The following is a 57671-nucleotide window of genomic DNA, read 5'->3' as shown; positions in this document are numbered from 1 at the left end:
TCAGCAGTTGGTGCGACGTATAATGAACACTTATTCTAGTGCATTTATGATATTTCATTATGAAGATACACTGAGTTGGGACTGGCGTTTTACATTTTGCAGTAAACGTGGAAGCAATGATGAAATTACTGATTCTAAACGTTATACGTTCTTGCTTGGCCCTAATCAATCATGTCGCACTGCGTCAGAGAATTTCGGAAAACTTCTGCAAAAGCATGGCGACATAGAATTGAAAGATATAGAGGCTGCATTTGATGTGGAGGCTCTATCTAAGGAATTCTTTGGAAAATACAAGCAACATTATCGACGTTTTGTAGACTATATGTGTGACGAGTCGAACGGAATGCGTAAGGACTTTATTGATACTTCTTTCGACAAAAGCGGAATGACTGACGAAACTATCAGAGATCGTGAGGAAAAGCCTATTCGTGACTATGTGAAAAAACTACTAGGACGCATTGTATTCTTGCATTTCTTACAAAAGAAAGGTTGGATGGGTGTACCTAAAGATAAACAGTGGGGTGAGGGTGATACCAACTTCATGAAACATCTGTTTGAAAGGTCTACCAGTGAACAAAAGGCAAATTTTCTTGACGAAGTCTTGGAGCCTCTTTTTACTGGTGCACTTGATAGTGACCGTAAAGGTAGCGAATACTTGTTTGATACAGGTGTCGCTCTTGAACATAGTTCAGTAGTGAAGATACCTTACCTCAATGGTGGTCTGTTCGAACGTGATTTGCTTGATGAGCCTGCATCACAATTTCCAGCAAAGTATTTTGCAGATTTATTTGAGTTTTTCTATCAGTATAATTTTACTATAGACGAAAATGACCCTAATGACGCGCAAGTGGGTGTAGACCCAGAGATGCTGGGGCGTATCTTTGAGAACTTATTAGAGGACAACAAAGATAAAGGGGCTTTCTACACGCCGAAAGAGATTGTACAGTATATGTGTCGTCAATCGCTCATAGCTTATCTACAAACAGATATAACGGATGAACAAACTAAGACTGCTGTCGACAAATTTGTGAATACATACGATGTAGCAGAAATTGGTGGAGCTGATTCTGAACTAGCTATGATGTTGGATAATAGGTTGAAAGATGTGAAGATATGCGACCCGGCCATTGGCTCAGGTGCATTCCCCATGGGCTTGCTCAAAGAGTTGTTCTTGTGTCGTGGTGCAATAGAATGTTTTAGTGATGCAGCAGACATAAAACGTCATATCATTCAGCACAATATATATGGTGTAGATATAGAGCGAGGTGCAGTAGACATAGCGCGTCTACGCTTTTGGCTGTCGCTGATAGTGGAAGAAGAAACACCACACTCATTGCCAAATCTGGATTATAAGATTATGCAGGGGAATTCTTTGCTTGAAAGCTTTATGGGTTACGATCTTTCTACATTGACGGAAAGTGTGCAAACTATTGCAAAGAAAAATAGAGGGCAAGTATCACTAATGTTTGATGAAACTGATACAAAAAGAAATATTCAAATTTACTTAAAGCAATATTTCAGTGAAAGCAATCATTCTGTAAAAGCAGAGATTAGAAAGAATATTGAATGTGCTGTAAAAGAGCATATAAAGATTTGTTCAGGCTATATTCCGTCTGTTGTTGAAGCTGTTGATAATCTTGATATACCTAATGATAAATTCTTTCTCTGGCATACTTATTTTAGTGATGTTTTTAATCAGCAGAATGGTTGTAATGGTTTTGATATTGTCATTGGTAATCCGCCGTATATACAGTTACAGAACAATGGAGGCGAGATTGCAGCTCTTTATGAAAACAGCAACTTTGAGGTGTTTGCTCGTACTGGTGATATTTATTGCCTTTTTTACGAGCGCGGTTGGCAACTGTTGAAACCAAATGGGCATTTGTGTTATATTACTTCTAATAAATGGATGCGTGCTGGATACGGAGAAAAGACTCGTACCTTTTTTGCAAAAAAAACAGATCCCAAATTACTGATAGATTTTGCTGGTGTGAAAATTTTTGAGAGCGCAACTGTAGATACCAATATATTATTGTTTTGCAAATCAAAAAATAGATACAAAACGGTTTGCGCAGTAACGAATAAACAAGCTAAAGATAGCATAAAACATTTGAGCGTTTTTGTGGAGCAATGTGGTAACTCTTGCCGTTTTGATAGTTCAAATTCATGGGTAATTCTATCACCTATTGAACAAAGTATTAAATGTAAGATAGAAGCTGTAGGTGTACCATTGAAAAATTGGGATATCAAAATCAACTATGGTATAAAGACTGGTTTTAATGATGCTTTCATTATTGATACAAATAAAAGAGAAAAAATACTCGCTAACTGCCAAACAGAAGATGAAAAAATGAGAACTGCTGAAATTATACGACCAATTTTGAGAGGCAGAGATATAAAGAGATATGGCTATAACTGGGCTGAGAAGTATCTGATTGCAACATATCCTTCTCGTCATTACGATATAGAACAATATCCTGCAGTAAAAAACTACCTCTTGACTTTTGGTATTGAAAGGCTAGAGCAAACTGGCAAGACTCATATCGTTAATGGTGAGAAAGTGAAGGCTCGTAAAAAAACTAACAACAAGTGGTTTGAAACTCAGGATAGTATCAGTTATTGGGAGGATTTTGATAAGCCAAAACTCATATGGAAAATCATTGGAAGTAAACTTGCTTTTACTGTAGAGACAAAAGGGCATGTTGTCAATAATGCGTGCTACTTAATGACAGGAGATTACTTGAACCATATTCTGGCTTTTCTAAACTCTTCTCCTCTTATATGGTATAGTGAAATTACCAATATGAATAAAACTGGAGTTGGAGATGCTCAGGTTGGGGCTCAAAATATTATTATATTCCCCATACCAAAACCCAGCCCCCAATATAATATTGTGTCAGACGCGGCAGGAGAATTGCTAAAAACCTTTACGAAAGAAAAAATGGAAGAATTACAACGTATAATATATGACATATTTGAATTTACAAAAGACGAAATCGATTATCTGAATCGACAGAACTTATAAATGAATATCATTGTTCGATAAGTGTTGTGTTGCAATGTTTGTCGAACAATGGATATATAAGGATTTCTCTAAGCTCAAAAAGATTTTATTCTTCGATTTTGTTATAATAACAATGAGGTATTAGAGTTTGACTGCAAATGTTTTGCAATAGGTAACAATATAAAACTAGTCTTTTGCGTGCAACTAAATTCTTTTATGGGGCATTACCTTCTTAAAGATGCATATAGAATGGGAAGAGGCGATTTACTAATAATTGTGTAAACTGTTAGACCTTTTAAAATACCTATAATAACCAATAAGCGGAACTTAGAATTTGAAAAGGATCTAACAGAATTGGTTTATCGTAGTTCAATAAAAAATGAAAACAAGATAAGTTGCAAGTTTTCGACCTATACAACTTATCCCATGAAGAAAATAGATTGAAGAAAATTTCACTTATTTAATCTCAATGTTTCCAATAACTTTGCGTTCCTCTACAGTCAAGTCATACAAATCAAATAACATGTTGTCAATAACTATTGTTTGCTCTTTTGTATAATCTGATTGCAACCGATTAATAGCAGTCTTAAAAAGCTCATCTGATTCACCTGAAATTTTTTTAACAGGAATCTTATCAAAGAATATTTTACTCAATTCTCTTGTTCCGCCTTGTAGTTCTGGAAATGAGTCTCGGAAACAGAATTTGAATATGGATGAATTAAAGAATGCTGTAAGATATGCCATATTTTGACCTGTTATAATAAAGCACTTCTGGTTTGTTACAAATTTGTCCTCATCATAAACAAATGGCATATATTTAGTCATATTTGGATATATAATTTTTGGCTTATCAAAATCCTCCAAATAAGCGCAGTTACGCAGATTATAAGGAGTATCCCCTTGATCTGCACGTTTCGAAATTTTGTCCAAATACTGGTCTAAATGAGCCTTTAGAGCAGGATAATCCTCTATAAGGATACGAGGAAACTTTTCCTTTGTCCCATTGTGTGTATTGATAAGCCAAAGGTTTGCCCAGTTATAGCCATATCTCCTTATATCTCTGCCTCTCAAAATTGGTCGTATAATTTCAGCAGTTCTCATTTTTTCATCTTCTGTTTGGCAATTGGCTAGTATTTCGTCTCTTTTCTCTGTCGAAATAATAAAAGCCTCATTATAGCCTGTGAGTACACCACGATAAATGTTAATGTCCCAATCTTTAAGTGGTGTGCCTACGGATTCAATTTTTCGCTTTATACTTTGTTCGATGGGCGAAAGAATGGTCCAAGATGCACCTTCTGAAAAGTCACAAACAGAATAGTGCTGCTCCACAAAAACGCTCATTTTTCGACTTCAATTACTTCTGCGATATAGCGTGCTAGTGTGTTTCTGTTTACCTTACAGATTTTAGCAATTTGCCGCTTAGATATTTTTTCTTTAAGCAGTCCGATAATGAGTGTCTTTTTGGGGAATAGTTTATGTTTTTCAGGTGAAGTTCTTTTTCCTTTTGGTCTTCCTAATACAATGCCATTTGCTTTTTTTCTTGCTAAAGCTTCTTTTGTTCTTTGACTGATAAGATTACGCTCTATCTCTGCTGATAAACCAAAGGCAAAAGCTAAAACTTTACTTTGAATGTCTTCTCCCAATCGATAGTTATCCTTTATAGTCCATACACGACACTCTTTGGTCATGCAAATGTTAAGGATCTCCATAATCATGAAGAGATTACGCCCAAGACGCGAAAGTTCGGCACAGATGATTAGGTCGTCCTTCTGTACTTTATTAAGTAGTCTGCCAAGTTCTCGTTTATTGTACGATTTGGTGCCACTAATGGTTTCTTCTATCCAACCATCAATATTCATATTCTCACGTTCGCAAAAGTTATTAATTTCAAAACGTTGATTCTCGACAGTTTGTTTGTCGCTACTTACTCTAATGTACCCGTAGATCATATTATCATTTATTTTTAGAATTATATTAATATACCATTTATAAAAAAGGCTTTAAGGTACAATTATCGTATTAAGTAGTGCAATGGGGAATGACATTTCAATAGGTCAAGTGAAACATATTGAGGCTTGCCCAATATCACACTGATTTATCAGTGGGGTAGCCTAATACCCCATTTGCAAAATTTGCAATGGGAAAGGGCACTAAAGTGGCAGCAAGCTGCGTGTATAGTTGACGTGAAAAGTGTATGAATGGAGCTCTCAAATTGGGAACTCCATCCATATTTAAAGATAGTGCTTTAGCTAATCTTAATATATAGGCACAGGGAATAAAGTAAAGTGTTTAGGCTTAGTAATGCCTGTTCGGGTTGAGTGAATACTTCTTACCATTTTCTTGCAGAATTATTCGCTTATTCCTGAGGAATGTGATAACCTTAGTGACTTTATTACGCCCGATAGGATAGTCCGCATCATTGTATGCTTCAACCAGTGCCTCCTGCAATTCTTCATAGCCATAAACTTCCTTACTCGCAAATACAGATATTAAAGCCCTTTCATGCTGCTCTATCCTAATTTCCTTATATGGATCGAATGGATCTTTGGACGGGCGACCCACTTTTGTTTTCTCCACTACATAATTCTCTACAATTTCAGGTAATGCCTGTTCGTTGATACGAAAAGCAAACGGTTTGAAGTCCATTGCTCGAATGTGAACAGCTTCGACTTTGCTGATGTTTGAGTCTGCCTTATCCTTTTCAACTTGGAGAATGGTCTCTGCCTTATTGCTTAGTTCTGTACCGATATGTCCTCTTGCATTCTCATCTCCTTTATTCTGATGGAGGATGGTATGAAGGTGAATTTGTTTCTCATCAGTCCATTGCATAAGTTTGGAAATGATATAGGTCGATTCACTAGGGCTATTAATGTCGTAAACCAAATCTCTAATGCCGTCAATGACAACTAATCCTACATTGTTTGTTTTATAAATTGCTTCGTCAATGATGGCTATTCTTTCTTCCGGTGTGTTTTTGCGTAATGCCAGAAATTGCAAATAAGGATGGTTGTCTTCTGTAGAAAGACCTGCCAGTCGAAGTATTCGCTTCATTACCTTTAAACAATGATAGGGACTTTGTTCTGTATCTATATAGATGACATTCGACTTATCGGCAGGAAACGAGGCTGAATAATTCAATGCCATACCGTTTTTTAAGGCGGCAGCTACAATTGCAGATACATTGAATGTTTTTTTGCTTTTGGCTTTACCAATAGATGCGCTGAAATTACCTAATGTGCCGATTACTATATCGTCTATTTTTAATACTTCCGGAGCCTTTTCATAATTACTAGTAATGCTAAGAATTGACTGTTGCCATAGTTTCCAGACGTCTTCTTGTTTCATTGGCTTTCTTTCCCTTCCGTATTCCATATACTTCAATAGTTTGTAGTGTTAGGTTTTCGTTTGTGAGAAGCCAAGGTTGCAGCATTCATTTCTTCGGCAGAGAGTGCAGGAGCATTTTTCCTTCCGGTTTCCAACCATTGTTCCAGTTCGTCTTTGTAAAGGTAGTAACGTTTACCCTGCTTAACGGCTGGTATTTCACCATTACCTACTTTGAAGTAAAAAGTTGATTTTGGCATCTTTAGATACTCGCGAGCTTCTTCCGAAGTCATTGGAGTGTGGCGATTTTCATACATAGGAGCAGGCCGATTTGTTACTTGTTTTAACAGCGTCTCTTCTAAACTCTCAACCTTGTTGCAGAGTTCCTTTACAACCATTGGAAGGTCGTTGAATGTTAATTCGTTCTTCATTATAATTTATTTTTGTAAACGCTGTAAAGGAATTCAATGACCTTATGCTGATATACAAAGATTAGAATAAGCATGGAATCATTTCCAAATAAGTTTAGGTTACCTCCATTGGAGGATTGTCAGAAGATATATCTAATGGGTTGATAAGCCCTATTGTTTCCCAATGAAAGTCATAGCTTCCTTTATCGGGTTTGTCTATTTTTATAATGGATGAGACTTCATCCGAAAGATTGCGAATGATAGTAGGCAGTTCGCAGTTCATAAATTCCTTAGGAAAACATTGTTTGATGAATTTAGCTTGTATCATTCGCTCATAGCCCAATCTCTTACCGATGTTCCATGCGAAGTGACGAAGGTCGGCCGTGCTAAGAGAACCATCCGTCTCAATAGGAATAAAATTGGCTTCGGGTGATGTGGCAAACAGATTGACATTTTTTAGAATGATTTCCAAATGAATCTTTTTCATGTGGTTGGTCAGGACTGCATTGGTATATTCCACAAGAATTAGTGTTCTTCTCTGTTTATCCAATTTAGCTTTTTGGCGTTTCTCACTTTCTATCAAGATTGATTTATGCAGACAAGTGCTGACAATATTATCAATAGGGGAGTTTGTGTCAGAAATAGCGTTTGTATTTTTCTGTATTTTAATGTCTTGAAGATTCGATGACACATTGTCTGTTGAAGGAGAAAGAAGAGTGAGGCTTGCTTTCGAAAAGAAAATATCTGAAAATGTTGTTTGTAGTAGCCAATAAATGGTTAGCAATAAAAAAAGTACAATAAGAAAGACACCAGATTCAATTAGCCAATGGTGATTGAAATCGGTGCCAATTTCATAAGATGCTAATAAAGCGATACTCCCAAAAGCAATACTCGGCATAAGCCAAAATAGTGTAAATTCTGTTGCCTTGATAGTCATAACTGTAAGTAATTGGATTTAAAATAGTCAGACAAAATTATCTGCATAGTTCCAATTAATGCTTATTGCTTCTCAATAACAACAGAATCTTTACACTAATTAAATGGTTCCCATCTAAATCATACCCATAATCATACTCAGGATATCTGTTTTGATTTGTTTGTGCCTGTTACTCTTCTTGTCGTTTAAGCGTGATCTTCGAAGAGGCTTTACGCTTGTTAGCATCAACGGTTTTTGTATAGAGCTGAGTGGTAGAAATGCTTCTGTGCGTCATAATACTGGCTATGGTGATAATATCCGTTCCGGCTGCTGCTTGCAAAGTTGCAAAGGTTCTACGGTAGCTATGGAATGTGATGTTTTTAGTTATTCCAGCAGATTTTATCCATTTCTTCATTGGTGCTTGTGTCATGCTACGTTTGAGTCCTTTGAATATAATTCCCTCGCCAGTATTACCTATAAGTTCCAATGCTTCCTTGCTGATAGGGATAGTGTCAATGGATTTCGTTTTCTGTGTGATAATCTTTACATACTTGCCTCCATCGTAGTAGTCCTGAATATTTTCCCATCGTAAAGCCAAAATATCACTGATACGCAAACTGGTAAGACACGCAAATAGCGAAGCTGTTTTCAAAACGGGTATATCGCATGGCGTTTCTGCTAATTTGCACAGTTCTTGTTGGGTAAGGAAATCTTTGTCAATATCTTCCGTTTCGATTTTATCCAAGAAGTCGTTAATATTGTTACGTATCAGCTTGGCGTGATACAGGTCTTGGAGAAATCCCCGGAATGTGGACCAATAACCGGCAGCAGAATTTTGAGAGATGGTGTCTTTTTTGCTCTTTAGCTTTTTGGCTGTTAGTAAGTATTCTCTAAATCTATTACAAAGGTCGATGTCTATTTCCTCAAAGATACATTTACCTCCTACAAAATTACTGAAGTGGATATAGACGAATTTCCATTTCTGGTCATGCTTGCGTAGCTGACGGCGATAATATTCTAAAAAGTCACCTTTAAGTTTACTCTTGTCGAGGAAGTCATATCGTTCGTTAACTATTGCATCGAACCGGCGGCAACGAATAGCTTCTGCCTTTTCGGTCATTTGCTCGTTAAATTCACGTTCCCTTCGGTTTTTGGGTTTCTCATAGATGTAGATGCCTAAAGACTCATGACGGATTACTTTCATTGTTTCTTTGTCTCTATAGCCTGGATAATAGTCCAGATAGAAAGATAATTGCCCATGTTTGATGGGGCGAGTTCTAAGTGTTACAGTTTTACATTCGAACATAGTTTCTTGTTTTTTATAATTAATACTTGATTGTTGTTGTAAAGGTCTTGAATGATGTTTTGCTGAGAATTATCATTTGGGAATAAGTTCTATATCATTTAAAGAGATATTATTATCCTTTCTAAGTTCTCATTACCTTATCAAATTCAATTTTGAGGAACTTCACGAACCTGCCGGCTTTTATTCTTTCAATATTGTGAAACCGCAGGACTCCATAAACGGCATCCCTTGTTAAATGGAATTCTGCCATAGCTTCTTGCACAGTATAGTAATACTCCTCTTTACATAGACTTTCTGATTTTGATAGGTCGAAATGGTATTTAGAGTAAAATATCTTTCCATGTTCTTTTTTGGAGGGGATATTGTTCCGGTAAACTTGACTTCGGATAGCACTGCGAGTCATATCGTATTTCTCTACTATGTCTTCGGGCGTATACCATTCGGATAACTCTGTATCAACTTCATATTTGGCAAAAGCAGCATCAATATGTTTTCTACTATAATAATTGAACTTTCGAATACGTGTTTTGGGAATTTTGTTTTGCCGGGTAAAAGTCCATACCCATTTGGTGTTGACTTTATATTTTTCTGCAATCTCTTCGGCGGTGTAATATTCTGCTATATTTATCTCTTCTTTGGGTATAATGCGCTCGTATGGTTTAGATTTTAGCATTAGCTCAATATCTGCTCTGCGGATAAAGGACATTCTTTCGCTCAATCTGGATGCGCGTAGCTTGCCTTGTTTTACTAACTTATAGATATACTGTCGGCTTGTACCCATCAGACTTGCCACTTTGGAAAAGGTCAAGTAATCCTGACCCTCCAAAGCAACAATAGGACGTAAGAGTTCCTGACTGTTTTTTAGTTCGTCTCTTTTCTCACGTACACGTTGTTTATAACTACGCTGTGCACATTGAAGACCACAATACTTCGTTGTCGTCTTTTGGGCAATAAATACTTTACCACACCATTGGCAAGTTCGCTTTACTTCCATACCATTATTTGTTTTAATTTCGCCTACTTTCTGTCACCATACGTAAACCATTGTCAACACATGTCAACTAATGCCTCAGTGTGACATCGGGCTTTACCGCAAAATTGTTTCGCGGTAGAAATACGGTACGAAAATAGGGTGAAAAACGGGTACTAACAAAAAGTGATGGGCAAGTGTTAAAACGAAGAAAGTCCCTCAAAATGAGAGACTTATTTCTGGTTGATTACCGTTGTTTACAGTTAATTCTAAGGCGTTATTTCCCTATACATTATGTAAAACACTTGTGATTATCAGGTGTTTACATTTAATTGGGTGTATTATGGGTGTACTATTTGTTTTTGTAATCAGAAGAGGAAATGCCTTTGTTGGTATACGTTATAATTTCGCCTGTTATTTCGCTTAAACTATATATGATCTCACCAATATAATACTATAATGCAATCCACCCCGCTATTCCATCTGGTAATTTTTCATCAAACCAATGCCAAATATCAAAGCGACACGTTCCTTTCTCCCAAAAGTAGAAATCTTGTTCGATTTCATCATCACTACTTATAGGGATTTCAGAGAATTCTTTCCACGTTTTTTTCAAGTCAACTAACATCATATTATTTTGCTATATACTTGGCAACTCCACCCTTTTTTCGTTCCAATTCCACCTCGAAAAGAAGAACCATCTTGTAATTTATTGTTGATCTTGGATTTAATGCTTTTCAACTCCACCCTTTCTGCACTTATCTATACTTTTCGATAGGATAAAAAAGCTCTATTTTCATAGGTTCGAGTTTAATAAATAGGAGCCTTATTCTACAACTTTGTATTTTCTATCTTTTTTATCAAATGATCTGATGTAATTATTCTCTAATCAACGAAATAGACGTAGTAAATCTTTAAAGTCAATAGGCTTAGATAGTATAGGATAACTATTTTTAATACCTCTCTCTATTAGTACCTGTTCTATTAAGTGATTGCCAGTCAATATCACAACTGTTTTTACCTCTAAATTGTCTGATTCAATTTTTTTTAGAATACCAAATCCATCCATGCTGCTATATTGCCCTAATGATATGTCTACAAAAACATAGTCAAATTCTTCTATTTTAGAAAAAGGCTTAAGGTCCTGAGAATTAGCTAAGACCGTGTATTCTATTTGCCCCTCGAAATAGATGTCTCTAACATATTCAAAAGCAGCCTGTACGTATGGGTATTCATTCTCAAATATCAAGACTTTCTTCATATTCAAATGTTTTTATTAATACAATTTCTAAAACTACGCATTTATCACATAAATACATTGATGATTGAATATTCATTTGGGTTAAAAATTCTTTTAACTCTGATAACCCATGAGATTTTCTTTTTTCTATTTCTAAACGATCTAGTGACGAGAATTGTTCTATAAAGAAGATATCCTCTGGCTGAGAACCTTTGATAGAGTTATAGAATTTAACCGTATATGTCTCTCCCTTTTCTTCAATTTTCAGGCCATAATTTCCGGAATTGTATTTGTAAATATTAGAAATCCAATTAGTTAGAACGAGATCCATGCCTATTCTATTATAATAAACGTATTTTCGTTCAATTTTATTGTCAATAGGTTTGCTTGTGTCTATCTGAATTTCAAAATTTTCCGTTAATCCATATTCTTCCCAAATCCGTCTCACTTCTGAGAAAAATTGTTGAATTCCATATTTGCTCAAAGAACTAACAACAAAAGGATTATTAGATTTTTCCAAGATAAAGTTTGCTCTATCAAGAACTAAACTTAAAGACGATTCAACTTTTGACCTTTCTTTATTTAGGAAAGGTTCAATTTTTCTTTTTTTGTCTTCATCTGAATTATAATAATCATCTTCCATAGACATATAATTCTTGACTGGCCCTAATTTGTTTCTTATAAAGTGCATCGCTTTAACGGCACTATTGACATAATTCATTTTTTCGCCAAGTTCTAACATCTTTGTCGATTCTAACATTTTTTGTTTTAGGTCTGCATCGAATACTTTAGATAGCCTTGAGAATAAAGGGAATAATAATTTATTCTGTATCCCTAGTATGTTATATAGACTTGCTTTATAGGCACTCATTGTTAATATAAATATATAGTATTGACCTGTTCCAATTTTACAAATAAAAACAATGTTCTCGTTTATATCCTTCTTGTTTATTGTAAAATGTATATTTTTAAGACTTTTAACATTGTCATTATCACTTAAGTTTTTAGTGATTGTGCTTTTATCTATTTTAATATTAAAGTTCCAAATAAATCTGGAGCCATTAACTACATTTAGGGTTGATTTTAGTAAATCATATTTAAAACAAAATATATCATCAACCTCAAGATTGAATGGTTTACTGTTTAATAATGGAATACATTCTTTGTATATTTTGTATGGCCGTTGCGTCTCTGTATTTTGTGTAAAAAAGTTATCTATTACAGAATTAAGACTCTCGTGAAATTTTATATATTTAGTTCTTTGGCTTTCAAAAGAATTAATAATTAGAAAAAATAAGAACGGGATTAAAGATAATAATATAAAGTCTTTATGCAAGTAACAAACGACAGCCCAAGGTAGTATGTAGACTAATATCGATCTTTTTTCTCCTGAATGGTTTTGTGCATTTAGTATTGGAAAAAACAGAAGAGAAAAGGAGTATAAATCTAGTGTTCGATATTGGTAAACTATAAAGAAAATGAAAAAATAATCATTGAATAGCCTTAGAAAAGAGAATATTTTTTCTTTACCATGCAAGGCTATATACACTCCTGAATATATAGAAAATGCGAGGATTTGATAACCCCATGGAAACTTAGTAGGAGATTGGAATAATAGAAATATTGAATACCCTATGATAATAATTCGAAATAAAATTGAGATTATTAATCTCTGTCTTTTTTCTATGATTAACGCTGGCATGGCTTATTTATTTAGTTTTAATCGCTCTAGTATTATTTGATATAGATAGTTCGCGATACACACAATGTAGAACGATTTCATTATGAGTATAAGCAAGACTCCATTGCTATTGATCGGTTTTATCTGAACGGAATCAGACATGTCGAAAAAATAGCATATAATATTCAGTAGATGATTTATGTAAAAATTTTCGTTATAATTATCATATTTAAATTCTAATGAAACTAAACTGTCCAATGGCGCTGGCAAGAAAATTATGTAACTAACGAGTAGTATTAGTAATAATACTAGAAAAACAGCAATAAGATTGTAAGATATTAGATGGAATAATATTTTAAAATGTTTTTTATATGATTTCTCTGATTTTAATATTTGCAGTTTTGTGTTTCGGATAAGAGTAATTACGCTTTCAGCTTCAACCTCAAAATGATTATTCTTCAAAATTTTATACGCATGCATTAGTAGGGATAATTGCTCCTTGTTATTCGGCGTATTATTAATTGCAGTAATTATCTTATTAATATTTAATACGTCATATCCAAAATCCCTTTTCTCAATTGATCGTATATAGCACTCAATGAAATTTTTAATATCTACATATATAGAGTTTTTATGATTCCGCAAGGTTGTATGTGAATGCTTGATTTGTATTATATAATAATATAAATCGGCACTCTTTTCTGTTTGTAAGGTGTCAATGTTTTGATATAATTGATCTAATCGTTGTAGGGGCATAATGAAGTGTCATTATAGATATAAAGTCTATTTTTCTCATGCTATCTGTAATTGAATTTTTCGCAGTTGCAATACCTAAAATTCCGTGTTACGATAAATAAGATTATATTAACAAAAAAATAAGTGGTTTAATATTTTCATGAGCTACTTAATAAACCTTATTTGCAAATTAAGATTTATAAATAAATCATCTCCTTCCTTGTATATGGTTCCAAATTCATGCCTTGAAGTACTCGCTGTTTCAAATTTAGTATTATTCAACAGGTAGTCCTCAAATTCATTTCTATTGTAAATATGATAACACAATACATCTCCATCTTCTTTAATAACTAAATATCCCCCTGTGGCATCTAATTGTCCTGTCCACACCTTAGAAGGCATCATACCCAAAGCTATATCAGTCAGAAAATGCTTCATTTTATAGCTATAAAAAGGATGTCCTGTCTCTGTATTATAGGAGAGAGGATTGATCTCAGCTATTTCTGATATAATGTCAGATATAGTTGACTTTGAAGATGTGTAATAGAGGTAAGTGCATTCAGCAATAAGCTCAGGCAAAGAACTGTCTATTAGCACCATGTTATTCTCAAATATCGAACTTTCAACCTTTGAAAAAACTAATTTCCCTTTCAAAGTTGTAATTTCGTCTATACGTTCTTTGATTTTAGGCTTTGCATTTATTTCATCTATTTGTTCTTTAGATAAGGTTAGATCGCTTATTTTGAATATGAAATTTGTTGTTTTCCCTGCATTCAGAAGAGTAGAAGCTCCACCTAACTGAGATTTAATACTAAATCCTAAAGTTGGTTGCAATCCTGTCCTTTGGTCGTGTATTACAATGGTGATATCGGTCTTTACAGAAGAAGAAGCTTTCAATGATAGGCAGTTTATAGTTTTCATAAACTCTTCTATCTCGGGAATAGAGAATGTTCCGTTACTACTCTTAATTTGACGAAGTAAGACTTGGGCATTTGATTTAAAATCATCAACAGAAATCCGAAGCACTTCTTCATCGCCAGAAACGATAACAAAGTCATCCTCTATCCCATATTCAAAGTTATGACCAGATTCACATCGTAAAACTTTCAAAACAGGGTAAACTAAATCCTTTATTTTATTTAGATCTTTATCACCCGGTTGTAGTTCTTTATCTCCTAATACTTTGAAGAGAGCATATATCTCACTCCATTCACCTTTATTCCCTGTTAACATCGATTCCTATGTTTAATAATATTTCACTTGCTGTTGCTTGTATAGCAGGAACTGCTACTGAATTTCCAAATTGTTTGTATGCTGATGCATCTGCTACCGGAATGACAAAATCATCCGGGAATCCCTGCAATCTAGCCCACTCACGTGGAGTCATTTTTCGGATCCCTTCTCGATTTACTTCTCCTTTTATTCTTGTAGTTGGTTTGAAGTCAGTAATTCTATCATCTATGACAAGATTACGTTCTCTTCCCATACCTCCAACAACAATCGCATTTGCAACCCCATTGTTAGGCACAATATTGTATCCAAAACCATTCCCCTTACTTTCATGTCTAGCTTTATGCTCTTTAAGCGTTTGTAAATATTGGGTTGATAAATAGTATTTTGTAGGGACCGGCGTTTCTTCCATAACATCAGAAAATACTTTTGTGTCATCTGTCGGAGCTGGATAGGTAAAATCCTGTATATTTTGATCTTCTCTAAAACCAACGATATAAATACGTTCTCGATTTTGAGGTACGCCATAAAGTCGGGCATTGATAATCTGGGGATCCGGTACAAAATAACCTAGATCATTTCTCAATACATTTAGAATTGTTTCTAAAGTTTTACCTCCATTATGATTTAAGAGTCCTTTTACGTTCTCTAAGAAAATGGCTCGTGGTCTTTTTCTTCTAATAATTTCTGCTACATCAAAAAATAAAGTTCCCCTTGTATCCTCAAACCCACCTCGTTTTCCTGCAATAGAGAAAGCCTGACAGGGAAATCCTGCGCATAAAATATCAAAACCATCAGGGATAAATGATTTTGTTTCTTCCTTTGTTATATCGCCAAATGGCATTTCTCCAAAATTTGCTTTATATGTTTTCTGGGCTTCTTTATCCCATTCGCTAGTAAAGACACATTTACCTCCTAAATTTTGTAGAGCTAATCTAAAACCGCCTATGCCGGCAAACAGATCAATAAATGTAAAAGAAGGATTGCTAATAGGTTTAAAGGGGATGTCAAAATCACTAAATATTGAATATTGTAATGCATCCTCTGCTACTTTCAATGTGATATCTTCATTAGGATATCTATACTGAAGAATTTCTTTTGTATATTCAATAGCTTCAGTCCGATAAAATTCAGCAGGAGCATTTCCTTTATTGTGTAAATAATGAGTCAAGGCAGCCTCTTTATTGTTGTCTGGTTCAACAATGCGAATTCTATATTTTGTACCTGAGATCTCCGTTATGGAAATTTTTTCTTTAAAATTCATTTTTAGCATATTAATTTTCTCTTCTATAATGGAAGAACAGAATGATGTATTTTTGAGAACCTCTTTACTCCAGAACCTCAACACAGTCCATCCTGCATCTTCTAGTTCCTGAGTAACTTCCTTGTCTCGTTCTATATTTCGTTCTATTTTCTTTATCCAAAAATCTTTATTGGACTTATGATCGTTTTTTCGTATTTCCCAGTCCTTTCCATGCCAAAATTCGCCATCGACAAAAACTGCCAGCTTAATTTTACGAAATGTCAAATCTGGCTTTCCGAATACATTTGGATCGTTTTTACGATAGCGAAAACCTTTTTTGAACAACAACTTAGATAAAGCAACTTCTGCTTTGGTGCCGGTAGCTTTAACTGCCTGCATGTTTCTTCTTCGCTGCTCTTTAGTCAACTTATCCATCAAAATATAGATTTTCAGACAACGCACAAAGGTAGTAAATTTGTAGAGAATTTCAGTTGGATAGATGCAAGCTTTTTGTTTTCTTAGAGCTAAAGTAATCAGGAGATTATATTTTTTAGCTATCTTTGTTCCCAGAAAACAAGCGGATTATTCCGCAAAGACATATTAACATAGCGTTCACATAAACCTCGCAATAGGAAACTGGTAACTTTCAATGCAAACGAGGACATTGTGCAATGCTCATGCCGTATAGGCGTGGGCTTGCCTTGTTTCGTTTGCGGGTATACCAGTACCTCTATTGCGGACTTGGTGAGTACCACGTCTTCTTTTTGTGGTTTTGTGAATGTACAAAACTGACAAAAATGAAATTTGAGAACCCCATCTATCAGGAAACTTACGACTATGTAAGGCTAAATCTTGATGCAATATTAGATTCTATCCCTAATCACTTTCTGGATCTTTGGCTAGTCAAAGCTGATGAACAAATCGATATACCCTATCATCACTTTATCAGTATATACTACGCATATAAAGCTGATAAAGAAGAAACTACTGATGTGTCTTCTTTAGGAATAAAGCTATGGAGCTTATTTCGCGATTTCCAAGTTTTTCTTCAAATGGAAGATTCGCTCAGGACAATACCTCTTCCAGGTATCGAAAAGGAAGAAATCAGAATCTTTGATTTTGATAACTACAACAAAGAGCAGATAACCATTGCAGAGGATATTATACATTTATCAAATCAATTACAAACAACATAAAACAAAAATCACATGAGAAAGATCGCTCTATTTATCTTTTCCATTTTCGCGCTAAATGGATGTCATTCACAAAACTCGGTTTTAGAAAAAACCATTATTGATTATCTGGAAACGGATTCAAAATCAGGAATCCGAACAGATCTTCAAATCAAATTTATTGAAATGAAGATTTCCGACATTCTGGTTTCTGACAGTATTACCATTCTTGAAAAACAGTATCAAAAAGAATTTGAAAAAAAACTGGAATCTGCGCAAAAGAGCATTGACCATTGGCAGCAATCTATTGATAAACACGAAAAGAAGAAAAGTGATCTTGTTCACAAAATGCTTCTGGCTGAATCTACAGAAAAGCTTGATAACGCCAAATCAACTTTGGAGGAAATTAAATCATGGCGACCTGATTACTTAGATCGTTATACAGATACAGATAAAAATGAAGTTCTAGCCAAAAGCGTAAAATGCAAATTATCTTTTCAGAATCCTAAGCTAACAACCCGACAAGAGTTGGATGCTACTTTTATCTTTTCGCCTGATGGAGAAAGTATTCATGAATTCATAAGAGGGAAGTAGTTAAACATCCATTGTTTTGAGAACGTCCACTCGTCAGAGCAGAAATATTCGCTCTGACGAATTCTGTAATATGAATAAAATAAACATTTTCTACATTGTTGCTTTTTATAGAAATAGATGGAAATAAAAAGAGAGTTCCGAGCTTTTTTTAATTCATTTTCGACGGAAAATGCGAGCGGTTTTTGTGTACACAAAAACCACATCTTGCCCTACAAAAAAAACAGGGGTTTTTTATTGTCTTTTTCATCGCAAATAGCCCAGTTTTTCTTCATTGTTTTTCCAACATAAAAATTCATTCAAATCTTTGAAATTTGAATACTCCTTCCGACAATCTACAAAAGAATCTGGATAATAACTTTGAACAAAAAGAGAACATTTGTTTCCAGCCTGATCATTATCCAAGTATGAATGGATTTCATCATACTTGCAGAGAAGATCTAATGCCCTTTTGGAATTCGCTGTACTGTTCAGAATGATAGCATCAGTAGAAAGATGGCGATTTTCTTGCATTGATAGAAACGATAGATAGTCCATGAATCCTTCAAAAAGAACCGTTCTTTTTGCCCCATTGTTTATGTGTGTAAAATCCTTTTTGCCAATACAAGATTTGAAATATTTGTTTCGCAGTTCATAACTGTTTGGAGAATTGTTCGCAAATCCTATTGCAAAATATCGTTTGTTGTTGATAGAGTAATAAACCTCACAACAATGTTTCTCTGCAATATCTATATCTATACAGCGTTCATTCAGGTAGTCAATTAAAGCAAAATTTCCAAGTTTCTTCACCTTCAAAATTGTGAATAATTGCTCGGGGTGCTCTTGTTTTTCATTATAAATTGCTGATTCCCGATGAAAAGAAAAAGAATCGGATTCGAGTTTCTTTATCGCATCTGAAATGCTACAATTCTCCATTTCTGATACAAGATCTATTATACTTCCACCTTTTCCCATACCATGATCATACCATAGATTTTTCTGGAAATCTACGCTAAAACTTGCATTATTGTCTTTGCGTATTGGAGAAATATAAATACCTCGTACTTCATTTCTTCTTTGTGGATGGAATCCTTTTTTTGCCAAATACTCATGTATACTTATTGTCTTTATTTGATCTAAATTCATTGCTTTTTTTCTTTTAATTGGAGTATCTTCTCTGGAGGTAGCAAAAACACTGTTGATACTGTTGATTTGTTGACAGGCTCTATCAATCAGACAGTTACCGTCAACAGTGGTGTCAACAGTTGGAGAAATTCAACAGTAGTTTTTTTTCTGGCTGTTGAACTGTTGACTAGTGTTGACTCTACTGTTGACTTGTAATATATTGAATATCATATAGATATATAGTAAAGTCAACAAATCAACAGTAAATTTCATCAAACCGTTTTTTCGTCAGCTCATAATACCGCCCTTTGTGTTGATTTTTAGAGATTGTTCCATCTGCAAAAATGATGTATCGCACGTAGGAAGAGTTGGTGGCAGAAAGTCCCCATGAAGAGACTAAAATATCCCGAATTTTGTGCAATGAATATGCTTTTCTATTCAGATTACTCAATGAGCATATAACATCATTTATTTGGAAACAAAGTTGTTCCAGATCTTGATCTTCAAAAATAGTCTGCAAAATATCCAACATTTCTTTTTCGAGCGTAGATTTATAATTCCTCTTTAACTTAATAAGTGCTTCCGTTTCAATCTGTTTAGGGGTAAACCACATTCTTGAGTCATTTTTTGTATGAAAGGATCTGTTAAGTAAAAAATAAAGAAATGCAGGCACTTCCAATTTGAGCTTTTCGAAAAATTGTTCCGAAGAGCAATTTAGAGTATTGGAAAAAGGGAATACCTTAATGACCCAATATCGGATCTCTTCCTTATCTATATGAATGAAACTTGTTTCGTTATTAGAGCAAAGTATAAATTTGCCAAAGAACTCTATCTCTTGTCGATCTTTGCCCTTAGCTTCGGATTTAAAAAGTCGTGCTGTTGAGAGATTTTTAATTCTTTCGGAATCCTCTCGTTTATCCAGCAATACTTCATCTACTGCAATAATAATTTTGTTAGACCAGTCGGAATTAAACTGTGATCGGAAATCATCATTCGTATTCAGAGTCATATTTTTGTCAAAAATCAATTTTAAAAGATTCAGAAAGGTTGTTTTTCCAGTACCTCTTTCGGTGCTGACTAAGCAGAGGATAGGGAGGATCTGTAGTGGCTTTTCGTATAAGATTTTAATGTAATCCAATCCTAACTCATATTGTTCTCGGAATATATGTTGCAGAAAATATAAAATAGTACTGCAATCTCCTTGTTTTGGATGATGTTCCAACTCATGATATTGGTTGTAAAACGTTCCGACCTTCAACTGATACTCCAAGTGAGATGGAATACAGCAAAAACCATCATATTGAGGAATCTGAGCCAAATAATCTTTTCCATGATCAGCTATTATTGTTTCTTTGTTCCAAGGCACAAGAATTATTGTTGAATCGCCAGAGGTGAGAGGTCGTTTAACTATTTTGTAATAGGATACGGCAACCCTTATATATGGGATTTCTTCTTTCATATATCAAACAGTTTGCGTATATTTGCTATGAAATATACAGATTGTACATTTTAGTGAATAATGGTAGGAAGCATGGAAGCGGTCATCTCCATGCTTTTTTGCTTGTATAGCGAGATGCTCTTTCTTCTATCTCTCGGTTTGTCTTATGCTCATTTTCGAGCATCCAGTTATCCAATTTTTCTCGACTAAAGAAGATGATTTTCCCATTAGGCTTGCTGAACGGAATGTTTGCAGAAGAAGTTAATTTGTACATGTAGCTTCGTGAAATACCCGTATAATCACATGCTTCATCGAATGTTAGGACTTTTTTGCTGCCCAACAACAGCTTTTCAATACGCTCTAAGCGATTGTCAAGTTCAATAGTGCTCATTTCTATTACGTTTTGAAATTAATAAATGAGCAAATGCATTTGCCTTTTGTTTCAATTGATAACACAAAGGAAAACAAAGGCAATAAGCAACACAATAGGGCATCGGTCAATGCTCTAAATGCTTAATCAAATCCTCTATAGTAATTATTTTGTATGCGTTTTGTATACCTCTTGCTTTGGATATTGTAGATTTATCGTTTGGGGATATAAAATTACCATCTAGAGTTATGCATGAAGTAATATACTCTAATATGTTTTGATCTTTAGATAGATCCTTTAGCTTTCTGGCAGATATAGTGACCAGACAAAATAACGCAAGATCTTTTTGTGATGGTGTTTTGTTTGCTTTTTTATATCCCCTGTACTTCCAGTCAATAAACTCATCATTTTTAAGTGTATCTCCGTTTACAAACTTGTTTAGAGCTCCATCCGAAAAGGTGATGTAATGTTTTTCTTTGAAATACGCTTCAATATTAACATTATCCCTTTCTGGGCTTTCCAATAGTAAATTTTCATCGTCCTCTTCAGTATCAAACAATATTTTATGAATAGTAGTTGATCTTAATGGTTTTTTCCAAATACCCCCTCTTGTATTTGTAATAGACAAACCGTCCGCTTTTAATGTGTACGCCCATTGGGAAGCGGTGTACGATAGAGCAAGAATATATTTGTCATACAAAACTATTGGAGATGTTAATACTTCTCCATCTCCTGTTTTGAATTGTATCTTATTCTGAATATAGTATGCCCAATAGAATTGATCTATATTCAAGCAGATGCCGTAAAAGTCTTTTTTAAGCGATTCTATGAATGTACTCCTATCTGATGGCTCTATTTGATACAAGTTTGAAGTTAGTTCACTCTTAGCGTCATTTAATAGTTCGTGAAATCGAGAGGGATTTAACTTTTCTATTTCCAAAATATCGTCGGAACTTATAGATAGGGAAAGGATTGCTGATAAAGTACCTGGAGTAACATTACCTTTTTGTCGGCATCCTTTAAAACAAGCTCCTTCACCAGAAACACCTTCTATTGAAAGATTCTCTTCTCGAGCGTAATATTCAATACTTACATATTGAAGCGCATCATAGAACTTTGATAAACTATTTGTAGAGATAGACATGTCTTATAATTTTAATTCGGGAATAATATTAGCCGCTTCTTTCATCTTGCTATCAACGATCTTAGCATAAATCTGTGTAGTTCTCAATTCTCTATGCCCTAAAAATTTAGAAACTGTATATAGATCCGCTCCATTTTCAAGCATAAGGACTGCGCAAGTGTGGCGCGAGCAATGAAACGTAATGTGCTTAGTTATGCCGGCTCGATTGCTCCAATTAACGATTTCTGCATTATTAGTAGAACTATACTTCAACCCTCGGAAAACTCTGTCGCTTTCATTTTTCCTTTCCCCAAGCAAAGAACGTGCTTGGTCGGATATATATAAATACTCCAATCCGTCTGTTTTCTCCTGTCGAAATATGATTTTGCAATAGGGTTTACCTTCATTATCCGTTTCTTCTCGGATTTCGCCCCAGATTAGCTTATTGACATCACTCCAACGTAACCCTGTTAGGCAGGAAAATAGAAAAGCTGTTTTTAGCATTGGATATTTGCATTCTGCTCTATATAGCGATTGTAATTCGTTAAAAGTCAAGTATTCCCTTTGGCTTTCTCCCATCTCAAAACCCTTGATACCTCTTAATGGGTTAGAAGAAAAGTATCCTTCATCAAAAGCTGCATTTATACAAGCCTTGAACTTATTGTAATAAGTGTATTTGGAGTTTTGACTTAATCCTATTCCTGCGCTTGTGGTTGCCTCTGTATCTAAATACTTTTTGAATCCTCTTATGAAGTCTGGCGTAACTTCTTCTATGGTTAAGTTTTTCGGGCAGTATTTAAGTAGGTGTTTTTGTGCAGCATGCCAGTTGTCATAGTTTTGATCAGACTGATAGCGTTCTTGTTTTTTCTTTTCATAGTAATCCAAGAATAGCTCTTTAGGTTTATTATGATCTCGGATGCTATACTTGCCTTGCACATATTCAGCTTGACGAATAGCCAGAATATCTTCTGCTAATTTTTGAGTGTCTTTGTTTTCTTGTTTTTCCTTTGGGTTTTGTGGATTCTCGTGTAGATACAGTTTTAGATACTCGAAATCTCGATTATGCTTGACCTTTCCTTCGGCATCTACAATTTTTCCTTTATAATACTCAATATACAAGGAGAGTTTTCCAGTCGTTAGCTTTTTCTTCTTTAGTGTTATCTTCATATTCGTTTCTATTTATGCAAGGTGTAAATTGGTACACCTCAAATCGAATATTGAAACAAAAGGTGTACTTTCGATGGACAAAAATAGAAATAATTATCTAAACAACAACAAGGAAAAGAATAATTAAATTTGAAATTACACAGATAATCAAATAGTTACTTTCTTTTGATAGGATGATATTTTCCTTTGATTTCTATGCCTACTTCCCGATACAAAACCCCTCAAATATCTCCCCCAGCACTTGATCCGTAGTAACTTCCCCAACAATACTATTCAAGAAAAAGATACATTCTCTAATATCTTGTGAAAGGAAATCGCCAGAGATATTCATCCCTAATCCTTGCTGAACACGGTGGATAGACTCTAACGCTTGTGTTAGCGCCTCGTAATGGCGAACGTTGGTAACAATAACATCGCTTTGGGCTATATTGGGCAAATGTGCGGCTTCGACAAGTTTTTGCTGAAGCTCAGTGGTATGAATATGTTGCTTGGCAGAGATGAGGATATAATGATTTCCACTTTCTGCCAAAGAACTAGAGAGAGTGGTATAAGCTTCTTCAGTTAGTAAATCTTTTTTGTTAATAACAAGCAAGAGCTGCTTGCCTTTAGTAAGCGGGAGTATCTTTGCCGATAAACTCTCCAATTGTTTTTGAGCATCAACAGCATCGATAACCCAAAGTATAATTTCAGCTTGATCTATCTTTTGAAAGGTACGTTCAATACCAAGAGTTTCAATGGCATCGGTTGTTTCGCGAATGCCAGCGGTATCAATAAAGCGGAAAGTAACACCACCGATATTCACTGTATCTTCAATAACATCGCGGGTGGTACCATGAATGTCGCTAACAATAGCTTTCTCTTCATTAAGCAAGAGGTTGAGCAAAGTGGATTTTCCGGCATTGGTTTCGCCAATAATGGCAACGGGTACACCATTTTTTATCACATTACCAACGCTAAAGGAGTTTGCAAGACGCGAAATTACTGTCTCAATATGACTGGCTAAGGTGTGGAGTTGCGAGCGATCGGCAAATTCTACATCTTCCTCGCTAAAATCGAGTTCCAACTCTACAAGAGCTGTAAAATGCAATAGCTGACTGCGCAGTTCGGTTAGTTCGCGACTAAACCCGCCACGCATTTGACTGACTGCAAGTCGATGCGTAGCCACCGATGTTGAGGCTATCAAATCGGCTACTGCTTCGGCTTGGCTCAGGTCCATTTTACCATTGAGGAAAGCACGCTGCGTAAACTCTCCGGGCTGTGCCATGCGACAGCCTTGTTGCAAAAGCAACTGCATCACTTTCTGAAGGATATAGGGCGATCCGTGACAGCTAATTTCGGTAGAATCTTCGCCTGTGTAAGAATGGGGCGAACAGAAGAGACTGACCATTACCTCATCTACCAACTCTTCCTTATCATATATATGTCCGAAAGTAAGCGTGTAAGGCTTAGTGCTCTTAAGAGTTTTTCCTGTTTTTACGGGTCGAAAGATGGAGTCCGTTATGGCAATGGATTGTTTTCCGGACACACGAATAACGCCTATAGCCCCGCCCTGAGCGGTGGCTATGGCGCAAATGGTATCATTATTCATTATGCGTGAATCTATTTATCAAATTCTATCGAGCACAGTTTTTATGAGTACGTCAATCGTATTTTTGTAACCTGTATTAGCTTCTTTAATTAAACGATTGGCAATAACCATACATACCGTAGTAGCTTTGTGCCCCATCAACTTACTTAAACCGGCAAGCGCAGAGCTTTCCATCTCAAAGTTGGTTATACGGTATCCGTTGTACTCAAAGTTTTCGATCTTCTCATTTTGATTTGGATCGGCAAGTGGCACACGAAGCTCACGGCCCTGCGGACCAAAAAAACCTCCGGCAGCAATTGTCACACCGCGTACCATATCATCGCTGGCTATGCGGTTGACAAGTTCTTCGTTGGCATCAACTACATAAGGGGCAGGTTGACACATATTGCCCGTCCAACCCATGTGTGCAAGAAATGCTTTCTCCAACGCCAAATCGCACACATCATTACGACCGGCATAGAAATTAAGCAATCCGTCAAATCCCATTGATTTCTGCGAGCAGATAAACGTACCTACAGGGGTATAAGGCTGTAAGCCGCCACAGGTACCAATACGTACCATTTCCAACTGCCTGAATGTTTCATTTTCTTCGCGGGTAGCGAAATTTATATTCGCCAATGCATCCAGTTCATTTACTACTATATCTATATTGTCACAACCAATACCTGTAGACAATACAGTTATACGCTTACCCTTGTACATCCCTGTACAGGTTTTGAACTCACGGCTCTCTACTTCAAATTCTTTGCTTTCGAAGTGTGAAGCCACCAATGCCACACGTCCCGGATCACCCACAAGTATTATCTTATCGGCAAGTTGCTCGGGTTTTACGTGCAAGTGAAATACCGAGTTGTCATCATTAATAATCAACTCGGAAGGGGGAAATACTTTTCTCATTGATTCTTTAGATTGGTTTTTGCGTATTCGCACCTGTTGGTTTAGCAATAGTTTCGCGCATGGAAGTATCGGCTTCGATATTCTTCATGCGGTAGTAATCCATAATGCCGAGGTTTCCGCTACGAAAAGCTTCAGCCATAGCTTTAGGCACTTCGGCTTCGGCTTCAATAACCTTAGCGCGAGCCTCTTGTGCTTTTGCTTTCATTTCCTGTTCGAGAGCTACTGCCATAGCGCGACGCTCTTCCGCCTTGGCTTGTGCAATATTCTTATCAGCATTAGCTTGGTCCATCTGCAACTCAGCTCCAATATTCTTACCTATATCAATATCGGCGATATCAATGGATAGGATTTCAAATGCTGTACCGGCATCCAAACCTTTACGAAGCACTAATTTGGAGATTGTATCAGGATTTTCCAATACGCTTTTATGACTTTCTGACGAACCGATGGAAGACACAATACCTTCGCCCACACGTGCCAAAATGGTGTCCTCTCCTGCCCCACCCACCAATTGGCGGATGTTAGCACGAACGGTCACACGTGCTTTTGCTATAAGCTGAATACCATCTTTAGAAACGGCAGCTACAGGTGGTGTATCAATAACTTTAGGATTTACCGACATTTGCACAGCTTGAAACACATCACGGCCTGCCAAGTCGATAGCCGTTGCCATTTGGAAATTTAATTCAATATTCGCTTTTGATGCCGACACCAAAGCATGCACTACCTTCTCTACATTACCTCCCGCAAGGAAATGCGCTTCGAGTTCATCGCGTGTAATATCTGCCAGTCCGGCTTTGTGCGCTTCAATCATGGCTGGTACTATAATATAAGGAGGCACATTACGAATGCGCATCAAAAAGAGTTGAATCAAGGAAATCCGTACACCAGATACCTTAGCAGACAACCACAAGAAAAACGGTACGTAATGGAAAAAGATAGCCAATAGGATAATCCCTCCGGCAATCAGAATAAGCGTTAGATACGTTGGTTCCATGTAATTTGATTTTTTATGAATAAATAATAGCTATTTTTGTTTCTCTACAAAGATGGTTCCGGCAGCGATGCGGGTTACAACAATAGGTGTCTTCTCATCCAGAAAGCCATCTGCCGAACGCACTTCTACCAATTTTTCGTTTATTTCGGCCTGTCCGATAAGCGCCAAACGTGTTACACATGTTCCAACATCACCCACTTTAATACTTTGCTCGGCTTCTCGGTCTACCTTAGAAGTGATATTTTTATTCAGTGCCAGTTTATCCAATGTTTTGGAGCGCATGAAGAAGAACAACGAAGCGACACAAGCAACGATAGAAACAATCAATGTGATAATTCCTGCTGTCATACCAATATTCACAAAAGCATAGTAATTGGCATAAAACAGACAGCCCAATCCGGCAATACCGGCTATACTAACTCCGGGGATAAAGAAAAGTTCTACTAGAAAAAGGATAACAGCCGCTAATAAAAGCGCGATAATAATTACAGCATCCATAGTCGTTATTTTAAGTTGTTATATTCTTCATTTCTTGTATGGATTGCTAATATTGTTAGCTCCTCATACATCTGCTCTACCCTCCTTTCAAGATCGAGAATAGCGGGTGCAAGTTTATCTTTTTGTACCTGAGTAGCCGCGGCAAACTGCGCACGCATTTCCTCAAGTTTCTTAACTTGTTGCGCATAATCTTTCTCTTTTTGCTGATACTTCCTAAAAAGTTCTTTGGCTTTAGTCGATTTGAACTCTGCCAATGTATAGTAGGTTGTATTGTCATTGATAACAAATACAAAATCTTTTTTCTTCTCTGTGCGCGGCTTTAGGTTCATCACTGCCTGCAAGCGTTGTTTGGCTTCGGTCACTACTGTTTCGTCTTTCCAGGTATCGCGAATGGAGTTCAATCGAGCAAGACTACGTATCTTCTCAGGTTCCATTGCTTCGTAATTGTAGGTTTGTTTAGTAGTATTGGGCACGAAAACATACACACACACAGTGTCGGCAGGTTGATTACGATCGGTAGCAAACCAGCCCAGTTGATTAAACTCATCGATAACAAACATATAGTCGTTGGCTGGCGAGTTGAAAGGCATTCCTACGCTTTCGGGCAATAAATAGGTATCCGCAGCCGAGTTGTAGCGTGTTACAAAAATATCATACCCGCCGATAGAAGTCGCTCCATCCGAGGCGTAATAGATTGTTATACCGTCGGTCATTACAAAAGGATAGTTGGTATTAGCATGGGAGTTTATACTGCCGGGCAGTTCTCTTTCCGTACCCCACTCATTCAACATTTTATTTTTGGCATAAATATCGAGTGTATCATTTTCCTGCTTATGCCCATAATAAACTTTATTGCCTAATTCTGTTTCATACACTGTACCACCATGACCCTTCCAATCTTTGAAATACTCATCATACATGTACAACTTGCCCGATTCTTCACTAATCTTATAAGCTTTCAGGAAAGCATGTTTTTCCACCACAAAACTATCAATAACACATACCTCTTCTACCCCTTTCAGCATACGTGCGGCAAGTTTGCTTTTTTCGAGCAAAGCCTCCGCCTGGGTAGTATCTTGTTTCTTTTTTGTTTGTGCTGAGATATATTCTTCGTAAACCGTCATAGCCTCTTCAAAGCGATAACAGTCATCATAGGCTTGTCCTAAGAAATATGGAGCATTCTGCACTTTGCGTTTATGTGCCAGTTCCAGATGTTTAATAGATTTCTCGGATTCGCCGGTTTTCATACAGCATACGCCATACCAATAATTGTAATTAGCGTTATTGGGAGCCGTTTTCAGGAAGCGTTCAAATACAGGTTTGGCTGGTCCATATTCTCCCCGCAAGAACATTGCCCGCGCCTGATCCAAGGTCTGCGCCGAAACCGAGGCAACCAAAACGCTTAAAAGGAAGAGTAGAGTATATCTATATTTCATATTTAATTCGTCGTTTATAAGCTATCGTTAATCACAAAGGTAACAATTTTCTTTTTCTACCTCGTCTAAATACGCTAATTTTGCTCACACGAATGTTAGAGATTGTTTAATATGACGAAATTTACAGCAGAAGAACTTCTAAACCGCCGCATTAACAAGCGATTCAGTAAGGGTGTGGTAGAGTATGGCTTAATTGAGGATGGCGATAAGATTCTCATTGGTTTATCGGGAGGAAAGGATTCTTTAGCACTGGTAGAATTGCTTGGCAAACGTTCGCGCATTCATAAACCGCAATTCTCGGTTATGGCACTGCATGTTGTAATGACAAACATCCCTTATCAGGTAGATGTAGCGTATCTGCGTGCACATTGCGAAACTTATAATGTACCTCTTGTTATTCTTGAAACCTCTTTTGATCCCAGCACGGATACTCGCAAATCGCCTTGTTTTCTTTGTTCGTGGAATCGTAGAAAGGCTCTCTTCACTGTTGCTAAAGAGCACAACTGCAACAAGATAGCACTCGGTCACCACATGGACGATATTCTTGAAACACTCTTGATGAATCTTACTTTTCAGGGCGCATTCAGCACTATGCCCCCACGCCTTGTCATGAAGAAATTTGATATGACAATTATTCGGCCAATGTGTCTTGTACACGAAGCCGACCTAAAAGAATTAGCCGAAATGCGCGAGTATCGTAAGCTTAAAAAGAATTGTCCTTACGAAACAGACTCTCATCGCAGCGACATGAAAGCAGTGCTACACAAATTGGAAGAGTTAAACCCCGAAGCACGATACAGTTTGTGGGGTAGCATGAACAATGTACAAACTGAACTGCTACCCCACAAATAAGAAACTGTTTTGAACTTTATTTTATCCCCAGCACGTCTAATCCTTGATTGAAACGTATATCGCGTGGAATTCCTGCATTGTTTACTTTATCCAAATCTTTTTGTAAAGCTTCGCCAATACCACCATTCTCGGCTCTGAAGCGTTCGGCAAAGTCAAAGGCTCCGTCACCTTGTACTTTCAGAATCAACTCACCCCAAGTGTTAATAGCTTCTTTTGCTTTTTTGAAGTCTACAACATACTGACCTTCGGCATTACGTGTAAAGGCGCCTTCCATCTCCATGTAATTGAAAGCCATCATATTTGCCTTGCCGTGCGAGCTTGCCGCACCAAAACGAACAGAGCGAGGAATACCCGCAATAAAGGTAACAATAGCATCTTCTTGCGATATATTGGTAATTTCGCCCATCTCGATAAGTTTGCAGGTCAGGAACAATCCTAAGATATCGGCTTTAGCTTCTTCCCATGAAGTTTTTTCAGTCTTCAAGGCATCGTCCACACTACCCTTACCGTTGATTGTTTCTTTGATACCCAGTCCGTGTGCTACTTCATGAAATGTTACATTCCAGAAGAAAGCATCGAATTTAAGATTGGCTTGTTGCTCCTTGCAAACAATAAGTTCGCCGATAGGCAACAATACTTTGTCAAACTTGGCTTGCATACTGTTGCGTAGTTGAAGACGACGCGCGCCTTTGGCAGCTTGTACTCTATCGTCATTGGGCAGGTTTATAGCAATGGTTTTACTTCCTGAGTTACAATCACCGGCATAGTACACGGCATCGTATACATTCAAGTCAGAAGAAGTACCCGGCACAAAAGTTTTATATTTAGGATCGCAAGGAAGTTCTTTTTGCAAAGCGGGCAATAGTTTGATGAACTTAGCAAGTTCCGCGCTACGCTCCACATCCTTCAACAGGATGAAGGCTTCGTAAGAGGCTTTGGCTTCATTCAGCTTATCGTCGTAATTCTCGATAGGTCCTACTATAAAATCAATCTTACTCTCTTTCATGTCCATCCAAGCCATATCACTCGCAAAATAGTCGTCGGTTTCAAAAGCCTTTTTACGTTCTATGAGATATTTCTTCAAACCGGCATCTTCGGCAATAGCAATAGCTTTGTCTAACAGGACACACACTTGAGTAATTTCTTCTTTGTATTCGTCGCGATACCAAACAGTCTTCAAAGAGCCATCTTCGTTACGACGAATTACAGTGTACAGACTATTTTTATCAGCATCCGAGTAAGCATTATATTCCGCCAAAGTTATATCTGCAGGATAGTATTGACAGCCCAATGGTTTTTCGCCATAGCCCGGTATAAATGGTTTATTGTCTTTCAAGCGTTCCCATGGGCCATAGTTAATGGCAATAAAATCTTTCGCCCAGCTATCCGAAATGGTATCAAGTACAGACTTGTTGCCAAATGTTTGTTTCCAGAACAAGCCATCCATAATCTTTGCAATATCTACAAAGATAGGCAGTAATGCTTTTTCAGCGTCCGACAACTTGTCAACCAATGGCGATTCGAGGTTGTAGTACGCAAACTCTTCAACTTTTTGTTTCATAACCGAGTCCTTTTCAGTTGTTTTTTTCTCGCCCCCACATGACATCATGCCAAAGCAAAGCAAGCCACTAAGGGCTGTTAATACAATTTTCTTCATCATTGAGCTATTAATGGTTTTACATTATCCGATACGTAGGTTAGAAACTCTCCTTCCTCGCCACTATAAATGAGGCAAACGCCTATTTCGGGATGTTTTTGCACGTATGCAATGGTCTCTTCCAGCCCCATAACCATAAAGGCGGTTGCGTATGCGTCGGCACTCATGCAATCTGTGGCAACAACCGTAGCCGAAAGCAGGCTATGCAACACAGGATAGCCTGTACGCGGATCAATGGTATGGGCATATTTTTTACCATCTTTGTAGTAGAAGTTACGATAGTTACCCGAAGTTGCTACTCCTTTGCCAGTAAGTTGCAGCACCAACTGTGTATTTTGATTAACGCTAAGCGAATCGTCCACCGGTTGGTTAATTCCAATACGCCAATCGGTTCCTTTTGGGTTTTTACCACGAAGCACAAGTTCGCCACCAATGTCAATCATATAATTGGTAATTCCTTTCTTCTCGAGCAACCAACCTATTACGTCAACGGCATAGCCTTTGGCAACGGCACTGCAACTTAACATGATACGAGGATCGTCCTTAACGACTCTTCCATCCTGCAAAATTACTTTCTTGTAACCGGTAAGCTCCAGCAAACTGTCTACCGCAGCTTCATCGGGAAAAGCACCTCCCTTAAACCCAAAACCCCAAGCATTGGCCAGGGAAGCAATCGTAATATCAAACGCACCGTTAGTAGCATCGGAAACAGCCATAGAACAACGAAACACGTTTTGAAACAACGAATCCGTAACCACTTCTTCATTGCGATTTACCTGACTGATGACAGATGTTTTGTTAAAAGGAGAAAGAGAATTGTCTACACGCTTGAGTTCAGCATCTATCTCTAATTTCAAATTCTCCTCGCCCTGATAGGTTACCCTGTAAATGGTTCCGAATACCATCCCGTCGATTTGCTGATAGGATGCCGGCATATTTTCACGACGTAGTATGTAGATAGTTCCCACGATAAGTGGTATCAACCACAAGTAATACGCCCACGAACGTTTCTTCTTTTCCGCAGTCAGATTTTCCATTGTCAGAAAGGCAGTTTGTAGATTAAGGAGTATGTAATGCTCAGATTGGAGGAATCAAATCGTCCAAAACCTGGTACGAGCCACGGATTACCATGTTCGCTTGCCGAATATGTGGTACGATTTCTCATACGAACCGTCCAACCCATGTAAAAACTTTCAAAGACTTTGGCTTGTACGCCAACCAACAGTTCAAACCATTGCATATTGCCCTTCAGACCTTTTTGAGCCGGATAAGTTACACCACCTCCCCAAACATCATCCCAGATAATATTTGGCAATCCTTCCGACCCCCATACAGGGTCTTTTAAGGGACTCATAGCAATATCATACTTAAAGCTGGTAAAAGCGTAGCGAAAACCTACGTATAAATAATTATCGGCACCTTTCTTGAACATGGTATTGTAGTTCAGCCCAATTCGGGCAAAAGGTGCGCTACTTTTATAGTTTGTTCCGTTCTCTGCCCATGCATCGGTTGTGGCATAACCTAACTCAACAATAGGGAAGTAACGGTTTTTCAGATTGAGTTCCGCGCTTATCTCCGAGCTGAGGAAGTCACTTCCAAGCACATTATTGATTAGCCCCCACGCCTCTACCCCAATCTTTACACCTTGATAAAGTGGAACGTATTTCCACGGCTCTTCCTCTTTCTTCTTTTGTTTCGCCGCTGCCGAAGTCTGTGCCGACAAGGGTGTTACCAACAACAAGAACAGCAGACTACCGATAAATAAGGCTAAGATTCTGTGTCCCATTGATATTGGTATTTAAGTCTTTAACTGAGATTGAGTCCAACCGATGTGTGGTGTGCTTCACGGATGTAAGTGCTTGTTTCATTTCGTAACCGCACTCCATCGAAATAAACGAAGCGGTATTGGTATGTGTAAGGAAAAGCGTATCGGTTTCCACACTTTCGGCATCATAATGTAACACCAATACAGATTGTTCGGAAGTATAGTTGAGCGGCAACGAAATGATGCTTACCTGCGTATCCTGATTCAAGATAACCGAATCAATAACCGCCACGGTGATGGTAAGAAAATCCAATTTATGCGATACCGCCTTCTCATCCACAATGGTGTCGATAGTACAATGCAGCTCGCGCCTACCCAAAGTAGAGCACTCATTTTCGTCTGTACAAGCAACTGCAATAGAGCCGATAACGGTACAAAGCAATAGCGTGTATATCATAAATCTCGTCAAATTCTTCATATTATATTGTATCCTAAACTATTAGATAATTTTTTCTATTTGATAATCATTGCGACCTTGTGAATTGCGCGATACCAGTTCGCCCAAGAATCCTGCCAAAAAGAACTGTGTACCCATAAGCATGGCAGTCAATGCAAGGTAAAAATACGGAGAGTCGGTCACCAACCGATATGGAAGTCCGTTGTACATGGCATAGAGTTTACTTACCCCCACCACTACTACAGCTATAAAGCCGAAGATAAACATTAACGTACCCAGCAGTCCGAAGAAGTGCATAGGGCGAACGCCAAAACGCGAAAAGAACCACAACGTAAGCAAGTCCAAATAGCCATTAACAAAGCGATCGACACCAAACTTAGTTTTGCCGTATTTGCGCTCTTGATGATGAACAACCTGCTCGCCTATCTTGGTGAAGCCTGCGCTTTTTGCTAAATAGGGAATATATCGATGCATCTCTCCATACACCTCAATGTTTTTCACAACCTCTTTATTGTAAGCTTTGAGCCCACAGTTAAAGTCGTGCAGATTCTTAATACCCGACACGCGTCGTGCTGTTGCATTGAAGAGTTTTGTTGGCAATGTTTTGGAAAGTGGGTCGTAACGTTTCTTTTTCCACCCCGAAACCAAATCATATTTCTCTTCGCTTATCATGCGATAGAGCGCGGGTATCTCGTCGGGGCTATCTTGCAAATCGGCATCCATGGTAATAACTACATCGCCTTGTGCCTTGTTAAATCCACAGAACAGTGCCGCAGATTTGCCGTAGTTACGACGAAATTTAATACCGTGCACAGCATCACTACGTTGTTTCAGTGTTTCTATTACATTCCACGAGCGGTCTGTGCTGCCATCGTTAACAAAGATTACCTCATACGAGTATCCATTGGTTTGCATCACCCGTTCTATCCAATCGTAAAGTTCGACAAGCGACTCTTCTTCGTTATATAGAGGTATAATAACAGATATATCCATAATTACTAAAGGGTGGTTGATGGGTTTTTCTTCATGACAAAGAGAGAGGTTATCAAGGAGATAATACTACAATAGAGTACATTCGTGGAGAACAACTGCATGGCTATTTCAATAGCTGTCATCTTACCTACAGAATCCAAACTCTCTTTCAGCAAATCTATCTGTGCTTCCATACCGGGCAACTGCGCCGCAAAACCATTGATGATTTCCATATAGGAATTAAAGATAAAGTTGTTGTCTATGAAGCGGAAATAGATGTAATGCCCCATTGCCGTAAACAGCGCAGCAAACATATACATAAAGGCCATAAAGAAAAAAGATTGAAAGAAGGAGATTTCTCCGTTGCACGCTCTATCGCGATACATCTTCGCGTAACGATAGCCCAGATAGGGCACAGCAAGCGTTAGCGCAAAGAAAAGAAACATGCAGAAAGAGTTCATAAAACCCAACGGGAAGAATACAAATTTTATAATCCAGTACACGCCCATGTATGTACCGAAGTGCATAGCGTACTTATTTATGTTGTTGCTCGTCATTTTTTATCAAATATATGGAAGGCAAAGGTATTAATTTTACCAAAACAAACCGATAAATTGAACAATAAACTACGATATTCATATTTTTTTGCATTGCTAAATTACTGAAAAGCAGTTGGTTGTTTTTTCTCCGAAAAGAAATTTTGCAGGGTGGTATTGCAGGTTTCGCAAAAAGACTTACCTTTGCAGCCGGGTAAGTCCTATACGGCCAGCTCCCTTCGAATCCTCCAGGGCTTGATCGCAGCAAAGGTAGTTGGTTGTAGCGGCGCGATATAGTAAGCTTGCCCACCCGCCTCTTTAGCTCAGTTGGCCAGAGCACGTGATTTGTAATCTCGGGGTCGTTGGTTCGAATCCGACAAGAGGCTCAAAAAAAGCACTTCGAATGAAGTGCTTTTTTTATTTTATATATTTTCCAGAAATGATGTATAAAAAAAAACATTTTCTCTTGCGTATGTAAAATATAGTATATACTTTTGTACCGAACAGATAGGAGTTGTGAAACTCTAAAATAGAATAGTTTAGTTAAGTCTAGTTTAGTTTTTGTGACAGCACTCTGTTGGCAGCGGCCAAACAGAGTGTTGGTCGTTTTAAAGGGTTTGTAAACAGCGAACTAAATGTTCGCTATCTTCCTCTTTCCCAAAGGAACAGAAAGACCAATAAAGGCATTCACGTGCTTGGAGTTATTGCCGAAGTACATATAATCAGTACCCAACACTACGGGACCCAGCTTGAAAGCGATACCGAAAGTTTCTCCACCTTGCAACATAGAGTAGCTCACTGTAGCATTTATAGAGGAATTGGGACGGAAATTGGCCGAGAAGGTTAATTCGGAATAAGTCTTCAGTTGTCCGAAGCGAGTAGTGGATAATAATCCTAAGCCAATTTTATTCTTCATCAGTCCGTACTCTCCTCCTACTACCATTGTGGGCAATAAAGAAGTGGTGCGCGCTTTATTCTCTTTCTTCTGCAATCCATATAATTCAAAGTCCAACACGTCGTCAGAAAATCCACCCACGTTATCTTTGTTGATGGTTGTATTCTTATTTGATTCGGCCACCTGAGAGCATGATTTATTCCAGGCAATAAAACCTAAATCAAGTATCGCAGCGGAAAGGTTCAAACACTCTGTTACCTGATAGCTTGCACCTAAATCGAAACCAGCTCCGTAGCCGCCTATGCCAAAATTTTTATAATCTAAATCGTTGATGTAGCCATTCTCTTCTTCAAGCTCCAATCCTTTGCCCGAAGCCTCCATGTACGCGTCCGATATTATCTGAAACTCAGAATCTATTCCGGCCTCTTTCCCACTTAGGCGCACCTGATTTATTTTCAGGTTTAGATTTCCGGCACCCAACAACAGTTTGGCTTTACCGCCTATAGTCAGACGGCTGTTGATGGCACGAGAGTAACCCACTCCCACTTCCGAATAGGCGTTTAGTCTCAATTTTTCATCTCGGATATCAAAGCTTTGCCCGCTCCATTTGAAATCGTCGGCATCTGTGGCGCGTAGGTAATCGAACATGGTTTTAGGAATGGTGGCATCTACATCGGCACGTACTCCGACATTGAACGACCAGAAGCCTTTCCCGCTATAGAACCCGAAAGAGATAATATCGGTATTGACGCTGACGTTTAGTTCATTCATCTCTTTCAGACGATTGAAAAACTTGTCGTTGTTATAAAAGTCGTCGCTGGAATCGAAAACATCAATAACATCTTGAACACCCAAAGCGTTGGTAGATACCTCGGCAGCAAGCGACCCTATAACAGGCAAGTTAATATAGCCACGCTTCGGCTGTAGTGCCGGATTTAGTAGCATACGGGTGTTACTATCCATAAAATAAGACGAACGCAGGTATTGCGCCTGCACAATGGAAGGTGCAAAAAGGGAAACCAAAATTCCCAGAAAAAGAATTTTTCTCATAATGCTAATTAGTGCGGAAAATGAAGAGAAATGATTAATTATTATTTTATCGCGCAAAGTTAAAGTGTTTATTTTCTTTATCCAAACGAATCTAATAATTTGTTATAATTTCTTTATCAAACGCTCTCTATTCTTTTTCTGACAATCTGCTCTACCCTCCTGCCAGCAATACTGCCAAGTTACTTGTAAAGAGTTTAACCGCCATTGCCATAAGGATAACACCAAATATTTTCCGAAGGATATAAACACCCCCCTTGCCAATAAGTTTCTCTACCCAATGTACATATTTCAGTACAACATATACCAGCGCCATATTCAATACAATGGCGACGAGTATATTTTCCAAGCCATATTCCGAGCGTAATGAAATGGCAGTGGTCAACGTACCCGGCCCTACTACCAGCGGAAATACGATAGGAACCATCGTTGCCGAGCCTTGCATACTATCATTGCGAAATATCTCTACACCCAATACCATTTCAATGGCTAACACAAAGAGCACCAACGCACCTGCCACGGCAAACGAAGAGACATCAATATTAAACAAATTCAACACAGAGTTCCCCGCGAAAAGGAATCCCACCAAAGCCACCAACGAAATAACTGCGGCTTTACCCGCCTGTATCTGGTTGCCCTGACTCTTCAAATTTATAATAATGGGAGTAGAACCTGTAATATCAATTACAGCAAAGAGTACCATAAAAACACTAATTATCTCTCTAATACTTAATTCCATAACTCAATGCTTTAGTACCTATAACTCAATGCAATAAACTCATAACTCAATGCATTAAATACATAACTCAATACATTATGTTCATAATTCATTGCTTTTTCAATACAAAGATAACTATTTGTATTATCTTTGTGCGATTTTTAACACAAAACCAAATCTTATGAAGAATTTAATTTATGTAGCAAGCATTGTAGTTATTATTGTATTGGCATCGTGCGGAATGAGCAGCAAAGACTCGTACATCAAGCAATTCAACTCTTTTCTGGAGAACTTAGAAAAGCAAGAAAGCCTTAGCGAAAAAGAATTGGAGAAAGCCTCTGCCCGATTTGAAGAGTTTACTAATACATATTACAATAAGTTTAAGGATGAACTTAATACCGATGAGCTTAGAAAAATAGGAGAGCTAAAAGCCCGTTACTTAAAGGTTGTAGCCAAACAACATCTAAAAGAGATAGACGGTTCTTTAGAGAAAGCCGGAAAGGAAATTGAGGGATTTCTTAATGAGTTGGGAAAATAAGAGCATAATATTTTAAGAAAGAGGGTGTGTCAAGCTTTTCGTTTTGACACACCCTCTTTCTTTATTCATCATACTGTTTGGCCAGTCCGCCGGTAGAAGTTTCTTTGTATAAGCTCGGCAAATCATGTCCGGTTTGCCGCATCACCTCCACAACCTGATCAAAGCTCACACGATGTCGCCCGTCAGAGAATGTAGAGAATGTATTTGCATCGAGCGCGCGTGCTGCAGCAAATGCATTTCGTTCAATACAAGGAATTTGTACCAAACCGCAAACCGGGTCGCACGTTAGCCCCAAGTGATGTTCCAATCCCATCTCTGCCGCATATTCTATTTGTGCGGGTGTACCTCCGAAGAGTTGATTAGCAGCAGCGGCAGCCATTGCACACGCCACTCCTACTTCACCTTGGCAACCCACTTCGGCTCCGGAAACAGATGCGTTGGTCTTTACAACATTGCCAAACAACCCGGCTGTTGCCAAAGAGCGCAAGATACGGGAGTCATTAAACTCGCGTGTTAGTTTAAGGTGATAAAGCACCGACGGAAGTATGCCGCACGACCCACATGTAGGAGCCGTTACAATCTTCCCGCCACAGGCATTTTCTTCGGACACAGCCAAGGCGTAGGCATATACCTTTCCGCGACTTTGCACATTGAGAGAATAGCCTTGCGCACGTATCAAATAGTCGGAAGCTTTGCGACGAATACCCAATCCTCCGGGAAGTATTCCCTCGGTTATTACCCCTCTTTCAATGGCGCTGCACATGGTTTGCCATACTTCTCTGAGGTAATCCCAAATTTCGGGTCCTTCGCACATCTCTACATATTCCCAGTAAGAATGCCCGGTCTTTTCGCACCAATCTTTTATTTCTCGAATAGTAGACATGCCGTAGATAGAGCCGGTACCTTCTTCTTTATAGGTTTCGCTGCCCAACGAGCCTCCGCCTACACTGTACACAACCCACTGGTCTGTAACATCACCCTGAGCATTCAAGGCCTCGAACTTCATTCCGTTAGGATGAAAGGGTAGATAGACTTCGGGATTCCAAACAATTGTAGTTGGCGCATGTTTTTGAAGCACATCGAGAATAGCAACATCCGTCATGTGCCCTTTGCCTGTTGCAGCCAAACTACCGTAAAGCGTAACCGTAAAAGAGGCAGCATGAAGATTGCGTTCCAAGAAGATTGTCGATGCACGGCGTGGTGCCATGGTATGACTACTGGACGGCCCGTTGCCTATGCGAAAAATATTCCTGATTGACTCCATTTCTTCGCTTATCCCCTTTCCAGTACCAGTACAGTTTTACCTTCTTTATCCAAGAAAGAGATACGGTTGTTGTTGGAAGCATCAAAAGAAGCTACCTCGTTGAGTCCGTTCAAGACCAAACGCTCTACTGTCATGTCGAGACAAGCTTTCATGGTTGCGGCAACAGCAGGGAATGAGATTGCCTGTGCGTTTTGCTCGTTTGTAACAAAACGTCCGTTAAAGCCATTGCATCCCGCATTGCCCGATATACTCTTCTTCTCCACATCAAATTCAATGAAAGGACGATTTGTATCCGTACCTGTGGGGATAACTTCGCCACTGGCTTCTACTACCAACCATTTGCCGTTAAGCAAATTCACCTGGTCGTTATTCGTACGCATTTCAAGTACTACAATAGGGCGATTAGAGGCATTGGTCAACGCCATGTTGCCATTATCCAACTTCTTGTACCCTTTTACGTTCTTGAGCACGTTCAATACATTCTTTTCCAGTGTCATGTCTCCACACAACATACGTGTGCCGGCAATCTCGCTTAGTTCGAGCGAACCCGGTTGCGCATTGATATCGAATGAACCCATCATACGGTTGCATCCGCTATTTCCGGCAAGTTTACCACTAGTGGTTTCAAAGCTGATATAAGGAGCCTTTTGTCCGGCTGTGGGTTGCACCTTCGAACCGTTAATTTCAATAATATTCCACTCACCCTCTAGTGCAGAGAGCGTTATAAACTGTTTGGCAGCGCCACAGGATGTCAATGTTAATAGCATATATGCCATAGCTAATGAAGATAATACCTTTTTCATCATAATTAGGTAGTTGTTTGTTAAATTAAAATTCGCACAAATATAATTGATTATAACTAAAGTTTTTTACTTTTGTAGTTTCAATATAACAGATTTAGGTATTAAAAGGTTCAATAAGATTTATTTTACGATAACACCTGCTAATTAGTTAACCAAAACATTTTGAATATGAAAGCTATAACGATTTTCACACTATTGTTTCTTGCTGTTTCGGGCAATTGCCTGGCACAAAACGACTACTTGGTAAAAACAGCAAAAACCGGTAGCGCAGCTACCTCTACCGAGGAACGTCTCGTAGAAGATAACTTCCCCTACTACTCCATTTGCGAGTGGACACCCGGCATGAAGTTTATGTTTATTGTTGATGAAAGATCCAGTTTTATCTCCATTCTGAAGTCTCCAGCTAATGATCGTGATGTAGATAACAGTAAATTCCAGCACAAGATATTAGAGTTCAAAGGCTACGAAACAGTAGAAAAAGAAGGATATACCGGCAAAAGTATTTCTACCCGTTTTCTGTTTGAGTGCGAAGGCGAACCATTTTACCACGAAGTAAAAAACCAATCACCTGCCGAAATCTGTGCAAACAATCAGCGCGCGTTTATTGGTAGCTTAGCCTACCTGGGCGATGTAGACACCGCACGTGAGTTCTTTGTAGGAAAAACGCTACGCACCGTTAGCACCAATTTCTTTGTTGATGACCACAGCAGCCAAAACGGATTTAAGACAGCTACTGTAGCACGCAATGAAGAGGTTAAGGTTACTGCCATTGGTGTAGGTTCGAGAGAATATCCGGTGAAGATTATTTTTGAAGATAAGAACGGAAACTCCTACTTCACCCAGCTTGCTTTCTCCAAAACAAATTCCGGGCTACTTGCTTCCGACTTTACCGGCGAAAGACATAATCGCGCATTTCAAAACGTATTCTCTTTCGAGGATAAAGACATGAAAGCACAAGGCAATCTAAAAAGCAAGTATGTAGGAAAAGCAGCATATCCCAACAATGAAATTACCGCGACCAAAGATGGTAGCACAGTTAAACTGGCGCGCTACACTCCGCTAACGATTACAAGCATGGATATGAAATCGGGCACAAAAGCCTTATTGAAATTAAAAGATCGTGAGGGCAATATATACGAAAGAGAAGTAGATACTAAATATGATATCTTTGTTAGAAACGAAGACTTCATTGACGATATGTTTGGCTTTGGCGACCTACGCGCGCAATACCCAAGTATTACCGAAGAAAACTGGGCGTTACTCAGCAAAGGGCAAATAAAAGTAGGTATGACACAAGATGAGTGTCGCTTATCATTGGGCGAACCTATCCGTACAGAGAAAAATACCAACGCGCGCTACGAAACCTGGTACTACCAGGGAAAGATGCTTAGCTTTGAAGGAAAGACATTGCAACGCATCAGGTAGGCAACTAATTATAACAAAACAAGAAGCGCGGGAGCAATCTTCAATACGAAGATTAACTCCCGCGCTTCTCGTTTTATACGAACACCGGGCTACTTTCTGAATGGTGGTTTTACGACCAAAGCCCGCTGTCTGCGTCCGCGTACATCCAGATAAATTTCTGTACCCAGCGCAGTATATTCCGGTTTTACATATCCCAAGCCAACACCAATCTTGCGAGTTGGCGACATTGTTCCTGATGTTACCACACCAATCTTTTCTCCATCGGCAGTTACCAAGTCATATCCTTGACGAGGAATGGCACGCTCCTGCATTTCAAAGCCTACCAACTTGCGAACAGTTCCCTCTTTCTTCTGCTTTTCTAAAGCTGCGCGATTGATAAAGTCTTTGCCCTCTACAAACTTAGTTATCCAACCCAGTCCTGCTTCGATTGGTGAAGTTGTATCGTCCAGTTCATGACCATACAAACAGAAGCCAGCTTCCAAACGCAAGGTATCGCGTGCTCCCAAACCAATTGGTTTGATGCCAAATTCTTCGCCCGCTTCAAAAACTGCATTCCAAATCTTATCGCCTTCGTTGGGATAGAAATAGAGCTCAAAACCACCTGCGCCCGTATAACCTGTGCACGAAATGATCACATTCTCTACACCAGCAAACGTACCTACTTTGAAGGTGTAATAAGGAATAGCAGAGAGATCTATATCGGTCAATTTTTGCAATACCTGTGTTGCTTTAGGACCTTGCACGGCAAGTTGTGCCATATTGTCCGAAGAGTTTTCTAAGATAGCGCCCTCGGTATTGTGAGCCACACACCAGTTCCAGTCTTTTTCTATGTTTGAGGCGTTTACCACCAAGAGGTATTTTTCTTCTTCATATTGATAAACCAGGAAGTCATCCACAATACCGCCATCATTATTGGGGAAACAGGCATATTGTACCTTGCCCGGTGCTAACGCGGCTACATTATTAGACGTTACCTTCTGCAAGAAAGCCAAGGCATTTGGTCCTTTTACCCAGAACTCGCCCATGTGCGATACGTCAAATACGCCCACCCCACCACAAACAGTTAAGTGTTCGTCAATAATACCGGTAGTGTATTCAATAGGCATGTTGTAGCCTGCAAATTCGTGCATCTTAGCTCCCAAGGCTATATGCTTCTCTGTAAATGGAGTTTTTTTCATTATTAGTTTATTATAAAGTTAATAAGATTTTAATTCCGCACCGTTCCGTTTTCGGCTACAAGTTCCGCAATCTTCACGATAACATTCATCGCTTTTTCCATATTCTGAATAGGAATAAATTCATAACGTCCGTGGAAGTTAAGCCCTCCGGCGAAGATGTTAGGACACGGTAATCCTTTGAAAGAAAGTTGTGCGCCATCTGTTCCACCACGAATAGGTTTCACGTTGGGTTTTACGCCCACAGCTTCCATAGCTTTGAAGGCAATGTCTATCACATGCATTACCGGCTCTATCTTTTCGCGCATATTGTAGTACTGGTCACGCATTTCCAATGTAGCGGTGCCCTTGCCATAGGTTTCGTTTATACGATCTACGATGTGCTGAACTGTTTTCTTGCGATCTTCAAAAAGTGTACGGTCGTGGTCGCGGATGATGTACGAAACCGTAGTCTGCTCTACATCACCCTGCACATTGGTAAGATGATAGAATCCTTCGTACTTCTCGGTAGTAGCAGGCGTTTCGTTTTCGGGGAAGAGTGCTATGAGTTTGTTGGCAATTAACAGGGAGTTAATCATCTTTCCTTTGGCATAACCCGGATGAACGTTGCGTCCCTTAATGGTTATCTTGGCACCGGCAGCGTTGAAATTCTCATATTCCAACTCACCCAATTCACCACCATCCATGGTGTATGCCCATTGGCAACCAAACTTCTCCACATCAAACTTATGTGCACCCAATCCTATCTCTTCGTCGGGGTTGAAGCCAATGCGAATCTTTCCGTGTTTGATTTCGGGATGTTCTTTCAGGTAAGCAATAGCGGTTATTATTTCTGCGATACCAGCTTTATCATCGGCGCCAAGTAAAGTAGTGCCATCGGTTACAATAAGATCCTCGCCCACGTGTGCCAATAGTTCGGGGAATTGCGCAGGCGACAGTACATACTCACCATCAGCCGAAAGTTTTAATTCTTTTCCGTCGTACTTCTCTACAATACGTGGTTTCACATCCTTTCCGCTCATATCGGGGCTTGTATCCACATGGGCAATAAAGCCAATAGTTGGAACCTCCTTATCTATATTCGATGGTAGCGTAGCAAAAAGGTAGCCGTTCTCATCGAGTGTTATCTCTTCCAGCCCCAACTCTTCGAGTTCGGTCTTTAAGTATTTTACAAACTCCATCTGCCCTGCAGTACTTGGAGTAACCCCGGAGTTATCGTCAGACTGCGTGTCGTAGCTAACGTATTTCAGGAAGCGGTCTATTAGATTCATAATGATTATTATTTTTTATGATTGTAATGATTTAGTTAATTAAACATATTTTCAAAACAGTTGAAAGAGGCTATTGTTCTTCATCATTTGAGAGCAAGTAGTCATTAGCCCTTGCCGACGATATAACAGAACGGCCAAGTTGTGCCTCCAATTGATTCCGTCATTCTCATTTTTCCATCTGCCGCTTGTAATTTCAAACCGTGACAATTCGTCACGGTTTGATTTCCTTCTTCTTTTAGCCGTTGTTTTAGCTTACGCCAATAGCCCTGTGGATTATTACTCTCCGTCAGTACAGCAACAACATCTACTATAGAGAAGAACCATTTCTCTTGCTCATCATCCCAAATTGAACGAATCTTTTTATTCTCAAACAGCTTTAAAGCTTCTTTCTTTGCCATCTTATATCGTCTTACAAGCAATTACAATCTGTAACCGTTTCAAAGATAGAAAAAGGGCTGTGATTCGACAAACAAACCACAGCCCTTTTTACGTTTATTAAAGCAATGCGTCAATAGCTCATTAAAAGTTTCTTTTGCCGAACGAGACCAAATTATTTCCATCCCATTCGCTCCTTCACCCACGAGTCTATTTCGGAATGAGGCGTACAACGTCCTTCTTTTATGGATTTTTTGGCCAGTTCATACATTTCCAGCATCAAATCAGCGGGTATCTCATATTCTTCACAAACCTCTTTATCTTCTACTTGCAAAGAAATCTCATCACTCTGTGTTCTACACTTTATCTGTTTCAACACCTCTTCTGCCGCAACAATCTCGCCACGCTCATATTGCTTTAGACCAATCTCAAAATCTTCCTGAATATACTTCTTCATAGTTTATCCCTCCGCGTAACTCAGCGTTTCAACCAATCTTATGAAGATAAAAATATTTCTTCATGAAGATAACATACACAATAGATAATATCAGTATTGCACCCAATAAATACCAATAGCCATACCCCAACGGATGCATCCAGATATAGCCTGCAGCAACAATACCTTGCACAAGCATATAGAGAGACGACACGACAACATGTGGCATTTTCAATTCATTTGCCATCAGTTGATACATGTGTTTGCGATGCGGTAAGCCGATATTCTCATGAAGCATCAGTCGATGTATTATAGTCAACACCGAATCTACTCCATAAACCACCAACAATATGATATAACTAAAGTCATTGGTTGCCAGAATTAACTTGCCAATAAGAAAAAGTACAATAAAAGCAATGCTTATTGAACCCACATCACCGGCAAAACATTTGGCTTTCTTACGGAAATTAAAGAAATCAAATACCAGTATGGCGAGGATAACCACATAAATGAAATCAGGCTCTACAAAAGTTATGATATAATGGTTGATATAGGCTAAGGCAAGCAGAATGATGAGTGAATATCCTCCGGTTATACCATTAATACCATCCATAAAATTGTAGGCATTAATAATTCCTGTGCACACAATTAGTGCCACAACCAACCAATACCACGGCAACTCGAACATCCCCCATTGGTAAAACATCAACGCCATAGCACTAAAGTGAAACACCAAACGTGTTTTTTGCGACACAGGATGCACATCGTCCACAAAACTTATGCAGCTTATCAACGTTAGCCCAAGGATAAACCAAGGGTATTCAAAATGATTGGTAAGGAAGTAAGCCAACGCGCCGAGGGAGAAAATTATCCCCCCACCACGTAGTGTAATGCGGGTATGCGAGCTACGTTGGTTAGGCTTGTCTATGATGTTGTACTTGTCGGCTATGCGGAAGTAAAGAAGCTCGGCAAGGAAGAGGATGGTAAGGATGATGAGGTAGTACATATGAAATAAACTCTGTGTTATTTTGCGTTATTCTGCGTTTTAAACGATCTTAAATGCTCTCAACACCTCTATAGGTTCCCATCCCAATTCACGCCTAGCCTTTTCATTGCTAAACGTTAATGATTCCGTTATCTTTTTCAGTTTCAGCGAATTTATTGGTGCTTTATTGCCCAAGCAGTCGCCAACTAAAGCCATAGACTTAGCTATCCAATAGGGTATTGACAATGGCATTCTTTTATTCAGTTGTTTACAAATAACGGTTTCCAATTCTCTGAATGTAGGATAATGATTATCGCACACATTGTATATGCCACCTTTTTCGGCCAATAGTGGAATTAAGTTAGCGATATCCTGTACCATCAAAACACTTTTTTTCGCTTTCCCTCCTGCTATACTTAGATATCTGTTTCGTTTTATTCCACTAATCATTGCTCCTAAGTTCCCCGGAGGGTTAGGACCTGCTATTAGTGAGGGACGAATTATGCTGAGTACAACATGATGTTTGGCACACCACTCTTGCAGATACTCTTCTGCTTGTATCTTACTTAACGCATAAGGAGTATCACCATTCAGAGGATGCTCTTCTGTGATATTCTCTCCGTAGTCACAACCATATACAGCTACCGTGCTAATAAAGATGAATGATTTAGGAATACTATTCTTTTCTAAAGCAGTACAGAGATTTTTAGTTCCCTGTAAGTTTACGTCAAAAAATAGTTTCTTTTCAACTTCGGTTTTAGGAATAGAGTGTGCTTTGCCTGCAGCGTGAAGAACAATATTATATTGTTTATCTAAGACAGGAATCTCTTTGGCCAAGTTTGCACAAATATCGTCATTATCAGTAAGACCAATGGTTGTTATTTGGTAGCTGCTTAATAAAGGGTAGATTGAGTTGCCGAGGAAGCCGGAGGCTCCGGTGAATAGAAGATTCATTTATGTATAAACTGTTTAAATTTAGGCAATATACGATAGAGTGGATAAAATATAGATACAGGGATTCCATTTTCTTTGAATGCATTATAACATTCAATATTCCCTTTTATTATATTTTGAATATTTTTACTCGTTGCTCCTCCCAATCTCATTCTAACTAAAGGTTCGCGTAGATAGGTCATTGATATCTTATATCTCTCAACCAAACGAAGCATTATCTCAAAATCGGCGGCCAATTTATATTTTAGATTAAATAATCCACACCTTTCATATACTTCTTTTTTAACATAGAATGTTGGATGAGCAGGATGCCATCCTTTAGAAAACGCCCTTACTTCACCCGACCTCCAATGTCTCACAATATTATCTGTGTCATGTTGTGATACATAATACAAGTCAGCATACACACAATCTACATTCTGAGTATTGAATATCTGCATAACCTTTTTTATAACATCTGGTTCTGCCAATAAATCATCTGAATTGATAATTCCCACAACATCACCCGTAGCCATTGTGAAGCCTTTATTCATCGCATCATACAAACCTTTGTCTTTCTCTGATACCCATCGCATTTTCTTTTTGAACAAAGGTTCGTATTCTTTTATTATTGCTACTGTATTGTCACTGGACAAACCATCAACTATTATATATTCAATATCATCATATGTCTGTGATAATACCGACTCAATGGTATCCCTTATTGTCGAAGCACTATTAAAAGATACGGTTATTAGAGATATCTTCATTTTTTATCTTCTTATTCGTATTTGAATCGCATTCTTTACAGGCTCCTCGCTAAACAAAATAAGATAGCCACCACCCCCTGCTCCACTTATTTTCCAGCCGAGTACCTCTTCTTTATAAGAATCTATCTGCTGTATGATGTCTTCCGAAACCATATGGGGGAACATATTTATTTGCGCGTTAAAACTTTCAACTAATGCCTCTCCTACCTTCTTAGAATCTTTGCTATTTATAGCCTCCCAACATTTGTCGGCAGCTTGCGCCAGGCTCATAGCACCCTCTTTTGTTATATTTGTACCCGACAGCACATCATATTCCTTATGTCGCGGATAGAGTGGTATCAGCCAAAGTCGACTCTCAATCCATGTTAGTAGCTCAGCATCAAGAACACTCTCTATCTGCTCGGGCCAATAGTTATTGTTGTAGAAGAACCTGTTTAGCCCCGGCATAGTAATACCCAGTGCATCTTGCGAACCACTTACGTATTTTGTTCCCGGAGGGTTTTCGAAACAAAACAGCGTTTTCGCTATCTTTTCTTTATCCCCATCTGGTATATCTGTTTGCCACAGCTCAACAGCTTTCTTCCGGCTGCTGGTCGACATCCCGCTACGATCATTAAATTCATAATCGGGCTCTATACTAATGGTGAGCACCGCACCCGGATACAATTCGTTTACATAAAGCTGATCAAGCCATCCACCCGCCAAGTCTATTCTATAAGGTATTCTACACTCCGCACGCAACGCAGTTGTAGAGCGCACTGGCAAATTGGCATGAGGAATACGTTCGCTTATAACATATTCTATCCCCAATCGTTTGCAGAGTTCCTCTTTTATAGCCGAGTGTCCATCCGAGTTTACAAAGAAAATATCCGGCTTAAACTCCTTTATATCCTCTTCAAAGTCCAGGATGCCCGAACCTTTATTTACCCACGCATCTTTCACTGCTTTTAGCGCCCGTACCATATAGAGGCGCTCATTCTCCGGGTTAATTGTTTTACGAGCTTTCAAGTCGTATATGGTTTTGTCGGATCCAATACCTACGTATAGGTCACCATGGCGCGCTGCTTCCTCAAAGAAAGCCACATGCCCACTGTGGAGCATATCGTAGCAGCCGCTTACAAATACTTTTTTAGGGTTCATAAGGGTAGTGTACTTGTTTGTATTAGTTTTTTGTAAATAGCAATTCAAATACCTTAATAAAGTATTTCAGCAAAAGAACGGGGGTACAAGTCCATATTCCATTCTCTTTGCAAGCTCTTACTATTTCTTTATTCAGCGTAATATTACTTTTTATAGACGCGGTACTCGCTCCTCCCGTTCGCATTTTCATAAAATCCAAAGGAAGGTATTTATATTTCAGTTTATGAATATACAAGAAACGAATCAGCAATTCATAATCCGCGGCTATTTTATAATCTGTTTTGTAGTATCCAAATTCTTCAAAATATCTCCTATATGTAAAGAAAGTAGGGTGAGCCGGCATAAAACCAAAGCGAAACAATTTTGGTGAGAAAATTCCGGAAGAGTAGTAACGAACAGTTTTATCCAAGTTGTCAGGGATCACAAATCGCACATCTCCGTATAGAGCTTGTACTTCTTTATTCAGAAAAGCTTCTATTACTTTCTCTATGATATCATTTCGATGATAGAAATCATCCGAATTTATTATACCCACCACATCACCTGTTGCCATGCGTATTCCTTTGTTCATGGCATCGTAAAGCCCTCTATCCTTTTCGGAAATCCATTTCAAACGGTTGTTAAATTGTGGCTCGTATTGCTTTACAATTTCTATGGTAGAGTCGGTAGAACCGCCATCTATTATGATGTATTCTATATGCGGATAAGTCTGAGCAAGTACAGACTTGATGGTATCGGCAATGGTAGAAGAGGCGTTGTAAGAGACGGTTATAAGGGATATTTTCATACTTCTAATTAAATCAACGTATTATATAAATGAATATAGTTTTCCCATTGTTTTCCTTTGTCAAAATGCGCCAAAACCCTGTCTCTGCATTGTTGTTTATAGTCTTGCGTACTGTTCTTTAGCACATTTATAGCCTCTCTCACCGCATTCATATCGTGAGGTTCAACAACAAAGCCTGTTTCTTCCGAAACGACTTCCGGACAAGCTGTAGAGTTATACACAAGAGCGGGCGTTCCACATGCCATACTTTCGGCTATGGTCATGCCAAAGGTTTCTTCCATAGAAAAACTAATATACAAATCGGCAGAAGAGTACAACTCTACCAATTGATTCAAATTCTCTGTTCTTTCTATTCCTATTATATTAAATGGTAGCTCTTTTATTTGTTTCTTGGTCAATCCCACTAACATAATTCTTTCGTCGGCTTTTAGTTGAGCAGCCAATGTCTTAAAATCCTCAAGACCTTTGCGGTTGTCCCAAACGGAAGAAACACCTAAAATTAGAAATTTATTTTCGAGATTATATTTTCTCTTTACATTTGGCGAAGGCACAAATAGCGTTGTATCTATTCCATTATAAATAGTTCTGATTGGATAATCTTTCAAAAAAGATTTTTCAACCTCATGTGTCAGCCACTTAGAAACTGGCACTAATGTTACATTGCGTACAGAGGTAAAACTATTCCTTTTATTCAAAAAATTCTTTGTCGACCGATCTGCCCACATACTTGCCGGATACACCTGCTTCTGAGGACAATGGTGGCAAACGTCCTGCCACCTATCACATTTTGCGTAAGTATAGTGTGCACAATGCCCTGTATACGCCCAGCAGTCATGCAATGTCCATACCACAGGTATTTCTCTCTCTGACAGATATTCAAATAATATCTTGTAATTCAAATAGTACCCATGAATATTGTGCAGATGCACGATGTCCGGCTTTATCTTATCAATCTCTTTTATAAAGATACGCGTTGCGTTGCACGATGCCAACCCATGATTATCCAATAAGCGTGTTTCAATCGCATGAAGATTCACGTCCAAATCACTACCTATCCTTATCAACTGCGATTTGCTTTGCCGTGGATTCCGTCCATAGGCAATATAGCTCCCCCAACCTTTGTTTATAGCCAATTCACCAATTTCTTCAGCTATATGTCCGGTGGAGCCGGAGTTTACAACAGTATTAATTTGCAGTAGAGTTGGCATAACTAGCTGTTTTTTGATATTGATTGCACATCAAGTAGGAAAAGAGAAAAGCCAACACCGGCAATGCTATGGGCACAGGATTAATCATCAATAAAGAGAAAGAGAGAAACACTGCCCACCTCAATTGTTTATCATGACCAAAATAACGTTTAAAAGCTCTATAGAACAAGACAGGAACAACAAAACCAACTATTCCCAACTCAAACAACATGGCACCATAGGCAGACATTATTCTTGTTGTAGTAATGACAGATTCAATAAAGAAAGTTTGGTGTTTTAGCTCTTCTGTTACATAAGCTCCGTAAGTATCAATTCCAGAGGGCATACCCCAATTTTCCAAGAATCCTTTTATTGAAAAGTAAATACCAGATAGGCGGTCATTCAAACTCGCGTCTATTTGAAAAGCTAATAGTGGATCTTCGCTAAACAATTTTATCAAACTATAGATTCTGGTTTCTGGCATAAAGTAAGCAACCAAAGGAATCATGGTTAGCGGAAACACTACTATACCCAAAAACAAAATCAAAAACTTACGATAGATAAATAGGCATACTATTGCTATGAACAACAAAATCAAAATCAACAAACTCGATTTCGCCAAGAATACGATCTGAAACAATAGGAATAATGAAAACCACTTACTTCTCAACTGAAAAACCGAAAAAAACAATAAAAACAAACACATAATTCCATAGTACGAGGGTTCGGGAGCCAAGCTAACCACGCCACGCACCACATTAGTTGACGCTCTGGGCAAAAGAAAAGATAAAAAAGAAGGGTATACAAATCGTTGCACTAAGCCTACTCCTCCCCATATCCATATAATTAGTTTTAGATGAAAATTTGAAAGGCTATATCCTTTTTCAAAAAAATGATAAAAAGATAAAGATATAACAAACAAAGATAAATAACCTATTAAGGTTCTCAACATAAAAATAGAAAAGCCCGAAAGTAAAGCCACTATGAGTGAAAAGATAAACACACAAAATAAATAAAAATATTCTTTCTTAATTAAGGCTTTTTTCTTCCTCCAAAAAAGGAGTAAGAATAAGAATGAAAAAGTTATAGCCCAAGGCTGCGTATCACCTGTTCCAGCTATAGGAAGCAACCTTATGTAAGGAAAGAAGGTGAAAAAAGTAAGTATAAAAAAGAAATTCTTCACGGTAGTTTCTAAACTCCTTTCAATATTTCAGATTACGAAAGCCATTCACTATAAAAGAGGGGCACATTCTCTTTAATAAAACACGAAAACTAAATACTGCCCTTTTCAGCTTAAACACAGTATGTTTATCCGAACCATTTATTTTTGCTATTTCATCAAACATCAACAATTCGTTAGAGTTCGACAAACTTACATCTGCCAGATTATAATAAGCTATTATAGTAGAAACGTATTCAAACCGGGCACCCTTGGTATAAAGATTATAAAATTGATTATAATCGGCACAAACTTTATAGCCAAGGTCGAATAAATTCTCCTTAGCCACCTTGGTACGCAAAAAACAAGATTGATGGCAGAAAGGCATTCTCTTTTGGATATTTTCAATGCTTAGTCCATCTATTCTTTTATTTATTTTCTCGCTAAACACGCACATCGTGTCCCCATACACAACATCAGCATCACTGTTTCCCAAGCGCTCAGCAACATCAAACAGAACTGTGTTAGTATAAAAAGAGTCGCCACAGTTAAGAAACAGAATCCATTCTCCCGTGGCTTTCTCAATGCCCTTATTCATGGCATCATACACACCCTTGTCGGGTTCGCTTATCCAAGAAGAGATTTTATCTTCATAGCGTTTTATTATATCGAGGGTATCATCCTTACTACCACCATCAATAATAATATATTCTATGTTTTTGTACGTTTGGTTTATAACGTTCAATATAGTAGCTTCAATAGTAGAAGCTGCGTTATAGGAAACTGTGACTATTGTAATAAGAGAACTCATATGCTTTGGTTTGGGGTTATTTCACACTCAAAAGTATCATAAAAAGGCAATAGCACAAAGTGTCAATAATTGTTTTTTAGATTTCACTTAAATCATTTTTCTTATTTTAATATATATCGTATATAATTTATAGGAAATTTGAAAAGGAAAAATATAGAACAATTTGAATTTCAATGTCCAAAATTGAACCTCTCGTAAAAAATCCTTCACTATATAATTATACTCTTTTTTTGCCAAATAAGGGATAAGTAAGGTCAATGCAAATTTATCCAAAAGGATTAGTACACGTTTATCTTCAGAATAATGCTTCCTATATCCATCCATTTTTTTCAACCAATGTTTAGAGAAAGCTGGTAAAGTACCTCTAGGCTTCCCACTAGCATCTACATCTAAGTCATAAAAAGAAAGAGGCTTCTTATCATAAAATCCCAATTGAGTACACAAAGCTAAACGAAAGAAAAAATCATAATCTTCATAAAAAGATAACTCTTCATCAAAAAGTCCAATTTTAACAATAATTTCTTTCTTTATAACTAAAGAAGATGAGTTTATAGGAAAACTTACATGTAGAGATGCATATTCTATCAGATCTAGTATACCATGGTCTTGAGTTTTAAAGATTTTTTTTTGATTTATTATTTGATTGTTTCTTTTCCAAGCTATTTGAGAAGAAAAAGCTGAAATATCTGGGTATTGATTTATTAATTCATTAATCGTTAATAAAAAATCTGATGCCCACCAATCATCAGCATCCAAAAAAGCGATATAGTCGTAGAGAGACTCTTCAATTCCCAAATTTCTAGCGGATGAAACCCCAGCATTTACTTTATCTAGGAATTTTACACGCCGATCTTTCTTAGCTGCTTCTATGCAAATCAACTTACTAGAGTCTGTGCTCCCATCATTAACTAAGATCAACTCAAAATGAGGATAAGATTGTGATAAGACACTATTTATTGTGTTTTCAATATACTTTTCTTTGTTATATACAGGAACTATTATAGAGAAAAAAAACGTTTGCATATTAATATACATAAAAAGTTTATTTAATTATTCATTTTTACAACACCTTGTATATAGTATAAGTAACTATTATTAAAAAGATTTTACACTATATGTACCTAATTACCATTTCTATCGATTGGTATTATAAAAAGGACAAGAATCAATTAAACTTGTTACATTTATTTGAGGTTTCTGCCATTTTTCTTTCATAGATAACAAATAATCTAGATCAAAACAACGATCAAAATATAAAGGCGTTGGGATTTCCTTATTAACAGATAAAAAATAGTCTTTATATTTAAATTCACCTCCAACAATATCATCAGAGAATCTACACCACACATTGGGGACATTGTATGTATCAGCAATTATAATTCCATGTAATGAACTTGAAACAATAACCTCACAAGAGACAATCATGTCAATAAAATCGCGCCATGAACCATATGATTGAGTGTCAATAATGAGAACATTATCATCATTCTTATAGTGTATCAGGAATTGATTATTTTTATCTACATAATGGGGAATAAAACCCACCTTTTTTTTTTCTTTGATAACGTTGGGCGTATAATAGCAGGAAATTAACATAGCTGGATCCCCATATACTTCCGGACATTCAATCCCTTTTTGTAGGACAAGTTCTCTTGTCAAAGGACCACGTACTGCATAGATTTTCTTGGGACAAAAACTATCTTTGAGTTTATTCTCAATAGCACCACTACCCCATACGATTGTATCAGAATCTACATCATTGAGAATACTTCCAATACAAGAGTAAGATTCTCTTCTAAAAAATCTCCACATAACAGAATAGCTTGTTGGCACAACTTTCTTTTGTGTCATCAAATGTATTAAATGAAAATTTAAATCATCGCCAAAGTTCGCTTGGCCCAGTTTTTCTTCTTTGGGAAAGAAGCCATTTATTAAAATTACATCTCTATGAAATAGTTCTATAATGAAAAACTTAATCATATACATCAACTTCCTTAAATTCAATCTAAATGTTGTCAAACAATCCATATTTTACTATATATTTCGGTTAAAAAAACAATTATGATATCCTTATTCTTTTCAAATGCAATTTTAGAAACTGCACAAAACAGAAAATATACATGTATACGCTTCCATGCGCATGCATAATCCCCCAGTTAATCATTTTAAGACGATTGTCAATGCTTTTATCGGGAAAGAAATTATAAGAAACGCGAAATTGGTTATACCAAAACTTTGAGGGATTATTGATTCTATTTTTGCTTAGAAAATAGAGCTTTTCTTTCTGCTCAATAACATTCATCATAAATGAATAAGAGGCATTTGAAGTTAAACTGCTCTCTCTAATTCTATAAACAGCAACAACCTCTTTTAAAATATAGGCATCTCCCCACAATAATGCAAGCATATACATAGATGAATCACTCATTTCCTGCATTTCATTTGCACCCATTTCAACGAATGCTTTCTTGCGATATATAGTAGAAACCGTAGAATAAGGTTTCTGTAACCTTGATTGAAATCCTTGTAAATACTTTGCGCCATTAATTCGTCCTAATATGTTTATCTGAGTGTTTTTTATGAAATTTCTTGCTTTATCCTGAAATTCATGAGATATAGCAACATTTCCAGATACGAAAGCCAGCTTTTCATCTTCTCTTAGTTTATCAACAGCCTTCTTGAAAAAATATTCATCAGTCAGATAATCATCATCATCAGGCATATAAAGATATTCACCTTTTGAGAGAGAAAACCCAGCTTTGTGTTTATTACTAGGACCTTGAATTTTATCATCTTTTATATAAATAATACCAGGAAACCTCTCTACTATGCTATCTGTTTTATCAGCCTCTACTATATCATTTACAACTATGACCTCAAAATCAACACCCTTTTGCATATAAATACGTTCCAACTCATATGCCAACAAGTCTGCACGTTTATGCGTAGGTATAATTACGCTAATCATCACACCCTCAAGCATATTTTAACAGCAAGTCTTCAATTTTCGCTTCTGGAAGATATCCCACTGCTTTTTTTAACTTTTCCCCATTAAGACAAAGACTCTTTATATCTCCATCACGTCGAATTTCCTTGCCAAAAAAATCATTGTCGCATGAAACCTTATAAAACTGGAACATTCTCTCTATAAGATTTCTAATAGAAAGAAATTCGCCACCACCTATACAATAAAGTCCTGAGAGTATATCCTTCTCTAAAGCTTTATTCAACACTTCCATAACCTCTTCAAGTGTAATATACTGGCGTGTCTGAGTGCCTGCACTAAAACTCGGGGTTTCAGTAGCTTTTCCCATTGTATAATCTTGAAGATATTTCAAAACATAAGGTATCAAACGATTACCAGGCTTAAAATCATCCACTGAGAACATATTAGGAAGAATAAAATGCCAATATGTATAGTCTGCAATAAAATCTTTCATGTAGCGTCCATAAAGACGCTTTGAAAGTGCATAATCATTTGTAACAGGAAGACTAGAACATACTACCTCGTCTTCAGAAAAACATTTGCCTTCTTCATTATTAGATCCAATTTCCATATAAGAGCCAAAAGAGATATATTTACCCGTGTATCCCCACTTCTTCAGTTGCAAGGTTAGCTCAATAGGTATGTTTACATTAAGAGCGTACATTAACATTGAATCTGTATTCAAAGCAGCTTGAACACCAGCACCTGAAGCATAAATTACAACGTCTGATTTTACCAGATATTCATAATCAATTTCATTTTTCAGCAAATCTACTGAGAAAAAATTGGAATATTGATAATCGACGGGAGCTGAAAGGCCATACACATCTACTACCGTGTTTGGTCTTTTAAAGAAATATTTTGTAAGAGCCATGGAAAGCATTCCATTGGTACCAAAAATAGATATTATCATTATAATATATTTATATCAACTAAATCCAACAAATGTTCTTATCTCTTCTATACAAAGAGAGTAAACGTCTTCCTTTCTGTATCTTTTATACCAATCTGCAACTAATGCAATGCATTGCTGCATATTAAGTCGTGGTTTCCACCCCAAGCGCGTTTTCACTTTATTTATATCTAACATTAAAAGGTTTGCTTCGTGAACAACGTTAGCATCTGAAGAATCCCTCAACTCACCAAAGCCATAATTTTTTATAAGTTCAGAAGCAACATCCCACACTGTTGAAATGGATTCATCCTCTGGTCCAAAGTTCCAACCCTCACAATATTCTGTAGGATAATCCCACATTCGCTGTGCAAGCATCATATACCCATGAAGAGGTTCAAGTACATGCTCCCAAGGCCGAACAGCTTTCGGTGAACGAATATCAATAACCTTTCCTGTTTCTAACGCACGAATACAATCAGGTATTATGCGGTCAAGCGCCCAATCACCACCGCCAATCACATTGCCTGCACGCACAGAGGCAAGCGACACTGAGTGTTTCTTATTATAATCTTCTGGATTGAAAAAGCTTCTCCTCCAAGACTGAATAGCAATTTCGCATGCTCCTTTTGAAGACGAATAAGGATCGTAACCCCCAAAAGGATCAGTCTCCTTATAACCCTGAAGCTGCTCTTTATTATCATAACACTTATCGGTCGTTATCATCACGCCTACTTTTACACTCTTAGTTGCACGAATAGCTTCCATTACATGAATGGTTCCCATTACGTTTGATTCGTAAGTTTCAACTGGCTGCTCATAACTAAGGCGCACTAAAGGTTGTGCTGCCAAATGAAACACGATTTCAGGTTGATACTCTGCAAAGATTTCTTTCATTTTCTGTAGATTCCGAATATCAGCCCGAATATCAGCCTTGATTCTGCTACCTATATTTGAAAGAACAAAGTTATCCCTCTCTGAATAAGGGTCAAGAGAAACCCCTACTACCTCAGCTCCAAGTTCATGAAGCCAAATAGAAAGCCAGGAACCTTTAAAACCTGTGTGTCCTGTAACAAGTACACGCTTCTTTCTATAAAATTCTTTATATAAATCAATCATCTCATTTATTTTATAGCATATGCAATAGTATCCTTTGGATTATATAACATATCAGTATATGCCAAAAGAATAAAATTTTTCTCATTACTATTATTTACTACAATATGAGCCACATTATTAGGAATGAAAACAGTAATAGCTTTTTCCAAAGACATATCAATATCCAAACGTTCATGCGTATAAATATCCTCCAATTTAAGAGTCGCACTACCCTCTATTATAGTAAACCACTCAACTGCATTTGGGTGAAAATGCCCCCCTTTTGCTTGTCCTGGTTTA

55 protein-coding genes, 1 tRNA gene and 1 pseudogene (2 of these 57 cut by a window edge) are annotated in these 57671 nt (G+C 37.8%); 7 read left to right on the top strand and 50 right to left on the bottom strand.

Going from position 1 to position 57671, the window contains the following annotated elements:
- Window positions 1-3025 carry the 3' portion of an Eco57I restriction-modification methylase domain-containing protein gene (locus D0T50_RS02890; protein WP_163221800.1) on the top strand. The gene continues 272 nt to the left of window position 1, outside the view, so only the last 3025 of its 3297 coding nucleotides appear in the window; the start codon falls outside the window, past its left edge; the stop codon is at window positions 3023-3025.
- Between the two features lie 435 nt (window positions 3026-3460).
- Here the strand turns inward: D0T50_RS02890 and D0T50_RS02885 are convergent, their stop codons facing one another.
- The 12 genes from D0T50_RS02885 to vsr form a co-directional block, all read right to left on the bottom strand.
- Window positions 3461-4333, bottom strand: a complete 873-nt coding sequence (locus tag D0T50_RS02885) for a TaqI-like C-terminal specificity domain-containing protein (protein WP_370520863.1) — start codon at window positions 4331-4333, stop codon at window positions 3461-3463.
- Window positions 4334-4341: 8 nt separating this feature from the next.
- The gene (locus tag D0T50_RS02880; RefSeq protein WP_163221796.1) at window positions 4342-4953 is read right to left on the bottom strand and encodes a master DNA invertase Mpi family serine-type recombinase; all 612 of its coding nucleotides are present in this window, start codon (window positions 4951-4953) and stop codon (window positions 4342-4344) included.
- A 346-nt stretch (window positions 4954-5299) separates the two neighbouring features.
- Window positions 5300-6376: an AAA family ATPase gene (locus D0T50_RS02875; protein ID WP_163221794.1), complete on the bottom strand. Its 1077-nt coding sequence runs from the start codon at window positions 6374-6376 to the stop codon at window positions 5300-5302.
- A 5-nt stretch (window positions 6377-6381) separates the two neighbouring features.
- A complete protein-coding gene (locus D0T50_RS02870; RefSeq protein ID WP_163222197.1) occupies window positions 6382-6759 on the bottom strand; it encodes a helix-turn-helix domain-containing protein in 378 nt (125 codons plus the stop codon).
- Between the two features lie 91 nt (window positions 6760-6850).
- Window positions 6851-7672 (bottom strand): hypothetical protein, encoded by an 822-nt coding sequence (locus tag D0T50_RS02865; RefSeq protein ID WP_163221792.1) that lies wholly within the window; start codon window positions 7670-7672, stop codon window positions 6851-6853.
- Between the two features lie 169 nt (window positions 7673-7841).
- Complete coding sequence (locus tag D0T50_RS02860) at window positions 7842-8957, bottom strand: tyrosine-type recombinase/integrase (RefSeq protein WP_163221790.1); 1116 nt, start codon at window positions 8955-8957, stop codon at window positions 7842-7844.
- A gap of 121 nt (window positions 8958-9078) precedes the next feature.
- Window positions 9079-9951 carry a helix-turn-helix domain-containing protein gene (locus D0T50_RS02855; RefSeq protein ID WP_163221788.1) on the bottom strand — a complete coding sequence of 291 codons (873 nt, stop codon included), beginning with the start codon at window positions 9949-9951 and terminating at the stop codon, window positions 9079-9081.
- Window positions 9952-10381: 430 nt separating this feature from the next.
- Window positions 10382-10558 carry a hypothetical protein gene (locus D0T50_RS02850; protein ID WP_163221325.1) on the bottom strand — a complete coding sequence of 59 codons (177 nt, stop codon included), beginning with the start codon at window positions 10556-10558 and terminating at the stop codon, window positions 10382-10384.
- A 258-nt stretch (window positions 10559-10816) separates the two neighbouring features.
- Complete coding sequence (locus D0T50_RS02845) at window positions 10817-11188, bottom strand: hypothetical protein (RefSeq protein ID WP_163221786.1); 372 nt, start codon at window positions 11186-11188, stop codon at window positions 10817-10819.
- Window positions 11166-12869, bottom strand: coding sequence for a hypothetical protein (locus D0T50_RS02840; RefSeq protein WP_163221784.1), 1704 nt, complete (start codon window positions 12867-12869; stop codon window positions 11166-11168). The genes D0T50_RS02845 and D0T50_RS02840 overlap by 23 nt, the downstream gene beginning before the upstream one ends.
- 879 nt (window positions 12870-13748) lie before the next feature.
- On the bottom strand, window positions 13749-14816 hold the full coding sequence (locus tag D0T50_RS02835; protein WP_163221782.1) for an HpaII family restriction endonuclease: 1068 nt from the start codon (window positions 14814-14816) through the stop codon (window positions 13749-13751).
- The gene (gene vsr / locus D0T50_RS02830) at window positions 14800-16491 is read right to left on the bottom strand and encodes a DNA mismatch endonuclease Vsr (RefSeq protein ID WP_163221780.1); all 1692 of its coding nucleotides are present in this window, start codon (window positions 16489-16491) and stop codon (window positions 14800-14802) included. Before vsr ends, D0T50_RS02835 begins: the two co-directional genes overlap by 17 nt.
- 242 nt (window positions 16492-16733) lie before the next feature.
- Here vsr and D0T50_RS02825 point away from each other — a divergent pair, with 242 nt between their 5' ends.
- Both D0T50_RS02825 and D0T50_RS02820 read left to right on the top strand, forming a co-directional pair.
- A complete protein-coding gene (locus tag D0T50_RS02825) occupies window positions 16734-17252 on the top strand; it encodes a hypothetical protein (protein WP_163221778.1) in 519 nt (172 codons plus the stop codon).
- 12 nt (window positions 17253-17264) lie between these two features.
- Window positions 17265-17822 carry a hypothetical protein gene (locus D0T50_RS02820; RefSeq protein ID WP_163221776.1) on the top strand — a complete coding sequence of 186 codons (558 nt, stop codon included), beginning with the start codon at window positions 17265-17267 and terminating at the stop codon, window positions 17820-17822.
- 243 nt (window positions 17823-18065) lie between these two features.
- Here the strand turns inward: D0T50_RS02820 and D0T50_RS02815 are convergent, their stop codons facing one another.
- The 10 genes from D0T50_RS02815 to D0T50_RS02770 all read right to left on the bottom strand — a co-directional run bounded on the left by D0T50_RS02815 (window position 18066) and on the right by D0T50_RS02770 (window position 28437).
- Window positions 18066-18944, bottom strand: a complete 879-nt coding sequence (locus D0T50_RS02815) for a toprim domain-containing protein (RefSeq protein WP_163221774.1) — start codon at window positions 18942-18944, stop codon at window positions 18066-18068.
- Between the two features lie 235 nt (window positions 18945-19179).
- Window positions 19180-20382, bottom strand: a complete 1203-nt coding sequence (locus D0T50_RS02810) for a primase-helicase family protein (protein WP_163221772.1) — start codon at window positions 20380-20382, stop codon at window positions 19180-19182.
- 82 nt (window positions 20383-20464) lie between these two features.
- Window positions 20465-20752: an excisionase family DNA-binding protein gene (locus tag D0T50_RS02805; protein WP_163221770.1), complete on the bottom strand. Its 288-nt coding sequence runs from the start codon at window positions 20750-20752 to the stop codon at window positions 20465-20467.
- Window positions 20753-20858: 106 nt separating this feature from the next.
- Window positions 20859-21875 (bottom strand): hypothetical protein, encoded by a 1017-nt coding sequence (locus D0T50_RS02800; RefSeq protein ID WP_163221768.1) that lies wholly within the window; start codon window positions 21873-21875, stop codon window positions 20859-20861.
- 3 nt (window positions 21876-21878) lie between these two features.
- Window positions 21879-23021, bottom strand: coding sequence for a site-specific integrase (locus D0T50_RS02795; RefSeq protein WP_163221766.1), 1143 nt, complete (start codon window positions 23019-23021; stop codon window positions 21879-21881).
- 199 nt (window positions 23022-23220) lie between these two features.
- Complete coding sequence (mnmE, locus tag D0T50_RS02790) at window positions 23221-24609, bottom strand: tRNA uridine-5-carboxymethylaminomethyl(34) synthesis GTPase MnmE (protein WP_163221764.1); 1389 nt, start codon at window positions 24607-24609, stop codon at window positions 23221-23223.
- Window positions 24610-24627: 18 nt separating this feature from the next.
- Window positions 24628-25506 carry a nucleoside phosphorylase gene (locus D0T50_RS02785; protein WP_163221762.1) on the bottom strand — a complete coding sequence of 293 codons (879 nt, stop codon included), beginning with the start codon at window positions 25504-25506 and terminating at the stop codon, window positions 24628-24630.
- Window positions 25507-25513: 7 nt separating this feature from the next.
- Window positions 25514-26503 (bottom strand): flotillin-like protein FloA, encoded by a 990-nt coding sequence (floA, locus tag D0T50_RS02780; protein ID WP_163221760.1) that lies wholly within the window; start codon window positions 26501-26503, stop codon window positions 25514-25516.
- 30 nt (window positions 26504-26533) lie between these two features.
- Window positions 26534-27001, bottom strand: a complete 468-nt coding sequence (locus D0T50_RS02775; RefSeq protein WP_163221758.1) for an NfeD family protein — start codon at window positions 26999-27001, stop codon at window positions 26534-26536.
- A gap of 5 nt (window positions 27002-27006) precedes the next feature.
- Entirely contained in the window at window positions 27007-28437 is a 1431-nt protein-coding gene (locus D0T50_RS02770; protein ID WP_163221756.1) for a tetratricopeptide repeat protein, read from the bottom strand.
- 111 nt (window positions 28438-28548) lie between these two features.
- Between D0T50_RS02770 and D0T50_RS02765 the strand changes: the two genes are divergently transcribed.
- Window positions 28549-29289 carry an ATP-binding protein gene (locus D0T50_RS02765; RefSeq protein ID WP_163221754.1) on the top strand — a complete coding sequence of 247 codons (741 nt, stop codon included), beginning with the start codon at window positions 28549-28551 and terminating at the stop codon, window positions 29287-29289.
- Between the two features lie 16 nt (window positions 29290-29305).
- On the opposite strand, the gene D0T50_RS02760 is transcribed toward D0T50_RS02765, so the two are convergent.
- Genes D0T50_RS02760 through D0T50_RS02735 form a run of 6 tightly spaced genes read right to left on the bottom strand, consistent with a single transcriptional unit; the run spans window position 29306 to window position 34697 of the window.
- Complete coding sequence (locus tag D0T50_RS02760) at window positions 29306-30949, bottom strand: Zn-dependent hydrolase (RefSeq protein WP_203558168.1); 1644 nt, start codon at window positions 30947-30949, stop codon at window positions 29306-29308.
- Entirely contained in the window at window positions 30946-31983 is a 1038-nt protein-coding gene (locus tag D0T50_RS02755) for an FAD:protein FMN transferase (protein WP_163221752.1), read from the bottom strand. Before D0T50_RS02755 ends, D0T50_RS02760 begins: the two co-directional genes overlap by 4 nt.
- 2 nt (window positions 31984-31985) lie before the next feature.
- Window positions 31986-32732, bottom strand: a complete 747-nt coding sequence (locus tag D0T50_RS02750) for a DUF6048 family protein (protein WP_163221750.1) — start codon at window positions 32730-32732, stop codon at window positions 31986-31988.
- Window positions 32698-33189, bottom strand: coding sequence for a DUF6452 family protein (locus D0T50_RS02745; RefSeq protein WP_163221748.1), 492 nt, complete (start codon window positions 33187-33189; stop codon window positions 32698-32700). The genes D0T50_RS02750 and D0T50_RS02745 overlap by 35 nt, the downstream gene beginning before the upstream one ends.
- A 21-nt stretch (window positions 33190-33210) precedes the next feature.
- Window positions 33211-34161 (bottom strand): glycosyltransferase family 2 protein, encoded by a 951-nt coding sequence (locus D0T50_RS02740; protein WP_163221746.1) that lies wholly within the window; start codon window positions 34159-34161, stop codon window positions 33211-33213.
- A 5-nt stretch (window positions 34162-34166) separates the two neighbouring features.
- Window positions 34167-34697 (bottom strand): DUF4199 domain-containing protein, encoded by a 531-nt coding sequence (locus D0T50_RS02735; RefSeq protein WP_163221744.1) that lies wholly within the window; start codon window positions 34695-34697, stop codon window positions 34167-34169.
- A gap of 291 nt (window positions 34698-34988) precedes the next feature.
- On the opposite strand from D0T50_RS02735, the gene D0T50_RS02730 reads away from it, so the two are divergent.
- Window positions 34989-35062: transfer RNA gene (locus tag D0T50_RS02730), tRNA-Thr, on the top strand.
- A 245-nt stretch (window positions 35063-35307) separates the two neighbouring features.
- Here the strand turns inward: D0T50_RS02730 and D0T50_RS02725 are convergent.
- Together D0T50_RS02725 and D0T50_RS02720 are read right to left on the bottom strand one after the other, a co-directional pair.
- On the bottom strand, window positions 35308-36621 hold the full coding sequence (locus D0T50_RS02725) for a DUF5723 family protein (RefSeq protein WP_163221743.1): 1314 nt from the start codon (window positions 36619-36621) through the stop codon (window positions 35308-35310).
- A 151-nt stretch (window positions 36622-36772) separates the two neighbouring features.
- Complete coding sequence (locus D0T50_RS02720; protein ID WP_163221741.1) at window positions 36773-37357, bottom strand: MarC family protein; 585 nt, start codon at window positions 37355-37357, stop codon at window positions 36773-36775.
- A 160-nt stretch (window positions 37358-37517) separates the two neighbouring features.
- On the opposite strand from D0T50_RS02720, the gene D0T50_RS02715 reads away from it, so the two are divergent.
- Window positions 37518-37874 carry a DUF6565 domain-containing protein gene (locus D0T50_RS02715; RefSeq protein WP_163221739.1) on the top strand — a complete coding sequence of 119 codons (357 nt, stop codon included), beginning with the start codon at window positions 37518-37520 and terminating at the stop codon, window positions 37872-37874.
- A gap of 61 nt (window positions 37875-37935) precedes the next feature.
- On the opposite strand, the gene D0T50_RS02710 is transcribed toward D0T50_RS02715, so the two are convergent.
- A complete protein-coding gene (locus tag D0T50_RS02710) occupies window positions 37936-39138 on the bottom strand; it encodes an L-serine ammonia-lyase (protein WP_163221737.1) in 1203 nt (400 codons plus the stop codon).
- Between the two features lie 8 nt (window positions 39139-39146).
- Window positions 39147-39941 carry an META domain-containing protein gene (locus tag D0T50_RS02705; RefSeq protein ID WP_370520871.1) on the bottom strand — a complete coding sequence of 265 codons (795 nt, stop codon included), beginning with the start codon at window positions 39939-39941 and terminating at the stop codon, window positions 39147-39149.
- Between the two features lie 168 nt (window positions 39942-40109).
- Between D0T50_RS02705 and D0T50_RS02700 the strand changes: the two genes are divergently transcribed.
- Window positions 40110-41366 (top strand): hypothetical protein, encoded by a 1257-nt coding sequence (locus tag D0T50_RS02700; RefSeq protein WP_163221733.1) that lies wholly within the window; start codon window positions 40110-40112, stop codon window positions 41364-41366.
- Window positions 41367-41455: 89 nt separating this feature from the next.
- On the opposite strand, the gene gcvT is transcribed toward D0T50_RS02700, so the two are convergent.
- The 18 genes and pseudogenes from gcvT to D0T50_RS02610 all read right to left on the bottom strand — a co-directional run.
- Complete coding sequence (gcvT, locus tag D0T50_RS02695) at window positions 41456-42544, bottom strand: glycine cleavage system aminomethyltransferase GcvT (RefSeq protein ID WP_163221731.1); 1089 nt, start codon at window positions 42542-42544, stop codon at window positions 41456-41458.
- A gap of 29 nt (window positions 42545-42573) precedes the next feature.
- Complete coding sequence (gene pepT / locus D0T50_RS02690; protein ID WP_163221729.1) at window positions 42574-43812, bottom strand: peptidase T; 1239 nt, start codon at window positions 43810-43812, stop codon at window positions 42574-42576.
- 155 nt (window positions 43813-43967) lie between these two features.
- Window positions 43968-44210 (bottom strand): annotated as a pseudogene (locus D0T50_RS02685) (hypothetical protein); the annotation flags it as partial.
- A gap of 152 nt (window positions 44211-44362) precedes the next feature.
- Complete coding sequence (locus tag D0T50_RS02680; protein WP_163221725.1) at window positions 44363-44644, bottom strand: hypothetical protein; 282 nt, start codon at window positions 44642-44644, stop codon at window positions 44363-44365.
- Window positions 44645-44672: 28 nt separating this feature from the next.
- Window positions 44673-45629 carry a glycosyltransferase family 4 protein gene (locus tag D0T50_RS02675; protein WP_163221724.1) on the bottom strand — a complete coding sequence of 319 codons (957 nt, stop codon included), beginning with the start codon at window positions 45627-45629 and terminating at the stop codon, window positions 44673-44675.
- A 39-nt stretch (window positions 45630-45668) separates the two neighbouring features.
- A complete protein-coding gene (locus D0T50_RS02670) occupies window positions 45669-46562 on the bottom strand; it encodes an NAD(P)-dependent oxidoreductase (RefSeq protein WP_163221722.1) in 894 nt (297 codons plus the stop codon).
- Complete coding sequence (locus D0T50_RS02665; protein WP_163221719.1) at window positions 46559-47311, bottom strand: glycosyltransferase family 2 protein; 753 nt, start codon at window positions 47309-47311, stop codon at window positions 46559-46561. The genes D0T50_RS02670 and D0T50_RS02665 overlap by 4 nt, the downstream gene beginning before the upstream one ends.
- A gap of 3 nt (window positions 47312-47314) precedes the next feature.
- Entirely contained in the window at window positions 47315-48451 is a 1137-nt protein-coding gene (locus D0T50_RS02660; RefSeq protein WP_163221717.1) for an adenylyltransferase/cytidyltransferase family protein, read from the bottom strand.
- Window positions 48452-48473: 22 nt separating this feature from the next.
- Window positions 48474-49238 (bottom strand): glycosyltransferase family 2 protein, encoded by a 765-nt coding sequence (locus D0T50_RS02655; RefSeq protein WP_163221715.1) that lies wholly within the window; start codon window positions 49236-49238, stop codon window positions 48474-48476.
- 8 nt (window positions 49239-49246) lie between these two features.
- Window positions 49247-50446 carry a glycosyltransferase gene (locus D0T50_RS02650; protein WP_163221713.1) on the bottom strand — a complete coding sequence of 400 codons (1200 nt, stop codon included), beginning with the start codon at window positions 50444-50446 and terminating at the stop codon, window positions 49247-49249.
- Window positions 50424-50909: a hypothetical protein gene (locus D0T50_RS02645; protein WP_163221711.1), complete on the bottom strand. Its 486-nt coding sequence runs from the start codon at window positions 50907-50909 to the stop codon at window positions 50424-50426. The genes D0T50_RS02650 and D0T50_RS02645 overlap by 23 nt, the downstream gene beginning before the upstream one ends.
- Window positions 50910-51627: 718 nt before the next feature.
- Window positions 51628-52395 carry a glycosyltransferase family 2 protein gene (locus D0T50_RS02640; RefSeq protein ID WP_163221709.1) on the bottom strand — a complete coding sequence of 256 codons (768 nt, stop codon included), beginning with the start codon at window positions 52393-52395 and terminating at the stop codon, window positions 51628-51630.
- Between the two features lie 87 nt (window positions 52396-52482).
- Window positions 52483-53430, bottom strand: a complete 948-nt coding sequence (locus D0T50_RS02635; RefSeq protein ID WP_163221707.1) for a glycosyltransferase family 2 protein — start codon at window positions 53428-53430, stop codon at window positions 52483-52485.
- Between the two features lie 99 nt (window positions 53431-53529).
- A complete protein-coding gene (locus tag D0T50_RS02630) occupies window positions 53530-54375 on the bottom strand; it encodes a polysaccharide pyruvyl transferase family protein (protein ID WP_163221705.1) in 846 nt (281 codons plus the stop codon).
- Between the two features lie 79 nt (window positions 54376-54454).
- Window positions 54455-55363 carry a glycosyltransferase family 2 protein gene (locus tag D0T50_RS02625; RefSeq protein WP_239058199.1) on the bottom strand — a complete coding sequence of 303 codons (909 nt, stop codon included), beginning with the start codon at window positions 55361-55363 and terminating at the stop codon, window positions 54455-54457.
- Window positions 55364-55370: 7 nt separating this feature from the next.
- Window positions 55371-56294, bottom strand: coding sequence for an NAD(P)-dependent oxidoreductase (locus D0T50_RS02620; protein ID WP_163221701.1), 924 nt, complete (start codon window positions 56292-56294; stop codon window positions 55371-55373).
- A gap of 15 nt (window positions 56295-56309) precedes the next feature.
- Window positions 56310-57392, bottom strand: coding sequence for a CDP-glucose 4,6-dehydratase (gene rfbG, locus D0T50_RS02615; protein ID WP_163221699.1), 1083 nt, complete (start codon window positions 57390-57392; stop codon window positions 56310-56312).
- A 5-nt stretch (window positions 57393-57397) separates the two neighbouring features.
- Window positions 57398-57671, bottom strand: partial view of a WxcM-like domain-containing protein gene (locus D0T50_RS02610; protein WP_163221697.1) — the 3' portion only. Its footprint extends 137 nt past the window's final position; only the last 274 of its 411 coding nucleotides appear in the window; the start codon falls outside the window, past its right edge; the stop codon is at window positions 57398-57400.

Origin of the sequence: Bacteroides sp. 214 (assembly GCF_010501015.1) — a bacterium.
In the GTDB taxonomy this organism is placed as follows: Bacteria; Bacteroidota; Bacteroidia; order Bacteroidales; family Bacteroidaceae; genus Bacteroides.
This window is presented reverse-complemented; position numbering and strand designations above follow the sequence as displayed.

Excerpts from the sequence above, each read along its gene's own strand:
- D0T50_RS02880 (WP_163221796.1), bottom strand. The coding sequence starts at position 4,953 with ATGATCTACGGGTACATTAGAGTAAGTAGCGACAAACAAACTGTCGAG.
- D0T50_RS02875 (WP_163221794.1), bottom strand. The coding sequence starts at position 6,376 with ATGGAATACGGAAGGGAAAGAAAGCCAATGAAACAAGAAGACGTCTGG.
- D0T50_RS02865 (WP_163221792.1), bottom strand. The coding sequence starts at position 7,672 with ATGACTATCAAGGCAACAGAATTTACACTATTTTGGCTTATGCCGAGT.
- D0T50_RS02860 (WP_163221790.1), bottom strand. The coding sequence starts at position 8,957 with ATGTTCGAATGTAAAACTGTAACACTTAGAACTCGCCCCATCAAACAT.
- D0T50_RS02855 (WP_163221788.1), bottom strand. The coding sequence starts at position 9,951 with ATGGAAGTAAAGCGAACTTGCCAATGGTGTGGTAAAGTATTTATTGCC.
- D0T50_RS02850 (WP_163221325.1), bottom strand. The coding sequence starts at position 10,558 with ATGATGTTAGTTGACTTGAAAAAAACGTGGAAAGAATTCTCTGAAATC.
- D0T50_RS02845 (WP_163221786.1), bottom strand. The coding sequence starts at position 11,188 with ATGAAGAAAGTCTTGATATTTGAGAATGAATACCCATACGTACAGGCT.
- D0T50_RS02840 (WP_163221784.1), bottom strand. The coding sequence starts at position 12,869 with ATGCCAGCGTTAATCATAGAAAAAAGACAGAGATTAATAATCTCAATT.
- D0T50_RS02835 (WP_163221782.1), bottom strand. The coding sequence starts at position 14,816 with ATGTTAACAGGGAATAAAGGTGAATGGAGTGAGATATATGCTCTCTTC.
- vsr (WP_163221780.1), bottom strand. The coding sequence starts at position 16,491 with ATGGATAAGTTGACTAAAGAGCAGCGAAGAAGAAACATGCAGGCAGTT.
- D0T50_RS02825 (WP_163221778.1), top strand. The coding sequence starts at position 16,734 with ATGCCGTATAGGCGTGGGCTTGCCTTGTTTCGTTTGCGGGTATACCAG.
- D0T50_RS02820 (WP_163221776.1), top strand. The coding sequence starts at position 17,265 with ATGAGAAAGATCGCTCTATTTATCTTTTCCATTTTCGCGCTAAATGGA.
- D0T50_RS02815 (WP_163221774.1), bottom strand. The coding sequence starts at position 18,944 with ATGAATTTAGATCAAATAAAGACAATAAGTATACATGAGTATTTGGCA.
- D0T50_RS02810 (WP_163221772.1), bottom strand. The coding sequence starts at position 20,382 with ATGAAAGAAGAAATCCCATATATAAGGGTTGCCGTATCCTATTACAAA.
- D0T50_RS02805 (WP_163221770.1), bottom strand. The coding sequence starts at position 20,752 with ATGAGCACTATTGAACTTGACAATCGCTTAGAGCGTATTGAAAAGCTG.
- D0T50_RS02800 (WP_163221768.1), bottom strand. The coding sequence starts at position 21,875 with ATGTCTATCTCTACAAATAGTTTATCAAAGTTCTATGATGCGCTTCAA.
- D0T50_RS02795 (WP_163221766.1), bottom strand. The coding sequence starts at position 23,021 with ATGAAGATAACACTAAAGAAGAAAAAGCTAACGACTGGAAAACTCTCC.
- mnmE (WP_163221764.1), bottom strand. The coding sequence starts at position 24,609 with ATGAATAATGATACCATTTGCGCCATAGCCACCGCTCAGGGCGGGGCT.
- D0T50_RS02785 (WP_163221762.1), bottom strand. The coding sequence starts at position 25,506 with ATGAGAAAAGTATTTCCCCCTTCCGAGTTGATTATTAATGATGACAAC.
- floA (WP_163221760.1), bottom strand. The coding sequence starts at position 26,503 with ATGGAACCAACGTATCTAACGCTTATTCTGATTGCCGGAGGGATTATC.
- D0T50_RS02775 (WP_163221758.1), bottom strand. The coding sequence starts at position 27,001 with ATGGATGCTGTAATTATTATCGCGCTTTTATTAGCGGCTGTTATCCTT.
- D0T50_RS02770 (WP_163221756.1), bottom strand. The coding sequence starts at position 28,437 with ATGAAATATAGATATACTCTACTCTTCCTTTTAAGCGTTTTGGTTGCC.
- D0T50_RS02765 (WP_163221754.1), top strand. The coding sequence starts at position 28,549 with ATGACGAAATTTACAGCAGAAGAACTTCTAAACCGCCGCATTAACAAG.
- D0T50_RS02760 (WP_203558168.1), bottom strand. The coding sequence starts at position 30,949 with ATGATGAAGAAAATTGTATTAACAGCCCTTAGTGGCTTGCTTTGCTTT.
- D0T50_RS02755 (WP_163221752.1), bottom strand. The coding sequence starts at position 31,983 with ATGGAAAATCTGACTGCGGAAAAGAAGAAACGTTCGTGGGCGTATTAC.
- D0T50_RS02750 (WP_163221750.1), bottom strand. The coding sequence starts at position 32,732 with ATGGGACACAGAATCTTAGCCTTATTTATCGGTAGTCTGCTGTTCTTG.
- D0T50_RS02745 (WP_163221748.1), bottom strand. The coding sequence starts at position 33,189 with ATGAAGAATTTGACGAGATTTATGATATACACGCTATTGCTTTGTACC.
- D0T50_RS02740 (WP_163221746.1), bottom strand. The coding sequence starts at position 34,161 with ATGGATATATCTGTTATTATACCTCTATATAACGAAGAAGAGTCGCTT.
- D0T50_RS02735 (WP_163221744.1), bottom strand. The coding sequence starts at position 34,697 with ATGACGAGCAACAACATAAATAAGTACGCTATGCACTTCGGTACATAC.
- D0T50_RS02725 (WP_163221743.1), bottom strand. The coding sequence starts at position 36,621 with ATGAGAAAAATTCTTTTTCTGGGAATTTTGGTTTCCCTTTTTGCACCT.
- D0T50_RS02720 (WP_163221741.1), bottom strand. The coding sequence starts at position 37,357 with ATGGAATTAAGTATTAGAGAGATAATTAGTGTTTTTATGGTACTCTTT.
- D0T50_RS02715 (WP_163221739.1), top strand. The coding sequence starts at position 37,518 with ATGAAGAATTTAATTTATGTAGCAAGCATTGTAGTTATTATTGTATTG.
- D0T50_RS02710 (WP_163221737.1), bottom strand. The coding sequence starts at position 39,138 with ATGGAGTCAATCAGGAATATTTTTCGCATAGGCAACGGGCCGTCCAGT.
- D0T50_RS02705 (WP_370520871.1), bottom strand. The coding sequence starts at position 39,941 with ATGAAAAAGGTATTATCTTCATTAGCTATGGCATATATGCTATTAACA.
- D0T50_RS02700 (WP_163221733.1), top strand. The coding sequence starts at position 40,110 with ATGAAAGCTATAACGATTTTCACACTATTGTTTCTTGCTGTTTCGGGC.
- gcvT (WP_163221731.1), bottom strand. The coding sequence starts at position 42,544 with ATGAAAAAAACTCCATTTACAGAGAAGCATATAGCCTTGGGAGCTAAG.
- pepT (WP_163221729.1), bottom strand. The coding sequence starts at position 43,812 with ATGAATCTAATAGACCGCTTCCTGAAATACGTTAGCTACGACACGCAG.
- D0T50_RS02680 (WP_163221725.1), bottom strand. The coding sequence starts at position 44,644 with ATGAAGAAGTATATTCAGGAAGATTTTGAGATTGGTCTAAAGCAATAT.
- D0T50_RS02675 (WP_163221724.1), bottom strand. The coding sequence starts at position 45,629 with ATGTACTACCTCATCATCCTTACCATCCTCTTCCTTGCCGAGCTTCTT.
- D0T50_RS02670 (WP_163221722.1), bottom strand. The coding sequence starts at position 46,562 with ATGAATCTTCTATTCACCGGAGCCTCCGGCTTCCTCGGCAACTCAATC.
- D0T50_RS02665 (WP_163221719.1), bottom strand. The coding sequence starts at position 47,311 with ATGAAGATATCTCTAATAACCGTATCTTTTAATAGTGCTTCGACAATA.
- D0T50_RS02660 (WP_163221717.1), bottom strand. The coding sequence starts at position 48,451 with ATGAACCCTAAAAAAGTATTTGTAAGCGGCTGCTACGATATGCTCCAC.
- D0T50_RS02655 (WP_163221715.1), bottom strand. The coding sequence starts at position 49,238 with ATGAAAATATCCCTTATAACCGTCTCTTACAACGCCTCTTCTACCATT.
- D0T50_RS02650 (WP_163221713.1), bottom strand. The coding sequence starts at position 50,446 with ATGCCAACTCTACTGCAAATTAATACTGTTGTAAACTCCGGCTCCACC.
- D0T50_RS02645 (WP_163221711.1), bottom strand. The coding sequence starts at position 50,909 with ATGCCAGAAACCAGAATCTATAGTTTGATAAAATTGTTTAGCGAAGAT.
- D0T50_RS02640 (WP_163221709.1), bottom strand. The coding sequence starts at position 52,395 with ATGAGTTCTCTTATTACAATAGTCACAGTTTCCTATAACGCAGCTTCT.
- D0T50_RS02635 (WP_163221707.1), bottom strand. The coding sequence starts at position 53,430 with ATGTATATTAATATGCAAACGTTTTTTTTCTCTATAATAGTTCCTGTA.
- D0T50_RS02630 (WP_163221705.1), bottom strand. The coding sequence starts at position 54,375 with ATGATTAAGTTTTTCATTATAGAACTATTTCATAGAGATGTAATTTTA.
- D0T50_RS02625 (WP_239058199.1), bottom strand. The coding sequence starts at position 55,363 with ATGATTAGCGTAATTATACCTACGCATAAACGTGCAGACTTGTTGGCA.
- D0T50_RS02620 (WP_163221701.1), bottom strand. The coding sequence starts at position 56,294 with ATGATAATATCTATTTTTGGTACCAATGGAATGCTTTCCATGGCTCTT.
- rfbG (WP_163221699.1), bottom strand. The coding sequence starts at position 57,392 with ATGATTGATTTATATAAAGAATTTTATAGAAAGAAGCGTGTACTTGTT.